The 57671-nt window shown below is 49.7% G+C and carries 54 protein-coding genes, 1 tRNA gene and 1 pseudogene; 23 read left to right on the top strand and 33 right to left on the bottom strand.

The window, feature by feature from the left end:
• Positions 1 to 26 precede the first annotated feature (26 nt).
• Entirely contained in the window at positions 27 to 1061 is a 1035-nt protein-coding gene (locus C4B57_06825) for an RNA 3'-phosphate cyclase (GenBank protein ID PXF54575.1), read from the bottom strand.
• A 282-nt stretch (positions 1062 to 1343) separates the two neighbouring features.
• On the opposite strand from C4B57_06825, the gene C4B57_06820 reads away from it, so the two are divergent.
• Entirely contained in the window at positions 1344 to 3014 is a 1671-nt protein-coding gene (locus tag C4B57_06820) for a hypothetical protein (protein PXF54574.1), read from the top strand.
• On the opposite strand, the gene C4B57_06815 is transcribed toward C4B57_06820, so the two are convergent.
• A complete protein-coding gene (locus C4B57_06815; GenBank protein ID PXF54573.1) occupies positions 2997 to 4880 on the bottom strand; it encodes a ferredoxin in 1884 nt (627 codons plus the stop codon). The genes C4B57_06820 and C4B57_06815 overlap by 18 nt on opposite strands.
• 48 nt (positions 4881 to 4928) lie before the next feature.
• Between C4B57_06815 and C4B57_06810 the strand changes: the two genes are divergently transcribed.
• From C4B57_06810 to rfaE2, 3 genes are all read left to right on the top strand, one after another.
• Entirely contained in the window at positions 4929 to 5243 is a 315-nt protein-coding gene (locus tag C4B57_06810) for a hypothetical protein (GenBank protein PXF54572.1), read from the top strand.
• Between the two features lie 229 nt (positions 5244 to 5472).
• Positions 5473 to 6423, top strand: coding sequence for a UDP-glucose 4-epimerase (locus tag C4B57_06805; protein PXF54571.1), 951 nt, complete (start codon positions 5473 to 5475; stop codon positions 6421 to 6423).
• A gap of 778 nt (positions 6424 to 7201) precedes the next feature.
• Positions 7202 to 7765 (top strand): D-glycero-beta-D-manno-heptose 1-phosphate adenylyltransferase, encoded by a 564-nt coding sequence (rfaE2, locus tag C4B57_06800; protein PXF54600.1) that lies wholly within the window; start codon positions 7202 to 7204, stop codon positions 7763 to 7765.
• Between the two features lie 81 nt (positions 7766 to 7846).
• Here the strand turns inward: rfaE2 and C4B57_06795 are convergent, their stop codons facing one another.
• Entirely contained in the window at positions 7847 to 8107 is a 261-nt protein-coding gene (locus tag C4B57_06795; protein PXF54570.1) for a hypothetical protein, read from the bottom strand.
• A gap of 322 nt (positions 8108 to 8429) precedes the next feature.
• Here C4B57_06795 and C4B57_06790 point away from each other — a divergent pair, with 322 nt between their 5' ends.
• From C4B57_06790 to C4B57_06760, 7 genes are all read left to right on the top strand, one after another.
• Complete coding sequence (locus C4B57_06790; protein PXF54569.1) at positions 8430 to 9224, top strand: FliA/WhiG family RNA polymerase sigma factor; 795 nt, start codon at positions 8430 to 8432, stop codon at positions 9222 to 9224.
• 364 nt (positions 9225 to 9588) lie between these two features.
• A complete protein-coding gene (locus tag C4B57_06785; protein ID PXF54568.1) occupies positions 9589 to 10356 on the top strand; it encodes a hypothetical protein in 768 nt (255 codons plus the stop codon).
• A 436-nt stretch (positions 10357 to 10792) separates the two neighbouring features.
• Complete coding sequence (gene cobJ, locus C4B57_06780; protein ID PXF54567.1) at positions 10793 to 11569, top strand: precorrin-3B C(17)-methyltransferase; 777 nt, start codon at positions 10793 to 10795, stop codon at positions 11567 to 11569.
• Positions 11570 to 11848: 279 nt separating this feature from the next.
• Positions 11849 to 12904 carry a phosphoethanolamine methyltransferase gene (locus C4B57_06775; GenBank protein ID PXF54599.1) on the top strand — a complete coding sequence of 352 codons (1056 nt, stop codon included), beginning with the start codon at positions 11849 to 11851 and terminating at the stop codon, positions 12902 to 12904.
• 48 nt (positions 12905 to 12952) lie between these two features.
• Positions 12953 to 13372 (top strand): FmdB family transcriptional regulator, encoded by a 420-nt coding sequence (locus C4B57_06770; protein PXF54566.1) that lies wholly within the window; start codon positions 12953 to 12955, stop codon positions 13370 to 13372.
• Positions 13373 to 13392: 20 nt separating this feature from the next.
• Positions 13393 to 14643, top strand: coding sequence for a glucose-1-phosphate adenylyltransferase (locus C4B57_06765; protein PXF54565.1), 1251 nt, complete (start codon positions 13393 to 13395; stop codon positions 14641 to 14643).
• Positions 14644 to 14971: 328 nt separating this feature from the next.
• Complete coding sequence (locus C4B57_06760; GenBank protein PXF54598.1) at positions 14972 to 15988, top strand: two-component system response regulator; 1017 nt, start codon at positions 14972 to 14974, stop codon at positions 15986 to 15988.
• A 51-nt stretch (positions 15989 to 16039) separates the two neighbouring features.
• Here C4B57_06760 and C4B57_06755 read toward each other — a convergent pair whose 3' ends face one another.
• The 7 genes from C4B57_06755 to C4B57_06725 all read right to left on the bottom strand — a co-directional run bounded on the left by C4B57_06755 (position 16040) and on the right by C4B57_06725 (position 21211).
• Positions 16040 to 16252 carry a hypothetical protein gene (locus tag C4B57_06755; protein PXF54564.1) on the bottom strand — a complete coding sequence of 71 codons (213 nt, stop codon included), beginning with the start codon at positions 16250 to 16252 and terminating at the stop codon, positions 16040 to 16042.
• Positions 16245 to 16463 (bottom strand): type II toxin-antitoxin system HicB family antitoxin, encoded by a 219-nt coding sequence (locus C4B57_06750; protein PXF54563.1) that lies wholly within the window; start codon positions 16461 to 16463, stop codon positions 16245 to 16247. Before C4B57_06750 ends, C4B57_06755 begins: the two co-directional genes overlap by 8 nt.
• Before the next feature lie 42 nt (positions 16464 to 16505).
• Positions 16506 to 16793, bottom strand: a complete 288-nt coding sequence (locus tag C4B57_06745; protein PXF54562.1) for a DUF2442 domain-containing protein — start codon at positions 16791 to 16793, stop codon at positions 16506 to 16508.
• 248 nt (positions 16794 to 17041) lie between these two features.
• Complete coding sequence (locus tag C4B57_06740) at positions 17042 to 18034, bottom strand: hypothetical protein (GenBank protein ID PXF54561.1); 993 nt, start codon at positions 18032 to 18034, stop codon at positions 17042 to 17044.
• Between the two features lie 73 nt (positions 18035 to 18107).
• Positions 18108 to 19301, bottom strand: a complete 1194-nt coding sequence (locus tag C4B57_06735; protein ID PXF54560.1) for a TraB family protein — start codon at positions 19299 to 19301, stop codon at positions 18108 to 18110.
• Between the two features lie 174 nt (positions 19302 to 19475).
• Entirely contained in the window at positions 19476 to 19994 is a 519-nt protein-coding gene (locus tag C4B57_06730; protein ID PXF54559.1) for a hypothetical protein, read from the bottom strand.
• Entirely contained in the window at positions 19991 to 21211 is a 1221-nt protein-coding gene (locus C4B57_06725) for a hypothetical protein (protein ID PXF54558.1), read from the bottom strand. Before C4B57_06725 ends, C4B57_06730 begins: the two co-directional genes overlap by 4 nt.
• 102 nt (positions 21212 to 21313) lie before the next feature.
• Between C4B57_06725 and C4B57_06720 the strand changes: the two genes are divergently transcribed.
• Genes C4B57_06720 through C4B57_06705 form a run of 4 tightly spaced genes read left to right on the top strand, consistent with a single transcriptional unit; the run spans position 21314 to position 25381 of the window.
• Positions 21314 to 22075, top strand: a complete 762-nt coding sequence (locus C4B57_06720) for a hypothetical protein (GenBank protein PXF54557.1) — start codon at positions 21314 to 21316, stop codon at positions 22073 to 22075.
• Entirely contained in the window at positions 22072 to 23160 is a 1089-nt protein-coding gene (locus C4B57_06715) for a hypothetical protein (GenBank protein ID PXF54556.1), read from the top strand. The genes C4B57_06720 and C4B57_06715 overlap by 4 nt, the downstream gene beginning before the upstream one ends.
• On the top strand, positions 23160 to 24224 hold the full coding sequence (locus tag C4B57_06710; protein ID PXF54555.1) for a hypothetical protein: 1065 nt from the start codon (positions 23160 to 23162) through the stop codon (positions 24222 to 24224). Before C4B57_06715 ends, C4B57_06710 begins: the two co-directional genes overlap by 1 nt.
• A 50-nt stretch (positions 24225 to 24274) precedes the next feature.
• Positions 24275 to 25381 carry a deoxyguanosinetriphosphate triphosphohydrolase gene (locus tag C4B57_06705; protein PXF54597.1) on the top strand — a complete coding sequence of 369 codons (1107 nt, stop codon included), beginning with the start codon at positions 24275 to 24277 and terminating at the stop codon, positions 25379 to 25381.
• Here C4B57_06705 and C4B57_06700 read toward each other — a convergent pair.
• Positions 25378 to 26253 carry a 3-oxoacyl-ACP reductase gene (locus C4B57_06700; protein PXF54554.1) on the bottom strand — a complete coding sequence of 292 codons (876 nt, stop codon included), beginning with the start codon at positions 26251 to 26253 and terminating at the stop codon, positions 25378 to 25380. The genes C4B57_06705 and C4B57_06700 overlap by 4 nt on opposite strands.
• Positions 26254 to 26350: 97 nt before the next feature.
• On the opposite strand from C4B57_06700, the gene C4B57_06695 reads away from it, so the two are divergent.
• Positions 26351 to 27169, top strand: a complete 819-nt coding sequence (locus C4B57_06695) for a hypothetical protein (protein ID PXF54553.1) — start codon at positions 26351 to 26353, stop codon at positions 27167 to 27169.
• Positions 27170 to 27287: 118 nt separating this feature from the next.
• Here C4B57_06695 and C4B57_06690 read toward each other — a convergent pair whose 3' ends face one another.
• The 5 genes from C4B57_06690 to C4B57_06670 all read right to left on the bottom strand — a co-directional run bounded on the left by C4B57_06690 (position 27288) and on the right by C4B57_06670 (position 29557).
• Entirely contained in the window at positions 27288 to 27482 is a 195-nt protein-coding gene (locus tag C4B57_06690; GenBank protein ID PXF54552.1) for a hypothetical protein, read from the bottom strand.
• Positions 27483 to 27828: 346 nt separating this feature from the next.
• Positions 27829 to 28017 (bottom strand): hypothetical protein, encoded by a 189-nt coding sequence (locus C4B57_06685; protein PXF54551.1) that lies wholly within the window; start codon positions 28015 to 28017, stop codon positions 27829 to 27831.
• Between the two features lie 52 nt (positions 28018 to 28069).
• Positions 28070 to 28780 carry a type I 3-dehydroquinate dehydratase gene (gene aroD, locus C4B57_06680; protein PXF54550.1) on the bottom strand — a complete coding sequence of 237 codons (711 nt, stop codon included), beginning with the start codon at positions 28778 to 28780 and terminating at the stop codon, positions 28070 to 28072.
• Between the two features lie 21 nt (positions 28781 to 28801).
• Entirely contained in the window at positions 28802 to 29419 is a 618-nt protein-coding gene (locus tag C4B57_06675; protein PXF54549.1) for an IMP cyclohydrolase, read from the bottom strand.
• A gap of 61 nt (positions 29420 to 29480) precedes the next feature.
• Positions 29481 to 29557 (bottom strand) — tRNA-Pro (locus C4B57_06670).
• Between the two features lie 117 nt (positions 29558 to 29674).
• Between C4B57_06670 and C4B57_06665 the strand changes: the two genes are divergently transcribed.
• The 5 genes from C4B57_06665 to fabD all read left to right on the top strand — a co-directional run bounded on the left by C4B57_06665 (position 29675) and on the right by fabD (position 36205).
• The gene (locus tag C4B57_06665; protein ID PXF54548.1) at positions 29675 to 30043 is read left to right on the top strand and encodes a hypothetical protein; all 369 of its coding nucleotides are present in this window, start codon (positions 29675 to 29677) and stop codon (positions 30041 to 30043) included.
• A gap of 284 nt (positions 30044 to 30327) precedes the next feature.
• Complete coding sequence (locus C4B57_06660; protein ID PXF54547.1) at positions 30328 to 32901, top strand: protein translocase subunit SecDF; 2574 nt, start codon at positions 30328 to 30330, stop codon at positions 32899 to 32901.
• 14 nt (positions 32902 to 32915) lie between these two features.
• Positions 32916 to 34187, top strand: coding sequence for a UDP-N-acetylglucosamine 1-carboxyvinyltransferase (gene murA, locus C4B57_06655; GenBank protein ID PXF54546.1), 1272 nt, complete (start codon positions 32916 to 32918; stop codon positions 34185 to 34187).
• A 25-nt stretch (positions 34188 to 34212) separates the two neighbouring features.
• Entirely contained in the window at positions 34213 to 35196 is a 984-nt protein-coding gene (moaA, locus tag C4B57_06650; GenBank protein ID PXF54596.1) for a GTP 3',8-cyclase MoaA, read from the top strand.
• 34 nt (positions 35197 to 35230) lie between these two features.
• Positions 35231 to 36205, top strand: coding sequence for a [acyl-carrier-protein] S-malonyltransferase (gene fabD, locus C4B57_06645; GenBank protein ID PXF54595.1), 975 nt, complete (start codon positions 35231 to 35233; stop codon positions 36203 to 36205).
• On the opposite strand, the gene C4B57_06640 is transcribed toward fabD, so the two are convergent.
• The 12 genes and pseudogenes from C4B57_06640 to C4B57_06585 form a co-directional block, all read right to left on the bottom strand.
• Positions 36112 to 36756 carry a hypothetical protein gene (locus tag C4B57_06640; protein PXF54545.1) on the bottom strand — a complete coding sequence of 215 codons (645 nt, stop codon included), beginning with the start codon at positions 36754 to 36756 and terminating at the stop codon, positions 36112 to 36114. The two genes, fabD and C4B57_06640, sit on opposite strands and share 94 nt — an antisense overlap.
• Positions 36746 to 38809 (bottom strand): type II secretion system protein GspD, encoded by a 2064-nt coding sequence (gspD, locus tag C4B57_06635; protein PXF54544.1) that lies wholly within the window; start codon positions 38807 to 38809, stop codon positions 36746 to 36748. The genes C4B57_06640 and gspD overlap by 11 nt, the downstream gene beginning before the upstream one ends.
• A gap of 7 nt (positions 38810 to 38816) precedes the next feature.
• Complete coding sequence (locus tag C4B57_06630; GenBank protein ID PXF54543.1) at positions 38817 to 39389, bottom strand: hypothetical protein; 573 nt, start codon at positions 39387 to 39389, stop codon at positions 38817 to 38819.
• The gene (locus C4B57_06625) at positions 39379 to 40752 is read right to left on the bottom strand and encodes a hypothetical protein (protein PXF54542.1); all 1374 of its coding nucleotides are present in this window, start codon (positions 40750 to 40752) and stop codon (positions 39379 to 39381) included. Before C4B57_06625 ends, C4B57_06630 begins: the two co-directional genes overlap by 11 nt.
• A complete protein-coding gene (locus C4B57_06620; GenBank protein PXF54541.1) occupies positions 40731 to 41615 on the bottom strand; it encodes a hypothetical protein in 885 nt (294 codons plus the stop codon). Before C4B57_06620 ends, C4B57_06625 begins: the two co-directional genes overlap by 22 nt.
• Entirely contained in the window at positions 41615 to 42295 is a 681-nt protein-coding gene (locus tag C4B57_06615) for a hypothetical protein (protein ID PXF54540.1), read from the bottom strand. Before C4B57_06615 ends, C4B57_06620 begins: the two co-directional genes overlap by 1 nt.
• Positions 42292 to 42690: a hypothetical protein gene (locus tag C4B57_06610; protein ID PXF54594.1), complete on the bottom strand. Its 399-nt coding sequence runs from the start codon at positions 42688 to 42690 to the stop codon at positions 42292 to 42294. The genes C4B57_06615 and C4B57_06610 overlap by 4 nt, the downstream gene beginning before the upstream one ends.
• 26 nt (positions 42691 to 42716) lie before the next feature.
• On the bottom strand, positions 42717 to 43259 hold the full coding sequence (locus C4B57_06605) for a hypothetical protein (protein PXF54539.1): 543 nt from the start codon (positions 43257 to 43259) through the stop codon (positions 42717 to 42719).
• A 140-nt stretch (positions 43260 to 43399) separates the two neighbouring features.
• Positions 43400 to 44605, bottom strand: a complete 1206-nt coding sequence (locus tag C4B57_06600) for a hypothetical protein (protein ID PXF54538.1) — start codon at positions 44603 to 44605, stop codon at positions 43400 to 43402.
• Position 44606: 1 nt separating this feature from the next.
• A pseudogene (locus C4B57_06595) lies at positions 44607 to 46106 on the bottom strand (type II secretion system protein GspE).
• A gap of 158 nt (positions 46107 to 46264) precedes the next feature.
• Complete coding sequence (gene gspG, locus C4B57_06590; GenBank protein ID PXF54537.1) at positions 46265 to 46738, bottom strand: type II secretion system protein GspG; 474 nt, start codon at positions 46736 to 46738, stop codon at positions 46265 to 46267.
• Positions 46739 to 46808: 70 nt separating this feature from the next.
• Entirely contained in the window at positions 46809 to 47660 is an 852-nt protein-coding gene (locus C4B57_06585; GenBank protein PXF54536.1) for a septal ring lytic transglycosylase RlpA family lipoprotein, read from the bottom strand.
• Between the two features lie 94 nt (positions 47661 to 47754).
• On the opposite strand from C4B57_06585, the gene C4B57_06580 reads away from it, so the two are divergent.
• Positions 47755 to 48453: an endonuclease V gene (locus C4B57_06580; protein PXF54535.1), complete on the top strand. Its 699-nt coding sequence runs from the start codon at positions 47755 to 47757 to the stop codon at positions 48451 to 48453.
• Positions 48454 to 48772: 319 nt separating this feature from the next.
• Positions 48773 to 49732, top strand: coding sequence for a hypothetical protein (locus C4B57_06575; protein PXF54534.1), 960 nt, complete (start codon positions 48773 to 48775; stop codon positions 49730 to 49732).
• Positions 49733 to 49791: 59 nt separating this feature from the next.
• On the opposite strand, the gene C4B57_06570 is transcribed toward C4B57_06575, so the two are convergent.
• From C4B57_06570 to C4B57_06550, 5 genes are read right to left on the bottom strand one after another with little or no spacing between them, the layout of a single operon-like run.
• On the bottom strand, positions 49792 to 50628 hold the full coding sequence (locus C4B57_06570) for a hypothetical protein (GenBank protein ID PXF54533.1): 837 nt from the start codon (positions 50626 to 50628) through the stop codon (positions 49792 to 49794).
• Positions 50629 to 50640: 12 nt separating this feature from the next.
• A complete protein-coding gene (locus C4B57_06565; GenBank protein ID PXF54532.1) occupies positions 50641 to 52353 on the bottom strand; it encodes a radical SAM protein in 1713 nt (570 codons plus the stop codon).
• Positions 52313 to 54142: a histone-lysine N-methyltransferase gene (locus tag C4B57_06560; protein PXF54531.1), complete on the bottom strand. Its 1830-nt coding sequence runs from the start codon at positions 54140 to 54142 to the stop codon at positions 52313 to 52315. Before C4B57_06560 ends, C4B57_06565 begins: the two co-directional genes overlap by 41 nt.
• A gap of 9 nt (positions 54143 to 54151) precedes the next feature.
• Positions 54152 to 55936, bottom strand: coding sequence for an aspartate--tRNA ligase (locus C4B57_06555; GenBank protein ID PXF54530.1), 1785 nt, complete (start codon positions 55934 to 55936; stop codon positions 54152 to 54154).
• 28 nt (positions 55937 to 55964) lie between these two features.
• Positions 55965 to 57230 (bottom strand): histidine--tRNA ligase, encoded by a 1266-nt coding sequence (locus tag C4B57_06550; protein ID PXF54529.1) that lies wholly within the window; start codon positions 57228 to 57230, stop codon positions 55965 to 55967.
• Positions 57231 to 57671 lie beyond the last annotated feature (441 nt).

The following is a 57671-nucleotide window of genomic DNA, read 5'->3' as shown; positions in this document are numbered from 1 at the left end:
AACGGATTGCAAATTTCCAGGATGTCTTAATCGGTTCCGTAACATTTGATCAAGCCGGATTTCCCGTCTTCTTCCAGCAGCTTCACCTTGCCGAGCCCAAAGCGTCCGGTCACCCATATGTTTGTGAGAAGGTGATTGCTTATAGAGTTTGTGGACCATTGACTCTCTCCACGTGCAAGCACTGCCGGGAGCAGTATTTGATCAGAAAGGTATTTGTCGCAGGCTGCGCCACTGTCCAGAAAGGCCAATAGTCCGGAAACCGCTTCATCAGCAACCTTCTCGGCAGGCTTGCCTCTTGCGCCCAGCCCGGTGAAACCACCATATCTCCCCTGACCGGATATCCAGCAGAACAGGAGGCTGCCCGGGCACATGGCAGATCCCTCCATTTCTTCTACATCTACCTCGATTTCTCTGCCCTCCAAAACAGATTTTACTCGTGCGGACTGCCTTTTCCTGACGTGGCCAGGCAGGCAGGCCGTGGCCGAAATGGCCTTAACGCAGACTCTTTCTCCTCTCCGGGGAACCGGCCTGAAGGAACCGAGACCCTCTGACGGCAGAATTCTTGTCCTTACTATCCCCTCTCCTTTTGGGTAGTAACCCCATCTCTCAAGCTCCATTTCAAATAATATTCCCATGGCAGATACGGCAGGCCTAAATACAAGGTCAATATAGTGAAAGCACGGACTCCACGGGACATGGGTGCCGCCTGTAAAAGTAATCTCAGAAGGGCCGGGGGAAAGGGCCAGAGGAAGAAGTACGGTCTGAAAAACCAGCATGACAGAGCCGGCGGTACCTACGGCAAAGCTATAATTACCCGGTTTTACTTTACCCGGGATAAATACCAGGCGCTGCGAACCGAACTCAGCTCCTTCCAGCCGGGCTCCACATACCGAGGCAGCCGCTTTTACACAAGTCAGATGCTGTGGACGAAGGCCGGGCTTCGGCCTCCTGGCACGAATATTCAGGATTTCAATAGCCTGTCCGGTGATCATGGAAAGGGCCAGGGAGCTCCTCAGAATCTGGCCCCCTCCCTCTCCATAGGAACCGTCGATAATAATCATGTTTTTTTACATACCAGACATTAATAGATTATGATGCTGAGTTACTGAATGCTAAATTTTGAATTATGGAGGAAAAAGTTATAAGATTTTAAATTATTAATTCACCATTCAAAATTCTCCTCCGATGATTAACTATAACATATTCGATCAGGACATGATTTACTCGTGCAAATTGTTTATAATCTTGGAATAATCGTCTGCACCTTGACTGTACAAGTATAAAGAGATATCTGGAGTCAATGGAAATAACTCATAAATATTTATTATTGAGGATGGAGTAATGTGAATCAAGACATCCTTTGCACGTGCATAGATCCGTCAGGGGTTTTTATTTGTGCCCTTCACGAGCCATCTTACAAAGTTGTAAACCTCAGGCGGACTGAAACTTTGGCCGTGCTGGGCCATGATTCAGACGGCAATGCAATTAATAACCGGGTCAACTTCCCCAGGGGCGACCTTGTTATCAACAATGCCGGCAAAGTCTATGAGATCCCGAATGCCTTTCCTTTCTGGGGTGCCACATACATACTTTATGATCAGGCAGAGCAATTTTCAAAGGACCCGAAAAGACTCGGATTCAGGAGAAGCGACGAGGGGTCCGGCAGGCGTTCGCCATTACTGGAAGACCTGTTGAATGGGCGCTTAAAGGGTTCGAACGAAAGGGCTTATTCCCTGAAAGACCTCCCGAGGCCCGTTCTCTTGTCCCTGGCCCAGACATCCAGGGACAGCAGGCTCCTCAAGGCGATGGCACATTTGGCATGTAAGTTTGAGCTTGACGACAGCGGGAACCCGGTTGGCGTGAAATATGAGTATGACGAACTGGGCCATCCCAAACCGGTCCTATTTGACCAGGAACTCTTTGATGTGATTGGTAACAATATGGCCTGTCCATATAATTATAAGCTTGCCATGGTATTAATTCCAGGGATTCAGGGAAGCAGCCCGATTGTCGGCGAATATGCATCCGGCTGCAAGACACACGTATGGGAATATCTCAGGGCAGACAGCTATATTCCATGGGGTCATTATGCATCTAATATGGCTCATGACTGTGTGAGGTACAGGGCAGCGGAACTGCTTCCCGATGATATAACGGGCCTGCGTCACCTCTATTACCAGCGGGTCTATACTCAAATGGCCGTCAATCTCGATATTGCGAAGGGAATTTCCCGGGAAGGCAGGAACACTTTGCCGGTCGCTGAGATTGAATCCATGAGACAGTCAGTGCTGAAGGAAGTTGCAAAGAGGCTTGAGAGCGGAGAGGGCCTGCCTTATACAGCCACCCTTTGGGGCTGGAACTACGGCTTTGATTTCTCTCCATCAGGATACAGATTACATGCATCCCACCAACAGATTCACCAGCAGTTTGCCCTTATACCTCCCAATGTGAAATCAGTGGATACAGGGGGTGCCGGCTCAAAATCAATCTCTACCTATGCAGTAGGAGATCAGGTGGCCCGCTTTTCCGCTCTTTACGAAAAGGCCTGTGGACACCCCTTTTTTAAGACATATTTAAGGGCAATCCGTTCCAACAAAAGATTGGACGGGAAAAAAGACCTGCCATCAAGTTTGATTGTTCACGAGGATGAAAACGTCATGATCCATATCCCCAAGGCCCAGCGCTTCCATGGCGAGGTCCAGATTATGACCACTTGTCCGGTGGGTAATGTGCTTGAGGCGGACCCGGAGGTCCGAAAGTCACTGGATAAGTGCATCGAGCTCGTAATCCGGACCCTGGACTGTATGGGGGCCCAGATGGTCACGGGCTATGAGATCTCAAAACGTTTCGACAATCCGGATATGGACCAGCGTCTCTTTTACTGCTTTCTGCCCAGAGCATCCCGTTCCCCGGGTGCTTTCAGCGAAAGGCAGGAAAGATGGATCACAGGTCACTACCCGGAAGATTACGCAGAGGCCTTCAGGAATGCAATGAAATCAGTCCAGCCTGACTGAGGGGAACAGTTTCTGATCCGTATGAGGCAGGAACAGGCAGGAGACATAGTGTTCCATGAACCTCGGGTTATCGCTTAGGTCAAAGTGTGTCATCATCTGAGCGACCTCGTGCAGCTCTTTCATAACAGACCGGGAAACAGCCGAGGCCTTTGCCCCGAGGAGAGAGCTGTTGCCTGCGAAAAAGAATCGGTCCCTTGGAATATCCGGAAGGAGTCCTATGGTGATGGCCTGGTCAATATCCAGGTAGCTTCCAAAATTGCCGGCCAGTATTACCCGTTCCAGGTCCTCAAATCCCATACCCACCGATTCCAGCAAAGTAAAATAACCGGCAAACATGGCACCTTTTGCCCTGATGAGATTCTCAATGTCTGCCTCTGTAAACACAATATCCTGACCTATGGAAGTGGATTCCGCCTCTATTACCACGTATTCCCAGCCATCCCTGCCAAAGCGGACCCTTTTCGTCCCCAGGCCGGTATGAAACTTTCCCTGCTGATCCAGCACACCTGCCATGAAAAGGCCTGCAAGCAGGCTGATTATGCCTGATCCGCATATTCCCTTGGCCTTTCTGCCGCCAATGGTCAAGACCATGGGTTCAAAAGTCCCGGGATGTATGTACACCACCTCCACTGCCCCTGTGGTGGCTCGCATGCCGTGCTTTATGCCGCCCCCCTCAAAGGCAGGACCTGCAGAGCAGGCTGCACAGGCCATCCAGTCCTGATTTCCAAGGACGATCTCTCCGTTTGTCCCTATATCTATGAAAAGCGTAAGTTCCGGGCGGCGGTTAAGCCCTACGCCTACTACTCCGGCCACGATATCCGCACCGACGTAACTGGCAACACAGGGGCCTAAAAACACGCGCACGTGCTCAGGAACATTTATGCCTGACTCTATGGCCCTTACCGGAGGGAATCGGGTGGCGACAGGAGTATAGGGCTGGGTCCTCAAAAAACGCGTATCAAGTCCAAGAAGAAGATGAATCATTACGGTATTTGCGGCAACAGTAATCAGACTCAAGGCGTCCTTCCCCCGGTCCGCATCTGAAAGGAGTTCTCCTATGAGCCCATTGAGGCATTCGGCTATCTTTTTTTGCAGGGTCTTCAGGCCCTCTTTTCTTCTGGCAAACTCCATCCGGGAGATGATATCTTCCCCATAACTGATCTGCGGATTGTAATTGGATGCCTCTGCCAGGACCGCTCCGCTCCCGAGATCCAACAACTGGGCCGACACCGTGGTAGTCCCTATATCCACGGCCACGGCAAGATGCTGGTCCGTTGCATCACCAGGCTCCACACGAATGAGGCGACGGACGTCTTTCTTTGCTCCTTCCATTAAGCTGACAGTGACTCTCCAGTCTTTGTTCCGTATCGATTCCGGCAAATTAAAGAGAATCTGGCTGTCTACCTCCATTGAAATCGCCTGGAGCCTGCCCTGGACAATCTCGCGCATCAGCCTGTCGAGGTCGCTTGCACTGTCCTGAAGGCTTGGCTGGGGCAGGTTAATAACGCGTTTTCGCACAGCAGGATGCAGCTTCCAGGTTACAGGCTCTTCCTGGGCCTTGATCCAGGATGCAGCCTTTCTGGCCATCGGCCGCCTGAGTACCTTTCGGTCCATTTCATATTCAACTGGTACACGGACCACCACGTCTGAGACCGGAAAGGTGGCGCAGGCCTTCCATCCGCCTTCCGGCAGGGCCTCTCCCCGGACCCGGCCCCGTTCCAGAAGAATGCGGCACTTGTTACATACCCCTGCCCCACCGCATAAGGAATTGATATATACACCGGCCCTCATGGCTATCCTCAGCAGATTTTCATCCTGGTTCGCTTTTACGGTCATATTGGCTGGCAAAAAGGTTACTTCAGGCATAATTAATCCTATTTCTTCACAATATTACCGGTCCCTTGTAAATATTCGGTGAACCCGTTATATCCTGCCCTGAAGCGGTTACCTTTTTCCGGGTTTCAAAGCTCACTCATCGCAGACCGGAGAGGCAGTGCAATCCGGCCCGCTACCCAAAACCCCGCAAAAGGCAAACCGCTCCTGCGGCAGGGCACGGATGGCAACCGTTCACTGGCAGGGGATATTTCTTTGAACAGTTTAACGGAAGCCCCCGTAGTTTTCTCGGCTTTTGCTGTGGGGGAAACTGCATCGCCTGAGCGCAGCGTAAGGCGAATGCAGAGGGGGCAGGACATCCCCCATGTCAAAAGCCTTAAGAAAACAAGGGGCTGAAGTGTTAAGTGAAAAGAAATATCCCCTTCCTGTGAACGGTTACTTGAGACCACGGGTTCATAAGAATATTTACTGTCCCTTAATAATATTTATCGATTCGTATTACGTCCAGCAAATTCAGTTATATTTTTGAAATTGGCCCAAGAGAATAAAATCGCCCACATTTCTTGCGAGAGCTTCTATAACCATGATAGCATGATAATACTTTTAATTAAGGAGATCCTTAGGTATGAAAATCCTTGTAACCGGCGGGGCTGGTTTTATAGGTTCAAATGTGGCTGATGCCTATATAGAGGCAGGTCATGAAGTCGTAGTGGTAGACAATCTGTATACAGGAAAACGGGAAAACCTGCATCCCGAGGCAAGGTTCTATTTAATGGACATCAGGGCCCCTGAGATACGCAAACTCCTGGAGTACGAAAGGCCTGAGGTGATAAATCACCACGCAGCGCAAATCTCCGTACCTGCTTCTGTGGAAGACCCCGGATTTGACGCCTCAGTGAATATCGAGGGTTTTATAAACCTGCTGGAAGGCGCCAGGAGAGTCGGGACACACAAGGTCATATTCATATCCTCAGGGGGGGCCATCTATGGAGAGGCTGAAGAGTACCCCACCTCTGAGGACTGTTCCCTGCAGCCCCTGTCCCCTTATGCCATAACAAAGGCGGCTTCAGAAAGCTACCTTCACTTTTACGGGCACCAATACGAATTGGACTATACTGTTTTACGCTATTCAAACATCTATGGCCCCAGGCAGATACCTCATGGCGAGGCAGGAGTGGTGGCCATTTTCATGGACAGATTACTCGAAAACAGGCCCTGTACGCTTTTTCATTTTCCTTCTGAGCCTGAGGGTATGATCAGGGACTACTGCTATGTGGGAGATGTCGTTGAGGCAAATCTCCTTGCCCTCGAGGCAGGAAATAAAAAGGCCGTAAATATTGGCACCGGGAAGGAAACCAGGACCCAGCTCCTCTTTGAGACCATCTTTGATGTAATTTCCAGCAGACGTCTTCTGAGCAATTCTCTCATGACACCGGACAGGACCCTTGCGAGGCCTGGAGATCTCAAAAAAAGTTGCCTGAAGATAAATCTGGCCGAGGATGTACTGGGCTGGAAACCCAGGACAGTTCTTTCCGAAGGTATTGAAAAAACTTTGGATTGGAGAATGGGCCGGTGAATGATTCCGCTCAAGAAAAGAGTATTTTCCAAATATGAGACATTCAGAATCGACTTTCAAAATGGGAATTTTCCAGTTCACTCCCAAGGGAAAAGATATCCATGCCAACTGGAAGAAAGTTGAATCCGCAACCAATGAAACCGCAGGTGCTGGAGCGGAATTGCTTCTGCTCCCTGAACTATGGGCAACAGGTCCTCTTGGTGAAGCCGACAGGTATCTGGCCCATGAGATACCAGAGCTTCTGTCAGAACTTAAAACCTTAGCAGAAAAAAACGGAATCCATGTTGTCGGTACGCTTCCCGAATTGGCAGCGGATGAATCAGGAGAAAAGCTCTTCAATACCACCTATGTGATCGGCCCTGATAATATATTTCATACCTATAGAAAGATTCATCTCTTTGCCCCGATGGGGGAAGATCATGTCTTCAGCCCCGGGACCGATCCTGTTGCCCTGTGGATACCTTTCAAGAGATCCGAACTTGGATTGGGCCTGATAACCTGTTTTGACCTGCGCTTCCCGGAGATAGTCCGCCATCTTGTATATCTGGGGGTGGACCTGGTACTTCTGTCGGCCTTGTGGCCACTCAGCCGAAGACGCCACCTGGAACTCCTGATGGAGTCAAGGGCTGTTGAGAGCCAATGTTTTTTGGCAGGCGCGAATGCCTGGGGCATGCTTGGAGACACGGAATTCGGCGGAGGTTCTGAGATTATAGGACCTCGAGGGGAGATCCTTGCGAAGGCCTCTGACAGAGAAACGATCCTCCTGGCTGAGTTGGATATGGATGAGATACACTCTGTACGGCAGGACTTCTTTACCGCACATGCCCCAAGGTCCTGGTGGCCAAAGGCCAATCCGAAGATACTGGACCTGCCTTCTCTCAGTGCCGCGGTCAATCGAAGGCGCAAGGCCGGCCAGAAAATGGTCTTTACCAATGGATGCTTTGATATCCTCCATGCAGGTCATGTCTCATACCTGGAATCAGCCCGGCACATGGGTGACTATCTGGTGGTAGGATTGAACAGCGACAAATCGGTCAGAAAGATAAAGGGGCCGGGTCGCCCTGTAAACCACGAAGCGATGAGGGCCCATGTGCTGGCCGGTCTTGCCGCTGTAGACTATGTGGTGATTTTTGATGATCCTACACCTTTGCACCTTATTCAGACCATTATCCCGAATATTTTAGTCAAGGGAGCGGATTGGAAAGAGAAGGACATAGTAGGGGCCGAAACAGTGAAGAACGCAGGCGGCCGCATAGCAAGGATTCCTTTTGTCTATGATACATCTACAAGCCGCATATTGAAATTACCGCAATTGTTCACGAGTTTACTTAGAAACCGATGACAAAAAATTGTCATTTTCTTTACACAAATTGTTAATTGTTGTCAAAATATTGACAATAATTTCATATTTTGGCACCCTGTCTTAAAATATAGATTTAAGTTCTTCAGCATTTCCTTTGTATTTCCATATATATTTAATTATCCGCCTCTCTGTTATCAAGCCGTTCTTTAATCTCATAAATAAAACGAGGTCGGAAACGGCTTCAATAATATAAATTTTTGTTTTGCCAGCAAAAATTTTTGCAAATGGAATTTGTGTCCGAAGACTAATCGGTTCAATAGATACTACAGTGTTTATCTCAAAGTATGGTAGAGAGGGCTGAGCTCTATTCTGCCACGGCATATAAAGAATGTTTTCCAGACTCCTGGCACAAGTGTTGCTTACTAAACTGAGGAATTTGATTTAACAACTTACTCTGGGATCAGGTTATGACAGGGGGAGAGGGTATGCAATCAATTGTTTTTCATTTCTTTCGTTGTGCTGCGCCTTTTTCACTTCTCTTGTCTTGCAATCGAACAAGATATCGAATTTTGCAGGCAGCCCCACTGTTCATGATTTTTTTTGTCTTAACAATAGAGTCCGCCAGACGATTGGAGCGATAATCATGTTGCTGGTAACATCAAACGCCTCCGAGGACACCTCCTTATTAGTATGGAAGAGATGGATGGCAAAGACCAGGAGGGGGGTACTCAAAGATTATACCGACGCATTTTTCGGCAACGGCAAACCACTCACGCGGGAGAAACGCGAGGAACTGATACTGAAGTATTCTCCTCTGATCAAGTACGTTGCCGGAAGACTTGCCATGCGTCTGCCCCCAAACATATCCCCGGACGATCTCATAAGCTCAGGAGTCATCGGATTGATGGATGCTATTGAAAAATTTGATTCATCAAAAAATATCCGATTCAAGACTTATGCGGAATTCCGTATCCGCGGGGCCATGTTGGATGAACTCAGATCTCTTGACTGGATCCCGAGATCCATACGGAAATTGGCCACAGAACTGGAAAAGACCTACGGATATCTGGAAAAAGAGCTCAATCGACCTGCAGAAGACAAAGAAGTTGCCGAGGCATTAGGGGTCAGCATAGAAAAATTTCACAAGTTGCTGGACAAAACAAAGAGTATAACCTTCCTTGACATAGAGAATATCCGCAGAAGAATGCCGGACGATAATGAAAATGATCTCTTTGATTTAATAGCAGACGACGGCAAGATAGACCCTTTTGCCCTATTGAACAAGACCGAGATCAAAGAGATTTTGATAAAAGCCATTAACGCACTTCCTGAAAAAGAAAAAATCGTAGTCTCTCTCTATTATTATGAGGATCTCACAATGCGGGAAATAGGAGAAATAATGGGATACACGGAATCACGGATTTCCCAGATGCACACCAAGGCTATGTTAAGACTGAGGGCACATTTAGCCTCTGTAGCAGAGGAAATCGATGAATAAGTACTTACAGAAAGTAGCCCATATCGTAAAATATTCGGTGAACCCGTGGTCCGCTGCGCTTCCAAGACAGGATATAAAGGGTTCATAAGAATATTTACCCGTATCCGGCCAGAAGTTCCGTAAGATCTACTCCTTATACAAGTCATTTCAACTGCTCACCATCTATCATCTCCGTTTGGGATCAAAAGGGATTACAAAGTCCTGTCAATTGAGTTATGATTCCGCTATGCTTTAAGGTAAATATTCTTATGAACCCGTGGTCCGCTACGGAAGTTGCCATCCGTGCCCTGCCGCAGGAGCGGTTTGCCTTTTGCGGGGTTTTGGATAGCGGGCCGGATTGCACTGCCTCTCCGGTCCGCGATGAGTGAGCTTTGAAACCCGGGTACTTATAACCATTGCCGTGTCTCAAGATACTCCTATTCCCAAAGACAAAAATTGTTCAAGAGAAGGACCGGAGATAGAAATCGCCGGACCGATGGAGGATACCTGCGAAAATAGCCAGCAAACCGATACAAACTCAAGATGGTCACTGGAAAATGACCTGAAGGTTACACTTTCCGACGTATGGGATGAAGGAGATTCCCGGACCGGAATCAGACTTTTTGAGGATAATGGTCAAGATGAGTCGTACGAAAAGACACTGATATCATCCACTGAGGAGGCCGGTGTGCCGGCCGAGGCATCGTGGATCACCTGGGCCATAATCGGTGTATCTGGAATTTTTCTTGCAGCGGGGCTCCTGGTCCTGTGGAATCTTTCGGCCTCATTTTTTGGGCCACGTAGTGCAATTACAGAGAATATACCTGATTCCCTGGCCGGTCATCGCGACCTTGAAACAATGAATCTTGCCCCGTTTCTTATCCCGGCTCAGCGGAATAAAGAAACGATCTTTTTTAAATTACAGGTAGAACTTGTTGTCTCTGATGCCGAGACAAAACACGCAATCCGTAAAAAAGAGGCCTGGGTCAGAGATATAATTTACAGGGAACTTAAGGGTATTGACGTAGGCTCAGGTATCCAAGAAAATCTCCTGATAAAATACAGGCGGCCGATAGTCAGTTGTCTGAATCGTGAGCTTGCACCCCTCAGAGTGGAGGATATCCGGCTCAAGGGTTATTTGATGAAACAATGATGCGTTTCAGTCCACAGCACCTTGCCCCGAAAAAGATCTTGAGTTTTGTAACCAACTCTACTTGCGGGCTTTTTTTATTGATTTCGTCCTCTTTTTCTTGATCCGGGTTCCCAATATATCCCATCCAAGCTTGGCCAGGAACGCCAACCAGACCCAATGGTAACACCTCAGGCGATTTTGCAAGATATCCTCCTTAAGCCTGCTCGGTCTAATTTGCTGATTTTTTAACTTAAGTGTAAAATCCGGTGTAAATATTCAGTAAACCAGTGGTCCGCTGCGGAAGTTGCCATCCATGCCCTGCCGCAGAAGCGGTTTGTCTTCTGCAGGGTTTTGGGTCGCGGGCCGGATTGCACTGCCTCAGAATATTTACGATACGGCCCTGGATATCCAAAGCCCATTTGGCTATATATAATAGAAAAGTCATTAAAATATCAAGATGATTGTGACATCAGACTTACATGATCATGAAAGCGGCAAACTGGACATTATCGGCCTTGGACCCGGAGATCCCATGTGGATGGCTCCTGTTGCCCGTGATAGCATAGCCTCTTCAGACGTAATAGTGGGTTATAAGACCTACATAGACCTGATAAGCCCGATTTTAGATCCTGCAAAAGAGGTCCTTGCCAGCGGCATGAGACAGGAGGTTGAGCGATGCAGGGCCGCAGCGGATCTTGCCATTTCCGGTAAACGGGTAGCCATGGTCTGTAGTGGTGATCCGGGGATATATGGACTGGCTGGATTGGTACTGCAAATACTGAAAGGTCATCCAGCAGGTACGCAGGTTGAAGTTGATATCATTCCCGGTATTTCAGCTCTAAACGCTTGCTCTTCAAGGCTCGGCGCCCCTCTTGCCCACGATTTTTCAGTTATCAGCCTCAGCGACATCCTAACTCCATGGGATATTATTGTTAAACGTCTACATGCTGCGGGTCAGGCGGACTTTGTTGTCGTCATTTATAATCCCAGAAGTCGCCGCAGGGTCACACAGCTTGAAGAGGCGGTGAAAATTCTCAAGGAGTACAGAGAAATTTTCACCCCTGTCGGCATAGTCCAAAGGGCCATGAGACAGGGAGAGTCTGTTAAAATTACTACACTTTCTGACCTTGCAAGCCAGGATATTGATATGCAGACTACAATAATAGTTGGGAACAGTCAGACCTTTGTCTGGCAGGACAGGATGATAACCCCAAGGGGTTATATAATACCGTGAAGCGATCCTGGAAACGTCATGGGACCGCCTGGCACAATTGTTACAGGAAATTATACACATTGTAAGGTAAATATTCGGTGAACCCGTTATATTCTGCCTTGGAGCGGTTACCTTTTTCCGGGTTTCAAAGCTCACTCATCGCAGACCGGAGAGGCAGTGCAATCCGGCCCGCGGTTGAAACCCCGCAAAAGGCAAACCGCTCCTGCGGCAGGGCACGGATGGCAACTCCCGCAGCGGACCACGGGTTCACCGGATATTTACATTGTAAGTTATAATAATATGAGAAATTCAGATAGTAATACCAGTAAACGCAAGACTGGTCCATTGCAATCTCCCGATCATAGCGCACGTGTTACAAGAAGGCTTTCCAACAAAGAACGTCTCCGCTCTTTCTTGCAGATCTTCAGGCGACACGATCGCGTACTGGTCGTAATAGTAGCTGATCCGGATGCCATGGCCAGTGCCTTTGCAGTAAAAAGACTGCTCAGCCGGAGAGTGGAAGAGGTGACAATCGCTCATAATAATGACATAAAGCGTGTGAACAACCTTGCAATGAGAGACCTGCTCAAAATCCCACTGCATCGCCTGAAGGGAATAAGACAGGATCAATACAGCAAATTCGTGCTGGTAGATTCCCAACCTCCGCACCATCCGGACCTGGCCTCAATTTCCTATAATGCAGTAATAGACCATCACCCTGTCACTGATGGATGGAATGCCCCTTTTGTAGACATACGGCCGGAATATGGAGCGGTTGCCTCCATGCTCACGGAATACCTGAAGGCCGCCAATATAAAACCTACGGTAGCCCTTGCAACAGCACTCTTTTACGGCATCAAAGCCGATACCTTGAATTTTAGCAAGAAGACCTCTCAATCTGATGTGCTCTGTTTCCAATACCTCTTTAAGCGGATCAACCAGCAACTGCTGAATAAGATAGAGACTGCTGTTATAAGGCAATCAGAACTGAAGTATTTCAAGATCGCCCTGGAAAACATGAGGACCAGCAAAAAACGTATTTATGTCCACCTGGGCCGTGTCGGGAATCCGGATATCCTGGTCGTGGTAGCCGATTTCCTTGCACATGTTCATGAAATAGGCTGGGTCATAATCTCTGGTCAGTACGGAGAAAAGCTGATAGTTATCTTTCGCTGTGATGGCTACAAGAAAAATGCAGGCAAGCTGGCGACCCGGGTCTTTGGGAAAATAGGTTCAGCCGGCGGACACAGGCAAAGTGCCAGGGCAGAGGTCCCTTTTAGGAATCTTCCCGAGGGCGCAGCAAAAAATTTTACGACAAATGTGCTCCTTCGCCTGATGGTTAAACATCTGGTGTAAACAACAAATCCTTGTATAAATCCGTCACATGTAGGAGGTAAATCAATCATGCCTATCTATGAATACCGCTGTGAAAAATGTGGAAAGATTTCTTCTTACCTGGTTCTTAACAAGGACGATTTTGAATTCCATTGCAAATATTGCGGAAGTGACTCGGTCACCAAATTGATCTCCAGAGTTAATGTACGTCTCTCCGAAGAGACAAGACTGGAAAAATTAGAAGATCCTGCAATGATGACGGGCCTCGACGAAAATGATCCCAAGAGTATGGCCAGGTGGATGAAGAAGATGGGAGGTCTGATAGGAGATGAGCTTGGCGAAGACTTTGACCAGATGGTTGATGAAGCCATGGAAGAGGCGGCTGCGGAAGAAGCGGCAGGCGATCTTGAACCAGGCAGCAGGCCGGATGAATCCTCTTCGCCTGTAACGGACTCGATGTCTGCCGATTCATTAAATAATTCCATGTAAGTCAACTATCGGGTTAGCAAATGCCGAAAACCTTAGCCATGCTCCTTGCCGGCGGCAGGGTTGATGAACTCGGGGTCCTTACCTTCCTCAGGCCCAAGTCCACAGTACCTTTCGGAGGCCTGTACAGATTCATAGACTTCCCTCTCAGCAACCTCATGCAATCGGGCATCGAGAGGGTCGGAATTCTCGGCCAGTACAGGTCCTCATCTCTAATAGAGCACATCGGGACAGGCGCCTCCTGGGACATGATAGGCAGACACCGCGGCATCACTCTCCTGCCTCCCTTTCAAGGCTTGCACGCCTCAGACTGGTACAAGGGCACGGCTGATGCGGTATATCAAAACCTTGATTTTATCCATGCCCACAAGCCAGATCTTGTATTGATCTTATCAGGCGACCATATCTATCACATGGATTATCAGGAAATCATTCAATTTCATCTGGATACCGGGGCCGATGTCACTGCCTCCTTTGTTCAGGTCTCTCAGGCAGGTTCGTCCAGATTCGGCCTGGCCCTGATTTCTGAAGACGACACAAGGGGAGGCCGTCTCCTGGGATATTCAGAGAAACCGGCCCATCCTGCATCGAACTGGGCTTCCATGACTATATACCTGTTCAAGGCCGGGATCTTGTACCAGGCCCTGGAGGAAAATGCCGGAATTGACTCCCATGAGTTCGGCCGGGATATATTCCCTGCCATATTGAGCAGGCATAAGGTATATGGTTACAAATTTCACGGTTATTGGGGATACTGCCGCACCTTTGAGGAGTATTGGGCCGCCAATATGGATCTCCTGGGAGAACACCCTGAAATAAAACTGTCCGAATGGCAGATATGCACCAACCTGGACCATGAGGCAATAAGAGATCGAGGCCCCGCACTTATCGGCCCTCAAGGCTCCATAGAAAACTCAAGGCTTTATAACGGGGTCAGGATCGAAGGGCGAGTCTCTCGATCGATTCTTTTTCCAGGAGCTTACGTAGGAGTAGGGGCAGAGGTAAAAGATTCGATACTGTTTTTTGACACTCAAATAGGACCAGGGGCCAGGGTTGAGCGCGCTATAACCGACATTGGTGCCAGCATCGGAAGGGATTCCGTGATTGGCAAGCAGGACGGGGCGCTCACCGTAATCGGCATCCGCACCCAAATTCCACAAGGTATAACAATAGGGCCGGGATGCAGCGTTCATCCCGAACTCAAGGCCCAGGACTTCACCCGGAAGCTTTATGAGCAAAGGGACTTCATAACCGCGGTTAATCATCCAGTTTAGTAAATATTCGGTGAACCCGTTATATCCTGCCTTGAAGCGGTTACCTTTTTTCCGGGTTTCAAAGCTCACTCATCGCGGACCGGAGAGGCAGTGCAATCCGGCCCGCGATCGAAACCCTGCAAAAGGCAAACCGCTCCTGCGGCAGGGCACGGATGGCAACTTCCACAGTGGACCACGGGGTCACCGGATATTTACCCGGTTTAAACTACCATCTCTGCTGTTCCGATAAATTATATATAGAGATACATTTATACAGGTCCCTGCGGGATACCGGTGAGGCTTTGGCCGGTAAAACGGTGAGTGCTAAATGCTTAAAAAAAATAGCAATATGATGCCCAATATCTTGATTTTGGACGATGAAGAACCCGTCCGGCGGATGCTGAGACAATTGCTGGAGATGAATAATTACAACTGCACCTCGGCCAACAGTGTAGCAGAGGCCCGTAAGTGTCTGAAAAACAACAATTTCGAGGTGATCCTTTGCGATATAAATATGCCTGGTGAATCAGGCATAGACTTTATCCGGTATGTTACGGCAGAACATCCGGATACGGCAGTAATGATGGTTACTGGAGTGGATGACCCGAAGATCGCCGAGACTGCGCTGGAAATAGGAGCTTATGGCTACATCATTAAACCCTTCAGGAACAACGAGCTGATAATTAATATTCAAAATTCGTTACGCCGTCGGGAACTTGAAATCAACGGCCGGAGTTACCGGAAAAATCTGGAGCAAATGGTAGCTCAGCGCACCAACAAGTTACGAAAAGTCTTGGAAGGGATCATCCATGCAATGTCTTTGACCGTTGAATCCAGGGACCCTTACACAGCCGGACACCAGCGCCGGGTAGCCAAGCTTGCCGCTGCAGTGGCAAAGGAGATGAATCTCTCAAAAGACCGGATTGAGGGAATCCATATGGCAGGGATGATTCATGACATCGGCAAGATTTCTATACCTGCTGAGATTCTCACCAAGCCGGGGCGAATAACTGAATACGAATTCGGCATAATCAAATTACACCCCAAGATTGGTTTTGAAATATTGAAACAGATAGAGTTTCCTTGGCCGGTAGCTCAGATGGTTTATCAACACCATGAAAGGCTGGATGGATCCGGATATCCTCAAGGTCTATCCGGTGAAGCAATTCTCCTGCAAGCGAAAATATTAGGTGTAGCTGATGTAGTTGAGTCCATGGCCTCGCACAGACCTTACAGACCCGCTCTTGGAATAGAAAAGGCATTGGAGGAAATCTCGCAAAACAAAGGTATACTCTATGACCCGGATGTAGTTGATGCCTGCTTGAGGCTTTTCAAAGAGAAGGGGTTTGAATTCCGGGATGCCTGAAAAGTGGAAATTTTCCCGTGCCGCTCAGGTTCGATATTCCTGTTATCATTATCACCGATTTTCTGTCTTGACAATGGGGTCCACCTCAATAAGTGCTTTTATTATCTTGGGATGTAATGTTTTACCCTTGTGAAAGGGCAAAACAAATCTTTCTTTATCTCTTCTATAAATCTTATGGCTCCCCTTAGTCCTCACGTGCTCAAACCCTGCTTTGAGGAGCATTCTCTCAGCTTCTTCAGCTATCAATTTTGGCAACTTAGGCAACTTTAACCTCCATAGAGGTCGTTAATATTTCCTTGTTTAGGCAATATTCCCTTTCATGTGGCGATAAAGTTTCTAAATAAAGTTCTATAGCCTCTTTTATATTCTCAAGCACTTCTTCAAGAGAATCCCCCTGGGTATGGCAACCTTTCAATTCAGGACAAAAAGCATAATACCCATATTGATCTTTCTCGATTATAATATTTACTTTCATCTTTCTTTCTCCGATATACTTTTTCGGTTAACAAACAGCTAATCAGCCGCGCGAGTTTCGAGCGTCGGTTGAAGCGTCTTGTTCGCTGACTTTCTGGCCGATTTCATAGAGGAAGTCGGGCGAAAAGTCGGCGTTGTTTGGCCACACGATTGTATCTATATCGTGGTTAACACGAAAGGACCTGAAGAAATCAAGGTCCTTTAAGGGCTCAAAAATGGGACCATCAATATGCGGATGTAAATCGACAACCTTGGTCTCTCCGTTGTCAAAACGTATCTTGAGCTTGTATCCATCAAGATATATTGCTTCAGTTATCCAACGCATGATCATCCTCCTAATCAAGGGGTTCAATATCTTCTAAGGGCTCCTTCCTTTGGGCTTTCTCCCATCTCGCCATGAGTTCATCTCTATCGGAACTAGCCGATTCAAATTAGGACGCTAACCCCATTTAACGTATAAACAAAGCGTTACATGATTTTTACACGGTGCAATTTTCTGTGTAATTCCTGTGTAATCATGCTCAGAAAACGATAAATTTTTCATGAAGTCATGGGATTAATGTGTCGCTTGCAGTCCCGCTATGTCTTCCTGCGTATAAGGACCTGATATGCTTGTTGGAGTGCTATAAATGCCTCATGGCTTCCTCCCTTGTCAGGATGCAGTTCAAGGGCCTTACGTCTGAACAGAAGAGTAAATTCCTTCTTTTTCATGTGCGAAAACTCACCGGCGCTTATACCCATCGCCCTGAAATGCTTTTCGTCTGAGGATCTTGCGGGGGGCTGCCACATAGTATTATGCCGGGCACTGCCGCCAGTAGTTGGCCATTTGTATAAAACATCAAAGTACTGGATCAGATACTTGCGCAGATAAGGATGAAGGCCCTTTGCCTTCGAGGGGACTGCACCCTGGTCTAAAAAAATGGAATCCTGGTCAAGCCTGCAGATCTCCTCCAGCAAATATTTGTCAATGAGGTCCTGATCCTGGGCATCTGGAATAAAACGCGTAAGTCTAGGGGCAAACCGCCTGGGAATATCAAATATGGCATAGAGGTATTCTCTTTTCTCACGTGGATTTAGCATGTATTCCATGCCTTCAAGGACCTGTTCAATTTCATCCCTGGATTTGTTGAGCAAGATATTGAAAAAAGGGAAGGGCTGATTTGACAAATTTTCTATCTTTGTGTGACAGAATTTTAGAAAGCATAGCCTGCGCCGGTCAAATGGATGGATGTCCTTCTGCATGGCCGCAAGCTCTACTCTGCTGTATCTGCGCCTTTTACCCCAATGTCTATCAAATTGTTCCACAACCCTGCGAATTTCAGGATCCAGAAAAGGCATAAATATCTTCTCCAACTCATCGTAATTAAAGACAACTCCCTGGGATGAGATGGCTTCCTCCACAGCAGGATCAATATAGAAAGACCTGTCCCCCACATAGACTATGAATTCTTCAGGATCGTGACCCAGGCTGAACAGGCTCTTGCTGAGCCACGCATCTGACTTGTCCTGGTAGGAATGCCTGATGAAATATTTTATGCTGCCGTCCTTCTGATGATGCCTTGCTAGATACATAACGCTGCCTTAGACTGCATTCCGATCGTTTCCGCGCCGGATTCACTCCGTCTTGAAGGAGTCCTGATTAATGTCAAAACAGATTGGTAATAATCTCATACCCACCAATCCACGAGCCGATCATGCTGCCAAGGCCCGGAAGCAGAAAGGCCAGAAAGACCCTGAGCAGTTTGTTTTTCCACCAGCCGGTCAGTGTGGACATATCTTCCAGTACGGTTTCAAATTCCCTGACTACCGGTGGCCGGAGCAAGACCTGGACAAACGCGGTGACATAGCCGGCACCGATTACCGGCGTCAGGCTGGTTACGGGCGCTGCGGCAAATGCAGAGACAATGGTAAGCGGGTGGGCAAGGGCCAGCATGGCACCTATGGAAGAGGGGATCGCGTTAGCCAGGATCCAGTACAGAATATTTTCACCGGCCACATCACACCCTTTTCCCCATGCAATTACCCCAAGAGAGGCAACAATTACCACAGGAATGGACCATCCCAGGACCTTCCATATCTGGGAAACAGGCGGAATGGTATTGATTTCCTCCATCTGGGCATGCCTGTCTTCCAGCAGCGCCATTTTTATTCCCTGGACATGGCCGGCCCCCACCACCGCAACGATTCGCTTGCCCTCTGCGTCCTTGATTCTTTCGGATAGAAACGTATCTCGTTCATCGATAAGGACCTGCTTTAGTTCAGGCAGTGCCTTCCCCAGTTCCAGCATAAGCTCCGAGATGAGATCCGTCTTTTTTAATTCGTTCAGCTTTTCTTCCGTGATTTCAGTCCGATCAAACAATCCGGCAGATAGGCTGGCCAGCAAATAGCTTTTCTTAAAAAAGGACTGGGCATGCCAGGCCCTGCGCAGTGTGATCCTGACATCGCGGTCGCACAGGGCTATGGGAATCAGGTTTTCCTCCGCAGTCTTCACGGCCGCCAGAAGTTCCATACCCGGCAGTACCCCCAACTGGTCCCCTAACTTTTTCTGGTAAGACGCCAGTATCAGGTTGAACAACAATGTGCTTAGCTGCTTTTTCCGTATGATTTCCTTAAGATCCAGGGATTCCCAGCGTTTCTTTCTGGACAGGGTCTCGTACCGCCTCGCATCAAGTTCCACGCACACGCAGTCCGGCATTTCGTTTTCAATCACGCGGCGGACCAAATCAACCGAATCCCTGGAGATATGGGCTGTACCGATAAGGATAATCTCCCTGGTTCCCAGATGGACGACCTGCACGTCCGCGGGATAGTCCCTGCTTAGCTGCTCTTGATCAATCATCAGGCCTGAATGTTGTTTTATTTCGTGCCTTCAATCTTTCGTGTTTTCGTGATTGTGTTTCAGAATTTTCTGCCAGAAAAAACGCAAAAATAATTACTAAGGTATTATACTATAAAGGGGCCTTAAGAGCTTTGCAAAAAATTTTACAGAGGAAGGTTTTAACCAATTTCCTTATTATGAGGTAACCCCGATCACCTCTTCCATGCTGGTGATCCCGGAGAGAAGTTTTCTGCAGGCATCATGCTTCAGTGTTCTCATTCCCTCCTTGAAGGCCTGCTTCTTGATGGTTTCTTCATTTTCTTCCGAGTGTATCATTTCTCTGATCGTATCAGAGACAGAGAAGACCTCGTAGATTCCGATCCTTCCCCAATAACCCGTATTGCGACAGCGGTTGCAACCCGTGCCCTTATTTACCGCAGTATGCCCGGATACCCTGCAACCAAAGGCCCTTAGCCGATCCGCAGGTATAATCACAGGTTTGCCGCACGATCTGCAGACCATGCGCACGAGCCGTTGCGCCACGATTCCGATCAGGGTAGATGCAATAAGGTAAGAATCAAGGCCCAGATCCTTCAACCTCGTAATCGCGCTGACGGCATCATTGGTGTGCAGGGTGGAAAAGACCAGGTGGCCGGTCAGGGCTGCCTGTATGGCATACCGGGCGGTTTCACCGTCCCGTATCTCCCCGATCATGACGATGTCAGGGTCCTGCTCAGTATATTCCTGAGTATTGAGGCAAATGTCACATCAATTTGCGGCTGCACTGCTATTTGATTAAACTCTTCGTAAACCATCTCGATAGGGTCTTCCACGGTAATGATATTGATATCAGGTGAGCTGAGGTGCCGAAGTGTAGAATAAAGCGTTGTGGACTTTCCGCTTCCTGTTGGTCCTGTAATAAGTATTATGCCGTGGCTGTTCTGAATAAAACGCTCATAGGCCCGCAGGTCCCTCTCTGAAAATCCGAGCTTGTTTAAGTCGCTGAAGAGTATGTCTTCACTTTGCAGCCTCAGTACGACCTTTTCACCAAAGGCAACCGGTATGGTCGAGACCCTGACCTCTGCCTCCTTATTCTTCCATGCAACTTTCAGGCGGCCATCCTGAGGCCGGCGTTTTTCTGCTATGTCCAGCCTGGACATGGTTTTTATCTTGGTGCATATAGGTTCGTGTACTACCCTTGGAAGACGATAGATAGTATGCAGGATTCCATCTATGCGAATGCGTATCCAGGACAGCGCTCGCTTTGGCTCTATGTGGATATCGCTGGCACGCTGATCCAGGGCATACTGAAAAAGGTGATCCACTGCCTTTTGTATGTATTTATCCGAGGCCGCGATATTTGGAGCTGCCAGCCGCACAAACTGTTCCAGGTTGGATATATCCACTGCCGGAAGTTTGAGTACATTTTCAGCAGCAGCGATGGATTGTTTGAAGTCAAAAAATTCACTGATAATACGTTCGATATCTCTCCGGGGAGCCACTGAGATACGGGTCCGGGCCTGGCATGCCCTCTCCAGATCCTGCTGGAGCTCCTGATCTTCGGGATCGTAGCAGACTATTTCCAACTCTCCATCCTCCCAGGAAACAGGCAGGACCAGGCGCTTTCTAGCAAAAGAGGCCGGAAGCGTCTTTGTCACGATCTCCATATCAAGGCGCAAGGGGTCCAATCGCCTGAACGTCCACTTATGATCTCTTGCTATGAGAGAAATAATATCCGCTTCCATGAGATTAACATCAGGGGAATCCGCCCGGGGGAGTTTCAGTGAATCCAGCCATTGCACAAGATCCCGGCCTTTTCGTTTGCGTATGGAGAGCTTGTGTGTCAATTCAGCTACCTGCTCTTTTGATAAAAGCCCTTCCCTTTCAAGGATTGGGAAGATATAGTCAGGGTCGTGATATGGATGAGACATGGCCTGTGCGTTCTTGTGGTCCTTAGCTTGATTGCATTACTTATATCGGCTTAAATCTCTCAGGCCTGAAGTGAGATGAAATAATATTCAGTTTGCAGATTAATGTCCCTTCCCCGCTTTCTGATATCGTCTGATGCCCTCTCAGGGTCCCAAGGCACGTTTACCCTCACGGGCGGGGAGGCGCATCACATGTCGCGCGTGAGACGTTTGGGGCCAGGCAGCTTTGTCGAACTCATAGACGGCTCCGGAGTGACAGCCAGGGCGAAAGTCATTCGTGTAAACGGACCGGAAGTAGGTCTGCATATTGTGGAGGTCCTGGAACAGCAAGATGATCGCCTGCCGATTACGCTGATCGTGGCCCTGCTCAAGGGGGACCGCATGGCCTGGATGATACAGAAGGCGACCGAGCTGGGAGTGCAGACCATCTGTCCTGTAATTACCCGGCATACTGTGATAAAAATAGATGCTGAAAAGACCGGCGGTCATCTTGCCCGCTGGAAGGAGATAGCCATGCAGTCCCTGAAACAATGCAGGGGAAGTCTTGCTCCAACCATTCACCCGGCGGTTTCACTGGAAGAGGCCCTGGAAAAGATCTCTTACGCCAAGGCAAGGATCCTTCTCTGGGAGTCGGAAAAGAAGCGCTCTTTGCTATCCGCCTGGAGGGACCAGGGAAACGCCACTCCTGTAATTGTTATTGCCGGGCCGGAAGGAGGCCTTTCCAGGGAAGAAGTCCTGGCATGTGAGGGCGCAGGCTTTTCCGCTGCCACTATGGGTAAAAGGATACTTCGCTCGGAGACCGCAGCCATTGGAGCAGCGGCCGCACTGGCAGCGGTGATAACCTCGGGTCTGGAGGAAAGGCATTGAGTAAGGAATGCCGCCATGCCCTGGTGTTGGCAGGAGGATTCGGGATCAGGCTTTGGCCAAGGAGCCGACGGCACAGGGCCAAGCAGTTTCTTTGTATCCACAGCCAGGAGACCCTTCTTGAGCAGACCATCTCCAGGATCCGGCCCATGTTTCCCTGGGATAGGATCTGGGTATTTACAAAACCGGCCCAAAAGGAAGATGTATTGGCTCATGTTCCGGGCCTTATCAGCTCTAATATACTCATTGAGCCGTGCCCCAAGGGAACTGCGGCAGCAATCGCCTGGGCCACGGCCAGGATCGAGTCCCTTCATCCCAATAATGTGATAGCAGTCCTGCCCTCTGACCACCTTATCGAGGATGAGGAAGAATTCAGGCGTGTCCTGGATGCCGGGCTCTCCTTTGCCGGATCCAATCCCTGCCTTGTTACCTTTGGGATAAGGCCTTCAAGGGCGGAGCCTGCTTATGGCTATATAGAGATCGGCAGGTTACAGAATAAGGTGGGAGATAAAGATTGCTATGAGGTTACGGCATTTCACGAAAAGCCGGACAGGGAAACCGCATTCAGATATATTTCATCAAGGGCTTTTTTTTGGAATAGCGGGATATTTGCCTTTTCATCCACGGTGCTGTTTGAGAGCCTTAAAAAATGGATACCCGCGGCATGGGAGGCCCTTGAACGTACGAGGTCATTCTCCGGCTCAATGGAAGAAGCATCCGTGGCCAGCCGGTACTATAACCTGATACCGGATGATTCCCTGGATAAAGGTCTTATTGAAAAGGCCTCCAATGTCGTGGTCTTTCCATGTGATTTCGGCTGGCATGATATGGGGGTCTGGGAGACCTATTATGATCTATCGGCCAGGGATAAGGACGGCAATGCCGTTGACGGACCGGTCATTCCTGTTGAATGCAGGAATTGTCTGCTCATGTCGGAAGGTGGTATCCTGGTGGCTGCTGTGGGGGCAGAGGATATGGTAATCGTGGCTGAAGGTGATGCAGTGCTCGTCTGCCCCAGGAACAGGCTTGGTGAGATTAAGCAGGTGGTAGAGAAGATCAGGAAAGAAGGACTTGCGGAATATCTCTGATGAAGATCCGCGCTAATCACCTTACGGCCCTCAGGATCATTCTGTTACCCCTGCCGTATTTTTTACTCTATGGAGGTAACAGGGCAAAGATTGTGGCCCTGCTGGCCTTTACCATCTTGGGTCTTACCGACTATCTTGATGGCCTGCTGGCCCGACGTGACGGCAGCACACCGCTGGGCAGACTCCTTGACCCTATTGCCGACAAGATATTTATTGCTGTTACCCTTATCCCCCTGGCAGACCTTGGCATCCTCCCCCTTTGGATCGTATGGCCGATTTTTTTCAGGGAATTCCTGGTGACAGAACTCCGCAGGTTTTGCATGGCATCAAAAAGGCAACTCCGTGTCACCGAGCTTGCAAAAATCAAGACCGCTCTTCAAATGGTAGGTGCGGGCCTGGTTCTCATTACCGATATGTTTCCTGACAAATCAGTTCTTATAGCATTTCTGTCCGGCGCCTTGCTGGCCACTCTCTTTCTGGCTGTGGGCCTTTATTGGAGGGATGGCCATCTGTCAACCCGCATGCAAACCGCATTGAGCCTTCTTATCCTGGGGCTTGCAGTAGGACTGGTACTCAGGCCTTCTCAGATCATCATCACCTATGCCCTCATTATGCTCGGCATAACCCTGGTGTCCGGCAGCCGGTATCTTGTTGTGGGCCTTCCTGAATGCCTGAGAAGAGGGCTGCCTGCCGCGGGAAGACTCACTGCCTCGCTAATACTGCCGCTCTTATCAATAGCCCTGATGCCCCTGGCTCCGAAGGGAATGACCAGCCTGGTGGTCTTAATCCTGGCACTGGAGTTCGGAGGCCAGGGTCTTGAGATGTGGACAGTGCAGGAAAGAAAGATTGATATCTCCTGGATAAAAATACGTATATTGGTGCCTGGTGCCTTGCTGTCGCTGGTGTCGGGCTATGTGTTGTATGGGTTTGAAAGAGCGGTTCCGGCCTTCCTCTGGGTTACAACCGGTCTTTGTATTTGCTACACAGTAGTCAATGTGGGGATATATTGCAGAGCCGTTTGCAGGACCCAGGGTTTTGTTCGAGGACAAGGCGCAAGGAGGTGAAAAATTGCTGCGCGGTTGATTTTCTGGAATGCCACGGTTATAAAAAGTATATGTATTCAAGGTCCTGTCCAAGGCACGGGGAGCTGAATAAGCCCTTAACTATCAGGGAAGAGATCCAGGAACGCGAACGCCTGATCCTGTGTCCCCAGGCCTGTCTCAGCAGTGAGACCAGGGGAAGGCTCTATCCCGTGGAGCCCTGTAACATCCGAACCCCCTTTCAGAGGGACCGTGATCGTATTGTCTATTCCAAGTCCTTTCGCCGTCTCAAGCACAAGACACAAGTCTTTTTGTCTCCCATGGGTGACCACTATCGTACCCGTCTTACTCACACACTTGAAGTATCAGAGATCGCCAGGACAATTGCCAGGGCACTTCGCCTTAACGAGGATCTGGCAGAGGCTGTGGCCCTGGGTCATGACCTTGGACATACTCCCTTTGGACATGCCGGTGAAACCATCTTAAATGAGATTGTGCCCGGGGGATTTTCTCACTGCCGTCAGAGTTTGAGGGTAGTGGATGTGCTGGAAAACGGCGGCCGGGGTCTCAACCTCACCTATGAAGTCCGGGATGGGATACTTAAGCACTCAAAGGGTTTTGGGGAAATCATCCCCAAAAAATCAGATGAATGGGCCATGACTGTTGAAGGACGGGTCGTGCGTATAGCAGATGTCATCGGCTATCTGAGCCACGATCTGGACGACGCAATCAGAAGCAAAGTGATCTGTGAGGAGGATGTGCCGTCAAGGTGTAAAAATGTCTTGGGAGAAAATCACGCTGCCCGCATCTCGACAATGATCAAAGACGTTATAGCGAACACCAAGATAGTGGACGGGAAGATGGAGCTTTCAATAAGTCCCCGTCTTTATGAAACGATGGTTCACCTCAGGGCCTTTCTCTATGACAATGTGTACAGGGCACCTCAGGTGCATGGCGAGTTCGAAAAGGCAAGGAAGATCCTCTTTGATTTGTATGAATATTTCTTAAAAAACAAAGACGCCTTTGTCCGGGAAAACATTCGGATGTTCGAAGAAAAGGCGGTAGATATAGATGATAGGACTTCTTATGAGCGCAGGGTCTGTGATTTCATTGCCGGGATGACCGACCGTTACGTGCAGAACCTGTACTCGCGGGTTTTTATGCCGTCTTCAGTTGTTTAAGGTGAGACAGGACCTCCAAAGGTCTGTTCACCGGGTTCGACAACTCCCCTTGGCATAGAGGCTGCTTTATCCCCTCCCAGGACATAGCCTCCGTCCATCCGTATAGTTGATCCGGTCATGAAACTTGCGTCAAAGACCAGGAAGCTCACCATTTTTGCCACCTCTTCAATCCTTCCGATGCGTTTTAAGAGAGTATGATCAAGTATGGCCTTTTGCTCCTCGGCACTGATTATATCCCAACCCCTGGTGGACGGTCCATGACGCGTCTCGACAAAGCCCAGCATGAGTTCATTGACACGCACCTCAGGGGCGCCCTGTCTTGCCCATGTTTCAGTAAGTGATTGAATAGCCCTGTTTGACAGCGAGTAGCAATCATTAAACACCAGGCCTGCCGGACCGCTTCTTCCCACCACCCCGGCAATGGACGAAATATTGACCACCACTCCGCCGCCCCCGGCCCTCAAAACCGGTAAAGCCTCATTGAAGAGATACCATTTAGCAGTCACAGTGGTTTCGAACTCCAGATCCCACTGTTCCGGTAAATACGGGCCATGGACTACGGGCCATCCACCCCTTTCTATGTTGTTAATCAATATATCCAGTCGCCCGAACCGGTCTTGAACAGTACGAATCACCTCTTTTACGTCTCCAAGACAAGTAAGGTCGGCCGGGATGGCGTGATAGTCAACTCCTGTTTCCTTCATATGCCCGTGCATACTCTCAAGGCTGTCCAGCCAGTCGTAGTAGGGCAAAACACATTTAATCCCTGAACGTAACAGCTCAAGGGCTATGGCAAGGCCGATGCCTTTGATGGCACCGGTAACAATAGCAACCTTGTTTTCAGACTTCGCGCATTCTACTTGTTTATCCATGTAATGTGATTATACTGATCTGCGCAGACGTTTGCAAAATACCGAAACCTATTTTACGGTAAAACTTTATTATACCAATTGCAAGGAAGGCCAAGCCATGCATGTACAGAGAGAAAAGAAAGATTTGATAGTTCCTGTCCGACTGGACCTTAAGAGCACTTTTACCTTTGCCTGCGAGAAAGAAATGGCCTGCTATACCCGGTGTTGCAAGGATGCTTATATCATGCTGACTCCATGTGACATAATCCGCATGAAGCAGAGATTAGGGCTCTCCTCGGATGAGTTTCTTCATATTTATACAACCCTTGGACATATCGAGAAGACAGATCTGCCGATCCCTGTCATAAAGATGCTGGAAGATGACGAAAAATCCTGCCCGTTTCTGGAAGAGCCGGGGTGCGGCATATATGAAGATCGTCCGTTGACCTGCAGGTACTATCCTTTAAGCGCCGGGATGTTCCATGACCGGGATCTGTCTTCTGATGAACCTTTTTTTGCCCTGATAAAAGAGGGCCATTGCCTTGGGCACGATCTCGGCAGGGAACTCACGGTAGATGAATGGCGCAAAGACCAGGGTATCATTCCCTACGATGAGGCAAATTTCGGCTGGACGGAATTGATACTTAAGCGCAAGTCTCTGGGTCCATTTGTTACTATCCCTGAAAAAACGCTGCAGATGTTCTTTATGGGTTGTTACAATATAGATCGATTTCGTCGTTTTGTGTTTGACAGCCTATTCCTCAACGTATACATCGTTCCGGAAGAAAGGAAGAAAAAAATTTCAGAAGACGACATGGCAATGCTGGAGCTTGCTGTTGATTGGCTGAAGACTACGCTATTGGGAGAGCAGAAGCTAGAAATCAGGGAACAGGTGGCTGAAAAGGATCCTGTGGAGGTTGAGGCCCAGGCCGATTGATATTGATATTATGTTTAATTACCGGTTTATTAAAACCATGAAACCTGTCCGCAGGACATCAATATAAAAAAGTATACCTGGTTTTCCTCAACCTTTTTTACATTATCCGGCTATTTCTCTAATGGGAAGGAGCACCTTCTTCTCCGGCAGGGGCGGCCTCTTCTGCCACTGCCGGGGCGGTCGCATTTGCTGCCTCTCCTGCAGGTGTTACGGCCGTTGTTTCAGCTGGCGGGGTGCCACCTTCTTCCTTGCAACCCACAAAGCCAAAACACATCAACGCCGCAAGAGATACCAACACAATTAATCTTTTCATTTAATTATTCCTCCTTTTCGTGACAGACTTCTTCCATTCTTCTCCATTTCTTTCTCCGACAGGGACGGCCTCTTCTGCCACTGCCGGGTGAGATAAAGGCCGGGCTCATCAGTCAGCCGGGGCGGTCGCATTTGCTGCTGGGGCAGCCTCAGCCGGGGCGGTCGCATTTGCTGCCTCTCCTGCAGGAGCTACGACTACGGTTTCGTCCGGCGGAATACTTTCCGCTTCCTGAAGATCCAGCATACCCAAACATAATAACATTACAAAAGATAACGACACAACAAATTTTTTTATTTTAATGGTTCCTCCTCTTTTATAAAATGAAATCTTTCATTTCATAATTCATTTATTCTAAACTGCATGCATGTGTGGCTTTAAAGCTTTTATTCATAGCAGCAAAGAATATGCCAAAAGGAGTTGATTGAATTAACTGCCCGCGGCAGGCCGCAGGGTATCTTGAACCGCAAGGAACGCCGTAAGCCGAGGGGAAAAGAACCACAAGGGATTCAATATCTTTACATGCAGGCTTTTTCATACGTCTTATCCAGATCTTCTGTAGGCTGGATATAACTGTTTCATAAGAATATTTACGTTTCAGATATTAATTTTTTTCCATTACAGCTCAGGTAATCAACCATAGCCTTCAAGTCGTCCAGTGGTATTTGCCCCGGAGCGGTCTCATGACCCCTGGCCGGAGACGCATAGGTCAGATAACCCCCCAGCGCCAGGCAGGCAAGCCTGCTCATCTTTCCCAAAGGCCCCATACAGAAGGCTATTAAAGAAAGACCGTCATCCATTGCCCTGAAGTGCAGAGATAATACCTTCAAGACATCCTGCAAACCCTCAGCCAAGGTGACGATCTTCCCAATGTCTGCGCCGGCCCGCCTTTCCGAATCAAATACTTCGATCAGCTTCTCCTTTGCCGGAGTGCAGGAAAAATCGTGGTAGGAAATAATGACTTTTATCCCGGTCCTACGGACCTCTTTTATTACAGCGTCTCTTAAGACCGGATCTGTTCTGAGCTCAATATCAACATAATCCGCCCCTTCGGATACGGCCTTTCCCAAAAGGCTGATTCGTTCTTCTTCTGAACCTGAAAAAAGACCTCCCTCTTTCGAAGACCTATTAGTGAAAATAAGAGGACAGGGCCGATTTTTTAATAAGCTTGCAAAATCCAGGGATTCCGCATCAGCAAGAGCATCCAGACGAATCTCTGCCAGGTCGGCTTTTGCCGCCACCTGTTGCAGACGCCTCAGCAGGGCATCACAGGTAGGTTCAGCCAGGGAGACACAGATCATGCGAGACAATCTACCAAATCATTAAATAAAATATGGGTCCTTCCGCGGGTCGATTCCCTCCAAATAGCCGGCAATGGCCTTATCATACTTATTTGTTGTAATAAAGACCTTTTTGGCCAGCTCAAAACGTGTAGTCAGGGAAGTGGCTCCGTCATTGGCCTTCATCTCTCCGATCACTTTAGGATAATCAGACGGATCTACAACCACAGTCACATACCGGAAGTTTTTTGCCGAGGAGCGAAGCAGAGTCGGCCCCCCTATGTCAATATTCTCTATGGCATCAGCCAAACTCACCCCTTTTTTGGCTACTGTTTTTTCAAAGGCATAAAGATTTACCACTACCATATCAATAGGTGAAATACCGTGGTCTTCCATCTGTTGCCTGTGGGCGGCGTTGTCACGAAGGGCCAGGATGCCGCCATGGACCATGGGGTGTAAAGTCTTTACACGGCCATCCATCATCTCCGGGAAACCAGTGAGTTCTGAAACGTCTTTTACGGAAACGTCTGCCTCTCTTATTACTCGTGCCGTACCGCCGGTGGATATGACTTCTACACTCATATCCTCAAGCTCTTTGGCCAGTTCTGCTACACCTGTCTTGTCAGTTACGCTGATGAGTGCCCTTTTTATCTTTGTCATATGCATTGGCCGCCTTTTTTTGTTTAGTTCAAAATAGAATATTAACAAAACGGAAACAAGCTGGTCGGGACGAGAGGATTTGAACCTCCGACCCCAGCGTCCCGAACGCTGTGCTCTACCAGACTGAGCCACGTCCCGACCGGGGATCTATTCCATATATTCGCCAAGCCGGACCTTGTCAACCGGGGCATCCGGTGATAAAGGTTGACTATAATTCCAGATTATGCGTATACCAGGTGCAATCCATGCTTTTTCATGAAGGAGACAAGGCCTGTGAAGATTGAGTCGTATCGGTTTGGTGAAATCGTAATTGATGGAATACGCTATACAAAGGACCTGAAAATTATTAAGGGAAAGATCTTCGGGAACTGGTGTAGGTCTCAGGGACATACCCTCCAACTCTCTGATATCATGGATGTTGTAGCCGCAAAACCCAGTACCCTGATAGTCGGAACAGGTGCCTACGGCAGAATGGTCCTAAGCCCCGGACTGTCCGAGGAACTCGAGTCCAGGGGCATCCGTATAGAGGCCCTTCCCACCGAACCGGCCATAAAGAAATTCAATGAACTGTCATCGCGGAATGGACACGAGGCCGTTGCCCTTGCAGTTCACCTTACATGCTAAATGGACCTTGGCTTTGGATGCCTTTGCACAGCGATTTCTTTTGATAGCGGATGTCCTTGGCATGGCAAGAAGCGCGGCTGCACTGATCAATGGCTACCTTAATTTCGATAGCAGACTGCGTTTTGCCGGGGCTGCAAAGGCCTCAGAAAACAAGGGGCGAGAGCATGTTGGAAGAAGAAGCACCCTGTGACCGGTTGCCAATGGACTATGGACGGGTTTACTGGATATTTACATTGCGAGAGTTACATCCTCAACAAATAAATTAGAATAGGAGATTTCTTATTATGCCCACGGGTCTGCGCTGGAAATATTCCTTAATGGCAGTACTTATTGCCGTGTCTGTGGTCTTTGTCCTGCCTTCTTTCTATAAAGATACGCCCGACTGGTTCAAAAAATATATCTACAGTGAGGGTCTGAAGCTCGGCCTGGATCTCCAGGGAGGAATGCATCTCATCCTCAAGGTAGACGTGGACCAGGCAGTCAAAAATTCTGCAGATCTTGCAGCAAGGGACCTTAAGGAGTCTCTTGGCCGCAGGCAGATAACCTTGGTGCGTCGCCGGAGTCCGGACCCTGACAAAATACTGTTCTTTCTCCCTAACAAGGACGCTGTGGAAAGGGTGAAAGCCGTTCTGGAAGATGAATTCCCAAGCCTCGAACTCGTAGAGATAAAAGAAGAGGGGAAATTCCCCAGCCTGGTGCTAAGACTCTCTCCGGAAGAGGAAAAATTCATAAGAGAAAATGCAGTTGACCAGTCACTGGAGATCATTCGTAACCGGATAGACCAGTTCGGTGTCACAGAACCTGTAATCGTCCGTCAGGGCGAAGAGGAAATAGTAGTCCAGCTTCCGGGGATCCAGGACCCTGAACGGGCCCTCAAGCTCATAGGGCAGACTGCGCAACTGGAGTTCAAGCTGGTGGATGACGAGGCCGGGATAGACCTCGGAAGGCTTATCCGCCAGGCAATAGATAGCGGCCGCCTTTCTGCAGGATATGATGCCAAGGCCCTTAACACGGTACTGAAGGGACAGATACCCAGAGATGATGCCATCTACTTCCTTAAGGAGGTAGATTATCGCACCGGCAGAATCCGGAAGACGCCCATTCTTCTCAAGGACAAAACGCTGATGACCGGGGACACCGTAAAGACCGCCCATGTCCGGATCGGCGGGACCTATAACGAGCCGTATGTTGCCCTTGAATTTACAGACCGGGGTGCAAGACTCTTTGAGAAAATCACCAGTGACAATGTAGGCAAGCGCCTTGCCATCATCCTGGACGGAGTGGTCCGCTCTGCACCGGTAATAAGGGAACGTATAGGAGGAGGGCATGCCCAGATATCCGGCTCATTCACTCCTGACGAGGCCTCAGACCTTGCCATTGTGTTAAGGGCCGGTGCCCTGCCCGCGCCGATCAGCATTATTCAAAACGTCACGGTGGGTCCGTCCCTTGGGCGTGATTCCATAAGGCACGGCCTGTATTCAGGCCTGATCGGAGCGGCCTTTGTGGTTGTCTTTATGGTCGTATATTACACGCTTTCAGGTTTCATAGCGGATATAGCCATGGTCCTGAACCTGCTCTTCCTCATGGCTGTTCTGTCGCTCTTTCAGGCCACGCTGACCCTTCCCGGCATAGCCGGCATCATACTCATCATCGGCATGGGGGTTGACTCAAATGTCCTGATCTTTGAACGCATGCGTGAGGAAAGGGCCCTTGGAAAACCTCTTAAGGCATTTATCGACGGGGGATATGACAAGGCCTTTTGGACCATCGTAGACGCCCATGTCACAACCCTAATAACCGCCATAGCCCTGTTTCTCTTCGGGACCGGCCCGATCAAAGGCTTTGCCGTCACCCTTTCCGCCGGCATTGTCATTAACCTCTTTACTGCCATCTTTGGAACCAGGATGGTATATGACGGACTGCTGGCCAAGCATGCCCTGAGTAACCTGAGGTTCTTCCAGCTAATCAGGAAAACCAGTCTGGACTTCATAGGATACAGGAATTTCGCCTTCATACTGTCAGGTATCCTGGTAATTTTAGGTCTTGCGGGCTTCGTGCAGATCGTAAGGGGGGCGGCCAACCTCGGCGTGGATTTCTCCGGCGGAACCATGGTCCAGTACCGCGCAGACAGGCCCTTCACCCTGGACAAGGTCAGGGCCGCCCTGGCAAACACGGGTATCGAGGGCTATTCTCTTCAAGAAGTGCCGGAAGAACACGTCTTGATCGTACGCGTCAAGAAGTCAGTGGCTACTGTAGGAGACATAGAAACCGGTATAACAAACAGTTTGAAAGAAGGCCTTCCCGGGACCCGTTTTGTAATGGAAAGCAAGGCGGAGATCGGTTCCACCGTGAGCCGGGAACTGAGACGCAAGGCACTGATAGCAATAAGCATATCATTTGCGGGTATAATCTGCTACCTGGCCTTCAGGTTTAATTTGAGCTTTGGAGTGGCAGCTACTGCCGCCACCTTTCATGACGTGCTGGCGGTACTTGGCATCTTGTTTATCCTGAACAAGGAGATAACGCTCCTGACAATAACCGCCCTCCTGACTCTTGGTGGCTATTCCCTTACTGATACCGTGGTAGTCTTTGACAGAATCAGAGAAAATATTAAACATTACAAAAAATTGCCTTTTGCCGAGATCATAAATCGAAGCATCAACGAGATGCTTGGCAGGACAATTATCACGTCTCTGACCACGATGATGGTGATCTTGTGTATCTTCTTCCTTGGCGGTGTCGTAATTCATGACTTTGCCTTTACCCTGCTATCGGGAGTGCTGATTGGGACCTATTCCTCGGTATTCGTAGCCAGTCCTGTAGTGTACCTGTGGCACAAGGGCAAAGCGCCCAGATAATAACTTCTTTCCCTATGGATCAACTGGTCATTCAAGGCAGGCACCCGCTCAGGGGAACCATCAGGATTAGCGGGGCCAAAAACGCGGCGCTCCCCATTCTTGCGGCAACGCTCCTCACGGGCGGCACCTTCAGGCTGCAGAATATCCCCAGGCTGGTTGACATAAAGACCTTCACTGATCTTCTGACCGATCTGGGCGTTGCGGTAAAATACGGCGCAGATAATGACTCTGATTTCTTGGACATAGACTCTTCAGGACTCTCTGACCACGAGGCTCCCTATGACCTCGTGCGCAGGATGCGGGCCTCGATCCTGGTGCTGGGGCCTCTTATATCCCGTTTTGGAAAGGCCCGTGTCTCCCTTCCCGGGGGCTGTGCCATCGGTGCCCGCCCCATAAATCTTCACTTAAAGGGTCTTGAGCTCATGGGGGTTAAGCTCAGGCTCAAAGAGGGCTATATAGAAGCAAGGGCCGGGCGGCTGAATGGAGCTCATATCTATTTCGACACGCCATCTGTGACAGGCACTGAAAACCTGATGATGGCAGCAGTTCTTGCCAACGGGACAACTGTACTGGGGAATGCCGCAAGGGAACCGGAGGTGGTTGCCCTGGGGCAGATGCTTAACCAGATGGGGGCAAAAATCAGGGGCCTTGGTTCAAATACCGTCAAGATAGAAGGAGTAAAGGAGCTGAGGTCTGTTGATTGGGAAATAGTCCCTGATCGCATAGAGGCAGGCACATACATGATGGCCGCGGGGGCAGCAGGCGGAGAGCTGATAATTGAGAACGTTATGGCAGATCACCTGGAGGCGGTCATATCCAAGCTCAGGAGTACCGGGCTTCAGATTGAAGTAGATAATGCCCGTATTTCTGTCAGAAAAAAAGGCGTCCTGCACAGCGTGGATGTCAAGACCCTGCCATATCCCGGTTTCCCGACCGATCTTCAGGCCCAGATCCTGGTGCTGATGGCCCTGGCCGGTGGCCTCAGCGTAATTACCGAGACCATATTTGAAAACCGTTTCATGCATGTTGCCGAGTTGAGGCGGCTTGGAGCCGACATAAAGGTTGAAGGCAGGAGCGCCATCATCAAGGGTGTAAAAGAATTAAACGGTGCGCCTGTAATGGCCACTGATCTCAGGGCCAGCGCCTCCCTGGTGCTGGCCGGACTCGCAGCCAAAGGGACTACAACGATATCCAGGGTTTACCACCTCGATCGCGGGTATGAACATCTGGAACAGAAGCTTGCAGCAGTAGGGGCCAAAATCAAGAGAGAGAAAAGGCCTAACTGATCCGGTGAAAAGAGAAAAAGATATCCTGATTGACCGGTACGGCCGGCAATTGACCTATCTCAGGCTCTCGGTGACTGACAGGTGTAATCTTCGATGCCGGTATTGCATGCCTCAGACTAATTTCTCCTGGCTGCCCCGTGGCTCAATTCTCACCTATGAAGAAATTCTCAAGGTCTGCCGTATACTGGCAGGCGTTGGCGTCACAAAAGTGCGACTTACAGGTGGAGAGCCATTGGTCCGGCGTAACCTTATAAGCCTTGTGGAAAGGCTGACCGAGATTGACGGGCTTGAAGAAATTTGTATCACGACAAACGGTGTTCTCTTGGAAGAGTATGCGGATGGCCTGTTCAAGGCAGGTATCAGACATATCAACATCAGTCTTGATTCCATGAATCCGGAACTATTTGCCTGTATTACCGGCTTCGATCTCTTTGAGCAGGTGTGGCGGGGCATGGAAAAGGCCCTGGAAATGGGATTTTCCCCGATAAAAATCAACTCGGTGATCATGAAGGGCATAAATGACAGTGAAATAGCAGCCCTGGCAGGACTGAGCATGAAATATCCCGTACAGGTTCGTTTTATAGAGTTTATGCCTGTTGGCAAGGATATTTTTTGGGGTCCGGACAGGTTCGTCAGTCGTGATAAGATCATAAATCAGGTGGAGAGCGCATTCGGAAAGCTGCGTCCGTTGACCGAATCACACAGCGCCGGACCGGCAAGTGAATATAGGCTGGATAAGGCCGCAGGAAGTGTGGGATTTATCGGCGCCTTAAGCCACAATTTTTGTGAGAGCTGTAACCGCCTGCGCCTCACCGCAGATGGACATCTTCGCTTATGCCTTTTTTCTGACGAGGAAATAGATGTCAAAAAGGCCTTGCGCCGGGGATTGAACACAGAGGAACTGGCTCTTTTTTTTCGCCGCGCAGTATTAAGAAAACCGAAAGGATTAAAGTTTTTGAATAAAGAAGGACTGTCTTGCAACAGAGGCATGTCCAGCATAGGTGGATGATCGGCTTCTTCGTGGAGGACTTCTGATAATGGAAATGAATCTGGCCTTTGTCTTTCCCGGACAGGGCTCTCAATATGTTGGAATGGGCAAGACCTTTTTGGAAACGGTTTCTGATGCGGCCCATGTTCTTTCTGTGGCAGAAGAAATGACAGGGCTTCCCCTCAAGAAGCTTTGCGCTGAAGGGCCTCTGGAAGAACTCACCCGGGTTGAAAATCTCCAGCCCTGTCTGACCGCCGTGGAGATCATTTGCTGCATGGCCGCCGGAGATGCGGGATTGAAGGCGACAGCAGTAGCAGGACACAGCCTGGGAGAGTATCCGGCACTGTGGGCCGCCGGGGTCATTAGCCTTGAAGACACATTCAGGCTGGTCCATGCCAGGGGCAGGCTTATGAAAGAGGCGGGGGATAAAAATCCGGGTTCCATGGCCGCCGTGGTTGGTCTCAGCAGGAAAGAGCTGGAAGAATTGATTGTGCCCCTAACAAAAAAAGGTGTCCTGGTCCTGGCCAATCACAACTCGCCTGACCAGATCGTAGTCACCGGGGAAACAGACCTGGTCGGCGATCTGTGCAAGAAAGCCAAGGCTGAAGGAGCCAGGGCGATTCCCCTGAAGGTGTCCGGTGCCTATCACAGCCCCCTTATGGCTGAGGCATCAGGTCGCTTTTCTGAAATCTTGGATAAAATATCTTTTTTTAGGCCCGAGATCCCGATTTACAGCAATGTCACGGCAAGGCCGGAATCAGATCCGGAGAAAATCAAGGACCTTATGAAGAAGCAGATCTGCTCGCCTGTCAGGTGGTATGAGATCGTAATCAACATGGACCGGGACGGAATATCTAACTTTATTGAGCTCGGCCCCAAAAAGGTGCTTGGTAACCTGATAAGGAAGTGTCTGCCCGGAAGGTCTGTTTCAGTCTTTCAGGGGGAAGATCCTGAGGGTCTTAGAGCATGCCTCAGGGGCAAACGAGAGCCCGGCTTGCTGGAAGAAGCCCCTTTTGCCGGTGTTGATTGAGGAGCCCGGATAACCCGTGGCTTTGGACGGGGAGTTTGAAGGGCAACCGGAGCTGTAGCCTTTCTCTCTTTCTTGACCTCATCAAATATACCGATTTCGACATATTCCCCGTCCGATTCAAACTTGACGCCTTGAGCTGTTATATCCGCTACACGCCAGCCATCGACAAGGTCTCCAACAGTTACGGTGCGCAGGTTTTTTTGAGGGCCCTTAACTATTTTTTTTTGCTGGCCGGACCTGGATTCCGGGGCTGCCAACATAAGAAAGGCCTGACGCATTTCTCCCGCAATAATAGTACCATAGACCTGGTAGCTGCTCTTTAGATCTCCCTCCGCTGAGGTGTCATTCTCAGTCAGATTTTCATTCCTGCCCCGTTCCGGATCAAAAGGATCCTTGCTGACAATGGCTTCATAGGGGCCGAGCTCAACCTGAGATTCTTTGGCATGGACAGCCCCGGGACTAAAAGAGTACCACAGGCCGACGCAAAAAGATGCTATCAAAAGCAAGATCGAATAAGTTACTTTTTTTTGGAACTCCAGGCTAGTTATCATCTTCCTGCTCCAGACCCTTCTCGCCGGCCAGGCCCTTATGTTCCCCCAGCATCTGCTTCAAGGACTTGACTCGCCCTTTAAATTCCCTGGTCAGTGCGTCGGCCTGCTCCTTGGATTGTATGACATAGGGAGTAATAGTCATCAATAGTTCCGTCTTCTCGTTTGTGTAACTTCGCCAGCCGAACAGATAGCCTAGGACCGGCAAGTCCTTGAGAAAAGGGATACCACTGCGGCTCTTTTCTTTTTTTGTCTTCATCAAGCCGCCGATTATGATGGTATGGCCGTCCTGCACCACCAGATTGGTTGTAGTCTTACGGGTCTGAAAGATTGGGGAGTCAATACCCTCTACTTTGGCCTTTTCAAGGAGAGAACTGACCTCCTGGGTTATCTCCATACTGACCAGTCTGCTCTCATTGATAGAAGGCGTTACCTTCAGAAGGATGCCGGCACTTCGATACTGGATCGATTGTGTGAGAGTGCTCTCGGTCGTACTGGTAGTCGAGCTAGTCAAAGTAGGCACGTCCTGTACGACCTCGATGGTGGATTCCTTGTTATCCACAGCCAGGATATTGGGCGCTGAGAGGATATTGACATCTGTCGTCGTAGCCAACAACTTAATTAAGTTTCGAAGGCTGTCACCTGTGTACAGGCTGTATGCAAATCCTGAAATGCCCGTACCAAGCGCCGTGTTCCTGGGTAAGTTTCCGAGATTAGGATCGGTAAGTGCAATGTTAGAAGAATATGATCCCCCCATATGGCTCTTGAGAAACCACTCGACCCCGTATTCAATATCGTTACCCAGCGAGACCTCTACAATCAACACGTCGATCAGGACCTGCCGCGGAACAATGTCGATCTCTTTCAGCACTTCTGAAAGGATGGCATAATCTCTCTGCGTGGCCTTGATGAGTATGGCATTGTTGACTTCGTCCGCAATGATTTCCACCTCACCGGCCAATTCCCCGGCATGCTGCACGGCTTTCTCTTTTGCAGGCTTTTTCTCCCTTTCCACAAGGACCTCTTTCCTGCCTTTGCGATCTGACGGCTTTCCGCCGTAGAGCTGCCGGAGGATATCGGCGATATCTGCAGCCTTGCCGTTCTGGACAAAGTATACATAGACCTGGGTTCCCTTCTGTGATATCTCCTGATCCAGTTGGGTCACCCAGTTGCCCACCACATCCAGGACTTCCTCCCACTTGGTCACTACAAGCAAGGAGTTGATGGTCTTTAAGGGCATGATCTGCAGGCCGCCCGGATCAATACCAGGCTTTATATAAAGTCCTTTTGTCTTGAATATCTTATCAAGGTCTTTCGACAGATCATCCACATCGGTATGCTCCAGAGTATAGAAACGCCAATGTATATCCTTAAAAAAATCCGTGTCCATTAAGGCCAATATTTTGGACAACTTGCCCACATTTTCTGCAGTGTCCACCAGGATAACGGCATTTATACTTGGCTCGGCCACCATGACCGCCCCGGGAGAGATAAAGTTCCTGAGATTTGCGATTACATGGGCCGCAGAGAGGTACTGGAGCTGAAAGACACTGATTACGTCTCCTGCATGGGGGACCCGTTCACCGATATTTATCACTTCTGATCCGGCTCTGGCGCTGCCGGCCTTCCGTACCACCTTATAAAGATCCTGAGCGCCGCGGGTTATGGCCAAGCCGTGTATCTGCAATATGGAATTGAAGAGATCAAGGAATTCATTCTTGGTATATCTGCCCCTGATATTGAGTGAAATGGTCCCCTTAATGGCTGGATCTACCACATAGTTGAGCTCCAGAATACGCCCCAGGACCTGATCCAGGACAGGATATATATCCATACTGTCCAGAGTAATGTCTATCTGACGGCGTTCACCAACCCCGGCTCCGGAAAATGGAGACTTTATTACAGTTGCATTAGAATCAGGCGCGGCATTTTCAATTTCCTTTGACGGGATCTCCTGTGTAGCCTGATTCTGAGCAAGAGCCAAGCCTTGAATGGATCCCAAAAAACATATGACAGCCAGACTCCAGACCATCCATCTCCGATCTTGTATTCTCATCTCGACCTTACCCCTCAGATCCAGTTTTCATAAAGAGAGCTTCCACCTCAAGGTCGACCCTGAGATGCGGATTACGCCCCTCTACCTTGATTGCGCGAATACTATGTATTCGAAATATCCTGTGATCATCGTTTGATAATTTCAAAAACTTGACCAGCTTCCTGATATCAGTCTTGGCACTGAAAATAGCTACGGCAAGTTGATAATCTCTCCATTTTCGTTGCCGGCCTGTTTTATAAGTGATTACCTGGAGACCGGCCTCAGAGGCCATTTTGAGCAAGGTATCCTGTAAATTGGATGCCACAAGCTGGGGGGTATCACCCGGCATAAGCCCCTTTACGGCAACAGTGAGTCTGCGCTTCGACTGCACAATGCGTTGATCTACACCGCGATGCCGTTTGATGTCACGCTTCAGACGCCCGATTTTCGCCTCCTGGGCCTCAATCCTGCTATCCAACTCCTCGATTTTTCCGGACAGCGGTGCCCATGCCAGGCTGTACCAGAGTATAAGTCCTATAACCAAAAAACCATAACGTAATAAGGGACTTCCATTACTGGAGAGCCGACGGCTAATTTCCATTGCCCTCCTCTCCTTTTCCACTGACCAGCTTTATCTCCACGGAAAAACGTTCCCTTTGCTGTCTGTACTTTCTAACAGGAGATATGAGCCTGACCTCTGAAAAAAGCGGGCTCCGGCGCCAGTTTCCCATGGCCTTTACTGCTGAACCGCCCTCGGCCGTGAGCTTAAGTTTGTCATTTTTGATATCGAGACTTCTTATCCAGGTCTCTGGAGGCGTAAGCTCGGCTACGGCCTTTAAGACCTTCAGTTCAGAGGGCTTCTCGAGCTTGAAGTCTTCCAGGTCCTTGAGCTTATTGTCGATTTTTTCCAACCGTTTCTGAGCATCCAGCATGGGCGACAGGCGCTCTTGCAGTTCCTGAACCTCCTGTTCCATCTTATGGACAGAGTGTACACGCTTTTGGATCCTCAAACCCTGTATCCCTGTGGCCAGTATGACTGACGCAGCAACAGCCCCTACAACAAATTGATATGGTTTTATGCGCAAACGGAAAGGTCTGCGACGGGGGCCTTCCTGGAGAGAAATCGCAGGATAAGAACTCAGCCCTAATGCAGCGGCACATAACCCCCAGGTGACTTTTTCCCCATGCCCACAGATATTCGAAAGGTCCTTTATGGCACTACAGGGATCTTTGGGGGGAGGATCCAGAATTACCGCACCGGAACCCCCTACTGCATACTTGGGGGCCATTGCAAGATCAGGAAAAGGAGAAGGGAGATGTTCGGCAAGTTTTTGCAGGTCCGTCGAGATATCCTCCTCATCCGAGACCGATACGGAATGTGAACCTTCCCACCCGTAAATACCGTGGAGAGAAATAATCCAGCAGTTACCCTGCCGGCCAAGGCTGACACAGGGAAGAGAGGATTCTGCGCTGCTGCGCAGCAGGATATCCAGCCCCAAAGTCGCAGGTGATACAGGGCCAAGCGATCCGGCATGGCCTGTCTCACGAACGACCCGGAGTATCGGATCCAGAAAACTCCTTGGGATATAGGCCAGAAGCACCACCGTCTTATCTCCACGCTTAAATGCCCATTGATCATGATATATCTCATCCGGTTTCAGGTGTGCGTGAAGCCCTATGCCCATACGGACCGCATTTGCCGCCTCGTCCGGTTCCAGTTGAGGAAAGCTTAATTCTCTCATAAACAGGTTCTTTCGAGAAAGGGCCAGACATATAATACGTCTCCGCAAGGGATGAATAGCCTGAAGTACGCCTTTTACCTGTTCCGCCAAAGAACGTCCGGTATCATCAAATGTATAGGGCAGTTGGACAGAAGACCATTTTCCGAGCCGTCCCTTAAGACAAAAGACATCAAGCCTGGACTCGTCCAGGTAAATCCCTACTATTTCACGTTCTCTGACCACCTTGAGCCTTTTCGTCCAGGAGTAATTGCCTCTATCCAATGCTTGACCTTTAATTTCTCTGCCCCGGACCGGGTATCCCAGTAAATCTGATATATACGACTGCCAAACCAGACTCTGAGACACGCCACCTCACGAGTTGATATAGTGTTATCACCGAGTTCGGCACCCAGGATCTCCTTAAGAGGCAAGGGTGCGTATTCCTTACTTACGGCGCCTGATTTGTTGTAGACTGTAAATAAATCCCAGAGGCCTCCCCGCCATATAACTTCACTGTCTTCCTCCTGGGATGACCAGGTAATGGGCCCGTAAAACGCCTCCTGGCCGACCCCGTTTACCAGGAGCAGTTCCTCCAGCAAATGAAATGGACCATTGGCAGGATAGTAGGGCGGAGATCTGTCTTGGTAGATGTCATCCTCTGCCCCGTTCAGCCTCACCAGCTTATCAGAATCCCTCCAGTCCAAGATACCATCCACCATAGTATCCGCGGCTTCAAGCTCCTCGTCCCCAAGAATCGCTCTCACTACCTCCCTGATCTGATCCTCTGAGCTGTTATTGAGATCGAGCTTTCCGTTCTCGTCTTGCAGGGTAAAAAAGACCTCTCTGCCTCCAAGCCTTGCCTTGTACACACTACCGTCAGCAAAAAGACGGCCCTCTGCCTCTTCCCTGTCCATTCCTGGAGGAGACAATCTGCTTGCTGCAAGAAGCAGCAAAGACCTCGCAGCCTCCCGGCCCTGCAGGGCATCCCAGGCACCTTGCCCCAGGTTCCTGCGGATTCTTGCCTCAACCGCATAGAAGCCGCCGACCAGTGTAAGCAGGGTCAACACCCACAACACCAGCACAAGAACCGTACCCTTCTGTCCCATCACTTTGCACTTACCAGAATAAAAGGACTTGTATAAAAAACTCGCCAAGTGGTTACAGGCTCCTTACCATTATCGGAAAAGGCCAGGCCCATGGCTACAGCCTCGGGCACATTACCCTTTTGACTCCAGTTATCCTGCCAATCCTCAGGGTCGGATTCATCCGGCAATTGACTTTGATATGTAAAGGCCAGCGAATCTATCCCGTTTATGATCGAAACGCCCCAGCCCTGTTCCGTCAGGTCCTCTTTATCTTCCTGATCTATGTTGTCAGGAAGGGGTTCTTTCAGGTCTTCGGGCCTGGTGATGACCTTCTGGGCATAGATGAGCTTTTTTCTTTTTTCATCAAAACGATAAACTACCCTGAAAAGGCCACCTGCCTGGGAACCAAGCGGTACGTGGGTAGTCACAAAGGATATCTCGTTCTCTTTCCCATTAAACTCGGAAAAATCCTTGAGATCAGATCCGTCCGCCACCACGGCCCTGAGCTGTCTTCCCAAAAGTCCTTCAATGGAGGATACAACTATCAGACGTTTGTTGATCTTTTTACCCCTGCTGTAGGCCCTCAGTCCTGTACGGACAGCCATGGAAAGTATGAGGACCAGCACGGCAATGAGGGTGACTGAGATCAGGAGTTCAAGCAGGGTAAAGCCTGAGGATCTGGTGATTGATTTTTTCCTCATATCTGCTCTGCCGGTATCCAGCTGGTCAATACAAAAGGATGTGCATTATACGGAGGTTGTACGGTAAGAATAAGCTCCTTCAGTTCGGGGATCTCGATCTCTTTCTCTTCCTGGTCCTGGACCGTTATCTTCAAGACCAGGTCCCGAACTTCCACCTTATAGCTCCATCCGGGATGATCTTTTACGTCCTCCTCACCCGGAGACAGGGATTCAGGCTCATGGAGCAATCCATAAAGCACGGACTCTGCTATATACGCTGCCTCTCTGGCCATGTCGCCCCTGAAGGCCTGCCTGTGGCCCTGCGCAAAGCCGGAAAGCAGCACTCCAAGCGCGATACCCATTATTGCCGTGGCAACCAGGACCTCTATGAGGGTAAAACCTGACGATTTGACGATTTGACGATTTGACGATTTAGTGATTGTCACGATGAAATGCGCTCCATGCCTACCAGCCCCAGGAACCTGTCTATCACTATCCGGTCCATGCGACCTCCTTCCCACTTGAGGTCAATCTCACCGCCGCTTGAGCTTCCGTCAGGATAAAAGGTCACGGCATGGATACCTGGTTCCACTGCGCCCACTCCCTTGCCTTCTACCTTTATGGACTCGGGTATATCCTGCCATTTGAGACCTTCAACACAAAAGGTCCTGCTCTCACCATCAATCAAAAACCTGACTGCCTCGCCTCTACCCAGACCTGCGGACCTGGCGCGGACCAGGGTCTGTGTAAAGGACTGCACAAAACGCCTCTCTTCAGACCGAAGTATCCCGCCGGCAACTGCCACAAAGACCAGGGAACTGAAAATGCCTATAAGTACCAGTACCACGAGGAGCTCAATTAGCGTAAAACCCCTTGACCTGTGACCGTTCAAGGGTTCAGGGTTCAGGGTTACCTTTCTTCCCTTGACCTTGCGAGTTAGGTCTCGGGCCAAGTGCCATGCCTCATTGGATTGTTGATTGTTGATTGTTGATTTATCATTGCTCTATTGTTCTATTCTCATGCCTTCTCCATTCAGAACTCACGAATCAACGGTTCAAATTTTCGGTAAACCCTTGAACCTCTGAACTGTAAACCTTTGAACCATTGAACGGTTACTTTGACCTTTTATAAGGCCACATCATTAATACCGAATATGGCAAGGAGCATGGACAGGATAATCCCGCCGATAATAATTCCCATCAGTACTATGGTTACAGGTTCCACCAAGGACAGATAGACCTTGGTATCGTGCTGGACCCTTTCTTCGAGATCATCTGCAATCTTCAGAAGCATGGGCCCCATGGCCCCTGTTTCCTCCCCAATAGCCACCAGATGTACCATGAGTGACGGAAACACCTTTGCCTGTTTCATAAGCTGACTGAGACTCTTTCCCTGGCGGACCCCCTTATACAGGTCCTCCACAGCACCCCGTATGACGCTGTTGGACACCACTTCTCCCGAGAGGGAAATACCCTTGAGTATGGGAACACCGCTCTCAAGCAAGGTACCCATGGTGCGGGCCAGACGACCGAGTTCTATCTTCAGCAACATGGAGCCGGCCAAGGGCAGGCGAAGCACTGCCCTGTCCCACCAGGCCCTTCCATCAGGTGTCTTGATATAGGAGTAAAAACCGGTGCCAAGTACAAGAATAACCAGGCATAACAGCCACCACCATGACTGAAGAAACATGCTGGCCCTGACTATTAACCTGGTGGCCAGGGGCATAGGCTGATTGAGATCCTCAAAGATCTGGCCAAACTTTGGCACTACAAAGGTCACCAGGATAAAGACGGACAGGATGCCCACAAGGGCCAGGATGCCGGGATAGATCGATGAAGTAATAATAAACTTTCGAATATTTCTTGAACGCTCGATGAAACCATCCAACCTTTTAAGAACCATGGGGAGGACACCTCCCAACTCCCCAACCCGTATCATATTGATGTAGAGGCGGTTGAAGATGTCCGGATAGGAAGATAAGGCCTCTGACAGCTTTTTACCCCCCTGGATCTCCCGTCTTATGGTATTAATCAGCTCACGTATTGTCTTTTGCTCAGCAGCATCTTCCACGACGGCCAGAGCCCGTTCCAGAGGGACACCGGCCTCCAGAAGATCAGCCAATTCCCTGGTGAAGTAGAGGAGATCATCATGTCTGAACCTGACCCCTTTCCTGCTCCACAAAGCATAAAACCGCTTCAGCCTCTTAACCCTGACAGGCTGAAGGCCCTTAGAGATCAGCATAGAAATTAAGAGATCCTGGCTTGAAGCCTCGCCGGTCCCCTGAATTTTTTGCCCTTTAACATCCAGGGCCTCATAAGCAAAGGTAGGCATTTTAATTAGTGACTCTCATAACCTCTTCAAAGGTTGTCTGAGCTGCAAGGACCTTTAGAAGGCCGTCCTGACGGAGCGTCCTCATGCCCAGGGATTGTGCCTTGGAAAGGATTGAGCTGCTGTCAGCACCCTTTACTATCATTCTTCTTATCTCGTCATCCACCCTGATCAGCTCGTATATGCCGGTACGACCTGAAAACCCCGTATTGGCGCAGTGAGCGCAACCCTTACCCCGCCAGACCTCGGATGGGGCCTGGATATTGTCCGCTCCAAGGGCCTGAACTACCTCATCTAAAAAACCGGGCGGCAGATCATAGGAAGTCCGGCAATGGGGACAGATCTTCCTCACCAGTCTCTGGGCCATCACTGCCAGCAGGCAGGAAGACAAAAGATAAGACTCGATGCCCATTTCCTGCAACCTGGTAATTGCACTTGCAGCATCGTTTGTGTGAAGGGTAGAAAATACAAGATGTCCGGTAAGGGCGGACTGTATGGCAATCTCGGCGGTCTCAGCGTCCCTGATCTCCCCTATAAGTATCACGTCCGGGTCCTGCCTGAGGATATTGCGGAGGGCGGAGGCAAAGCCCAACCCTATCTCAGGACGGATCTGGATCTGATTTATTCCATCGAGCTGATACTCAACCGGGTCTTCTACTGTTACAATCTTCTTGTCAGGGGCATTGATGCGGTTCATGACCCCGTAAAGAGTAGTGGTCTTCCCGCTGCCGGTCGGACCGGTGACCAGGACCAGCCCATAGGGCCTTGAAATTATCTTTTCAAAATCTCCCAGTATATCGGCTGAAATCCCGAGGGTTTCAAGTTCCAGCCGGACCTCCTCCCGGTTCAGGAGCCTGAGCACTACACTTTCCCCAAAAAGGGTGGGCAGAGAAGAGACCCTTATGTCGATCTCTCTTTGCCCTTCGCGGACCTTGATGCGCCCGTCCTGAGGCAAGCGCATCTCAGCGATATTCATCTTGCCCATAAGCTTCAGCCGTGAGGTAATCGCAGGCTGTAGCCTTTTTGAGACCGTCTCGATGTCGTGAAGGACTCCATCTATACGGAACCTTACCTTCAAGAGATCCCTGAACGGCTCAAAATGTATATCTGAGGCCTTTACTTCAAGGGCCTGGCTGATAACGTGGTTTACAAGACGTATCACAGGGGCCTCGGAGGCAAGGTCCCGCAACTGTTCAGGATCTTCCCACAGCTCATCAACAGCGCGTGATTCGTCCTCTGACTCCTCTCCTCCCAGGTCCGAATCGGCTTCGTACCACCTGTAAACAGCGGCCAGGATATCCTCTTCACTGGCGAGAAAGGGCCTGACCGGCTTCTGGTAAATACTTTCAAGGAGCTCCCTCATGTACAGATCCTGGGGCGTGGCCATGGCCACCCTGGCTTCAGAGTCGTCCAGGGACAGTGTGACGACCCGCCACTGCCGCATTAGCTGCGGAGACAGCCCATTAATCATGGGTGGCTTGTCTGGGAAATCAGCCGCACTTATTTCAGGAAATCCCGGCCCTGAAATCTCCGCTAAGTTTGATTCGGCTCCAGGAACCTGATCGCCGCCTGCGTTTTGGAATCCGTTCCCGCCTTTCCCTTTGAATAAAGACACCAGGCGAGATCCTACGTTTTGAATATTCACAGGATCACCCAATTACTTCACTTCCAACTTACTATGTCCGAGTCTTCACCTTCTCCACCTGGCTCACCGTCACGGCCGTAGCTGATCAGATCATAGTCATAGTGCTCTCCGGGAGATTTGTAGACGTATTCGTGTCCCCACGGATCCTTTGGAACGGCCTTGGGCAGATAGGGCCCGGCCCAGTTTTCAAGATCATCCGGCTTTTCCCGCAAGGCCGAAAGGCCCTCCTCAGTATCAGGATAACGACCGTTATCCAGGCGAAACTCGTCAAGGGCGGCGCCAAAGAGCTCGATCTGGGCCTTTGCGGCCTTTTGTTTGCTCATTCCCAGCTTTCCGAAAAATTTGGGTGCCACCAGGGAAGCCAAGAGTCCGATGATTATCACCACTACCAGGAGCTCGATCAAGGTAAAACCCGAATCTCTCTCAATGCCCCTTGCAAGACCACGGTCATTCAGTCTTTTTCTCAAAAATAATACCTCCGACAATATCATGCTCAAATCATTACTAATTAAATTACGGCCCACAGAGATACCTGTCAAGCAAGATACAGGCCTCTCCACCTCATCTGGCAACCACAAAAGCCTCCGGGAAACCTGAGCTTTCAAGCCTGGCTTCAAAGTCCTTGGCCGTATTATACTCGGTGGATGCAAATACCTGCACCAGGTAAAAGGTCTGATCTCCTCTTTGTTGGCGAAATACAGCCACATCCTTATAATATCTGTTTATTTTTCGCCCCAGGGCATAAGCGTTATCCGGTTCCAAAAAGGCCCCTACCTGTACATAGAATTTCCCTCTTCTGAAATCAGGGTGTGGCTTAAATACCGCGGGAATTCCGGCTCCAGGCCGGACCTCTCCCAGCGCCTCTATCCTCACTCTTGCCACACCCGGACCGATCAGCCCCACCTTCCTGGCTGCCCCATAGCTGAGATCTATAATCCTGTTCTTGGCAAAAGGCCCGCGGTCGCTGATCCTGGCTACGACTTCCCGCCCATTTTCAAGGTTGATTACTCTGACATATGTATTCATGGGCAATATGCGGTGGGCAGCAGTCATGGCATACATGTTGTATGGCTCGCCGCTGGCGGTCGGCCTTCCGTGAAACTTGCCTCCATACCAGGATGCATACCCTTCCTCCACAAAGCCTTCGGCAGAGGGCAAGGGATAGTAAACGTGTCCATTCACCTCATAGGGACGCTGGGTTGCAGGTAATCGCCGAATGGATATTGTTGGAGGCGATATATGCCGGTGCCCGCAACCTGATAAATGAAAAAAGAGGAAAAAAACAAGAAAAAAGGCACCAAAGCCGGTCTTATTGTAAGATTTCGGAAACAGCCTATGCTGATATGTGTGCGCAGGTTCTGAATTGTTTCCGTCTCTAAAGGTGACTGATATCAACAGCCACGAATATTTCATGACGAACCTCAAAAATACACGGATGAAAATATTTTACCTCTCTTATATTCGGTCATTAATAACAGGATCATGACAAAATGAAAACAGATACTCAATGAACAGGACATACTTGGCCGAACTGCAGAAAAAGCTGGCGCAAAAAGTGTGTATTCCGCCCGATGATTCAGGTTACCATCCGCAAGAATATGATATCATTTTTAGTCTGGATGTCCACTATGTGAAAGATAAGGCCTGTATTGCATTGGATGTGCAGAAATGGAAAGGTGGAATTGTTGGCACTTATGTAGGTACTGCAAAGGTAGAAGTCCCATACGTACCGCAATTCTTTTGCTTCAGGGAAGGGCCTCTGTTGCTGGAAATGCTGGAAGCAGCCAAAAAGCGCCTGTCTCTGCAGCCCGAATTGATCATTGTGGATGGGCACGGGATAGCACATCCAAGACGTTTTGGAGTTGCCTGCTGGATTGGTGTGAATACTGACATCCCCTCAATAGGTTGTGCTAAAGAGACTTTGATGCATTACAATGGAAAAATAGATAAGAAGAGAGGGAATTGCCTGTTCATCAAGGATGAGAAAGGGGTAATCGGTGCAGTCTTAGTAACACGGGACAATACAAAGCCTGTCTTTGTCAGTCCAGGGCATGGAGTAAGCCTGAAAACGTCAATAGAAGTAATTCTGAATCTTTCATCCAGATACAGAATATCCGAGCCCCTCCGCAGGGCAGACCAAAGTGCAAAGGCGTATGCAAAAGGAATGACGTTAGAAGGCGTCACTTTTTGGGGAGAAATAGCTTGATTCGTAACTGTTTACGGCGGAACATCCTCAAAGTTGTAAGGTCAAAGCAACGTAAATATTCGGTGAACCCGCGGTCCGCTGTGGAAGTTGCCATCCGTGCCCTGCCGCAGGAGCGGTTTACCTTTTGCAGGGTTTCGATCGCGGGCCGGATTGCACTGCCTCTCCGGTCTGCAATGAGTGAGCTTTGAAACCCGGAAAAAGGTAACCGCTTCAAGGCAGGATATAAAGGGTTCACCGAATATTTACAAAACAACTGAACCTATGAACGCCAATCATAATGAATCCTGAATTTTGCAGGCGGCTATCTGAGGATTTCTGAATGTATTTCCCGATTGCCGATATCCAAGTTAGTCCCTGGATCCCGCCTCTTGTAGCTTTTGTTATTTCTTTCTTTACCTCAATGGGGGGTGTGTCAGGCGCCTTTCTGATCTTGCCCTTCCAGGTCAGTTTCCTTGGTTTCAGCAGCCCGGCAGTCAGTGCCACTAACCATCTTTTCAATATTGTTGCCATTCCCAGCGGCGTTTATCGATATATCAGGGAAGGCCGAATGGTATGGCCGCTCACATGGGCGGTCATAATAGGAACCCTGCCCGGGGTCTTAATCGGTGCCATTCTGCGAATACAGTACCTTCCGGATCCAAAGAACTTCAAGATGTTTGCCGGTCTGGTCCTCTTATATATTGGTGGTAGATTGATAAAAGATGTGCTTAAGAAAAAGCAGGCCGATGGCCATCGAATGTCAGCAGAGGAGCAATTCCAGAAGGTAGTTAAAGAATACTATGAATCAAATCAATCCGGAACCGCTTCAGGTCAAAAGCAATTACCACGAATTATCGTAAAGAAGTTCAATATCTCCCGCATTATCTATGAATTCTATGGCCAAACGTTTGATATAAACGCCATGGGAATAATGCTGTTAAGCTTTTCGGTTGGTATCATCGGCGGTATTTACGGGATAGGAGGAGGGGCCATTATTGCTCCGTTCTTTGTAAGCTTCTTCTGCCTCCCGGTTTATACTATAGCTGGTGCGGCATTGATGGGGACCTTTGTAACCTCAGTTGTGGGCGTGCTGTTTTATCAGGCAATAGCTCCCTTTTATCCTCACATGGCCGTTGCACCGGATTGGGCACTGGGCCTCCTGTTCGGGATGGGAGGATTTGCCGGCATGTATTGCGGAGCAAGGTTACAGAAATTTGTCCCGGCCAGGCTGATCAAATCGATACTGGTATTTTGTATCCTATTCCCAGCTATTAAGTATATTTTGGAATTTATTCTGTGAATTTTCAGGTTGGAGATGCCGCATCTGGAGACTCTCTGCCACAATCCCTGGATGACATGTCAGGCTGACCTCAACCATCCGGCCAGGCTCAAGCCGAAGTAAGTCACAAGCCATCCTATGAGAATCGAGAGAGGTATCTTTTCGTTACCTGCCCAGGGCAGGGACGCAAAGGCGATCACAGGCACCAGTGGATACAGGATTCCGGCTTCGAACGGCGGAAAATGCCGCAAGAGCTCCTGAACTCCCAGAAAGAACCACGGGCCCTGTATCAGATCTATGTTTTTCCCCGGAAGGTCTATCGGGGCATTAAACAGAACGGCCACTGCGATGGAACAGGCCAGAACGCTCAGAAAAATCTTCCGGCTCAGTATCACCCGGCGAGTGTGATACCAGGTGCCAATACCCCACAACAGGACAGTCAGGAGCAGATGCAGAAGGTAGACACGGCTTAAACCTTCATCTGTACACGCCATCAGAAAACGGTTGAGTCCTGATCCAATCAGCGGGACCTTCAGGAGGAGGTGCTCGGCAATTGTGCCCGCAGCCTGACCTGTTCCGTCATACCGCAGAACATATCCGGTAAACAGGACAAAGATACCAATAGGGAGGGTAAGGCTCAAGACAGTCCACTGTCTGCGACTCGAAGGCCGCTTGGAGATTTTTGGCAGATCATCGATGCTTTGCCATGCGTGATAAATAAGCAGAAGTAAAAAGGCCTGACCGGTCCAGAAGTGCAGGGCCCTCCAGAAGGCGCCAAAGGGAAGTACTGCTTCAATGGCAACGCTGGTTACAAAAGGGTCCGCCACCTCATACTGATAGGCTACAATAAAGCCCGAACCTATAGAGGCCAGCAGTGCTGCAACAGTCATCTCTCCGACTCGATCAAAACTAAGCATTATATGAAAGTGTCAAATGCAGCAAGCTCCGCACTTATTACAGACTTGGGGGATGCAAAAAGCCGTTTCCCTGCCCTCTGAAGCCTTGTTCCATTCTTCCCGCAAATATTCCCTGCGCACCCTGTGGCCTATGATCTCCCATGGAAAAGGCATGTCCGCATCCAGGGCCCTGCAATACATATCTGCTGAGAGAGCAGCCTCTTTCAGGGCCTTGCTCCAGGTGACCCCCCTGAGTGCCACTGCCTCCAGAACAGGTGCAAGCCTCCTGTCCCCCCTGCTCAATATGGTCTGAAAATGGGCTTCACGCACAGAGTCCAGTTGCAACTTTACATTTGGCATATTACGCAGACCTTTCTGCAGTATCCGTCTCCTGCGTTTAAGTGCAGGCCTCTTTACAGACCCGGCCCACTGCATCGGGGTCCATGCCTTTGGCACAAAAGTGCTGATTGACGCTGTTACAGAGCCCATATGACCCCTTGCCCGGCCGGCCGGCCTGACAGCGCGCCTGATCTTGTCAACCAGCTTCACGATGCCCTGGACGTCTTCGTCGGCTTCAAAAGGCAGGCCCAGCATGAAGTAGAGTTTCAGGTTCGGGACCCCGCCTGATACAAGTGTCTCTGCCGCCCTCAATATTACATCTTCATCAAGATTCTTATTGATCACCTGTCTCAGCCGCTGGGACCCTGCCTCTGGCGCAATAGTCGCCAGCCTGGTATCCGAGGCCTTGAGGAGACGCACAAGGTCCTGAGTAATTTCATCGGCCCTGAGGGATGAAAAGGCGAGCTTCAGCCCTTTATCCAGGAGCCTTCTGCAAAGCTGTCCGATCTCCTCCCTTCCGAGAAACTCGAGGCCGACCAGCCCCACCCGGTCGGTATCCTTACATTCTTGGAGGGCTGCATTGAGGCTCTCAATGGGCCATTGTCTCGGAGGCCGATACACAAATCCCGCGGCACAGAACCTGCAGCCTTTCCCGCAGCCTCTGGCAAACTCTATTAAAAACATATTGGGGAAAACAGAATACGGGCTGAGGATCCCGGTGTGCGGGACCTGAGGAATTTGAAATTGGGAATCCGGGGAAAAGATAGCCGGAACAACAGGAAAAGAAAAGCCCCGCTCATATTCCCACTCGACCAGATCCCCTGAGGCATTGTAGAGAGGCCTATAGGCACTTGGGACATAGACCCCGGGAATATTGTCCGCAAGCCGTTTTAATCGTTCAGTTCTTGAAAGACTTCGGTCAGTGAGTTCAGGCAGGCATGAGACAAAGGCCCCTGAAATGGCCTCGAAATCGCCAAGGAGAAAGGCGTCCACAAAAGGGGCCACGGGTTCGGGATTGATCTGGGTAGCAATCCCACCTGCCAGCACAATCGGTTCCTGATCCAGACGATTTTCAGACCTGAGAGACAGCCCTGCTGCTTCCAAGGCCTTTACCATGTTTTGATAATTGGACTCAAAACTGACTGAAAAGAGTATGAGATCAAAGTCCTTCAGGGGTCTGCCGGACTCCTCGGAAAGCCAGAGGCGATTCGGCACAAAGAACCGCTCGGTCACCACCCGGTTTTCGGCATTAAGCCCGGCATAGACCGACTGGAGGCCGAGATTGGACATGCCCACAGAATAGGCATCAGGGAAGATCAGGGCGATGGAGATACGGCCGGCCCACTTCTTCCGAACAGAGCCCTTCTCATTCCTCGGATTCCTGCTCCATCTTTGCGAGGTCTTCAAATCGGAGATCTATCCCCAGGATGCCGACGATCTCATCTTCATCGTTGCGGATCGGGCCTGATACTGTAATACAGAGGGCGCCTGTGATCCTGGATGTATAAAAATCAGTAACATGGATATTTCCATCTTTTATTGGCTCTATAAACCAGGGACGGGCAGAGAAATCGCTATCCAACTGGTAGTTTGCATATTTGGCCCTATCTTCCAAGTGAGTGAAGTTCTGGGTGATTTTGCGCCCGTCTGCATTGACCACGTAAAGGAACTGGATAAAAGGATTATCGTCGAGGACCTGCTCAAAGACAGGCCTTGCAAGAACAGGATCCATGGATCGTATCTCTTTACGATCTATCAGTTCCTCCACCAGGTGGAAGGCCAATTCATGGGCCTTGTGCTTAAGCTTGTCAAACTCTGAGATAAAGAGTTCCGGCAGGTATTTTCTGGCAAGGATATGCATCTCTTCATTTGACATGGAGGTAACCCTGCCCTGCTCATACTCTCTCATGACATGCTTGTATATCTGCACGACTCCAGGGTGACGCTTATCGATCCTTTGTCTGCCATCCAGTTCCCGGTGTGCATTTATCCAGTGTGCAATGCCCGCTGTGCCTGACTTGTCAGAAATAATGACAGCTACAGGCCTGCCAAGTATCTTCTCGGTGTTAAATATGTTGTAAATTTCCTCGTTCTTGAGCAGACCGTCTGCATGTATGCCCGCACTGGTGGCGTTGAAATTTTCACCAACCAGGGGATAGTTCCTGGGAATGTGCACATCGAGCTCCCTCTCAAAATACCTGGCCATCTCTGTAATGGCCCTTGTGTCTATACCATCATCGGTTCCCCTCAGGGCTATGCGCTCTATCAATACCGCCTCTATGGGAGTATTGCCTGTACGTTCGCCAAATCCCAGCAGTGTGCCATTTATAGCGTCACATCCATAAAGCCATGCCGTGGTGGCGTTAATCACTGTCTTGTGAAAGTCGTTGTGGCCGTGCCACTCAAGGAGTTCACCCGGCACTCCGGCATCGTCTATCATCGCCCTCACCAGTCTCGGAACACTCCTTGGAAGGGCTGCACCGGGATACGTAACGCCGTAACCAAGTGTATCACACAGCCTGATCTTTATATCTATCCCGCTCTCTTGTCTCAGCTTCATGAGCTCTATTGCAAAAGGCACGCAAAAACCATATATATCCGCCCTTGTAATATCTTCGAAATGGCAACGGGGGACTATCCCCAGGTCCAGGGCCGCCTTAACTATGGCCAGATAGTCCTCCATGGCCTGGGCCCTGGTCTTTTTGAGCTTTAAATATATATGATAATCAGAGGCAGAGGTCAGTATACCGGTCTCATTCAAGCCCATTTCCTTTACGCGCTTGAGGTCTTCGGCCTTTGCCCTTATCCACCCAGTAATCTGGGGGAAGTCATATCCCTTCTCTCTGCATATATCCACGGCCTCTTTATCTTTGGAGGTGTACAGAAAAAATTCAGACTGGCGTATTATCCCCTTCGGGCCTCCCATGCGGTGCAATAAGTCGAAAATGTCGCTGATTTGTTTCACAGTGTATGGGGGCCGTGCCTGCTGGCCATCCCTGAAGGTAGTATCGGTTACGAGCATGTTGGCGCATGGGCTCGGCATCATGTGCTTGTGATCAAAATCAATCTTACAGACATCATCATATGGATAGATGTCTCTCATGAGATTGGGCTGGGAGACGTCCTGGAGATTGAAATTCCAGTATTCACCACCTTGGCGATCCAACAGTCCGCGTCCGGGATTCCACTTTGCCATAAACACCTCCTAAATCTTCCAGCCGGGTTTCAGATAGAGCTCAGCCAACTGAGCCATACTCACATTTGCAGGGGCACGGGTCAAGAGGCACTGGGCCTTCTGGGTCTTCGGAAAGGCCATGACATCCCTTATGGTATCTTTTCCTGCCATAAGCATTACCAGGCGATCAAGGCCAAAAGCAATACCTCCGTGAGGCGGCGCCCCGTATTCCAGGGCCTCAAGAAGAAAGCCGAATTTATCCAAGGCCTCTTCCCTGGAGATTGATAGTGCCCTGAAGACGGCCTCCTGAACAGAAGTCTGATGAATACGAATACTGCCTCCACCTATCTCGACTCCATTAAGTACCAGGTCATAGGCCCTGGACTTCACGCCTGCAGGATCACTGGATAATAATTCCACATCCTCGATCCTGGGGGAAGTAAACGGGTGGTGCAGGGCCACAAACCTGCCCTCATCTTCATCATATTCTACCAGAGGAAAATCAGTAATCCATACAAAATTAAAACTTCCTTCGGGAATAAGGTCCCAACGCCTGGCAAGCTCCAGCCTGAGTTCTCCCAGGACCCTGTATACCGTGGCCTTCTGATCCGCCCCGAAAAACAACATATCTCCCGGGACTGCATCCAACTGCTGCGCTATTGCCCTTTTTTCTTCCTCAGAAAAAAACTTTGCTATGGGTGACTGCCAGGAGCCGTCATCCTTTATTTTTATCCAGGCAAGCCCCTTGGCCCCCAGCCCGATGGCAAACCCGGTAAGATTATCCAGGTCTTTCCTTGAAAGATCATCCATGCCTTTTGCATTTAAGGCCTTTACCACACCCCCTGCAGAAACCGCCTCCTGAAAGACCTTCAGCCCGCATCCGGCGGCAATGTCTGATATGTCGCGGATCTCCAGGCCAAAGCGGGTATCGGGACGATCGGTCCCGAAGCGGTCCATTGCCTCCTGAAAGCTAAACCTCTGAAACGGCGTCTTGATATCTTTTCCCATGACCTCCTTGAACAGAAACGACATCAGACCCTCTATCAGATCCATGATTGCGTCTTCATCTATAAAGGACATCTCCATATCCAGTTGTGTAAACTCAGGCTGACGATCAGCTCTCAGGTCTTCGTCCCTGAAACATTTGACTATCTGGTAATAACGCTCGAGGCCGGAGATCATGAGGATCTGTTTATAGAGCTGGGGAGACTGCGGCAGGGCATAAAAGCGACCCGGATTAACCCTGCTCGGCACAAGATAGTCCCTGGCACCCTCAGGGGTACTCCTTGTCAACATCGGGGTCTCGATCTCAAGGAATTCCCGGCTGTTCAAATAGGACCTCACGGCCTGACAGACCCTGTGCCGCAGTATCAGGCTCTCAACCATGCACGGTCTCCTGAGGTCAAGATAACGGTATCTCAGCCTCAGGTTCTCAGATATCTCCCTTTCCTCATCAAGAGAAAACGCAGGGGTCTTTGAGGTATTCAGGATGCGCAGATCACGGCACGCGACTTCTATCATGCCGGTCTTTATCTTTGGATTCTCCATACCCTCGGGCCTCCTGCGGACCACGCCTTTTGCTGCAATTACATACTCGCTCCTGAGGCTGTGGGCCTTTTGATGTGAATCCGCATCTACCTCAGGGGCAAATACCACCTGGGTAATCCCCTTACGATCTCGAAGGTCTATAAAAATAAGCCCCCCGTGATCCCGTCGTCTGAGCACCCATCCCATAAGGACCACTTCCTGATCCAGGGCCGTCTCTGTAAGACTGTAACAATCATGGGTACGCCTCAGCCCTGCCATTGAATCCATTCAGATTACCTCTACTTCGATTAAAGTCTCAGCCAACCCGCAACCTGCCAACCAGAGCCTCCACTGCTGAGATCACATCATCAACAGGCACCTCGTGCTGATAGCGGGTCATCATATCCCTGAGCATCACCTGTCTTTTATCAAGCTCATTTTCTCCCACTATGAGCACATAACGGGCCCCAGCCCTGTCGGCCTGCTTCATCTGGGCCTTAAGGCCCCTGTCTTCATACGACATCTGCACTGCCAACCCCTGACGGCGCCAGTGTCTTATCCAGGGTATAACCTCTCTTCTGGCCTCCGGACCAAGAGCTGCTACAAATATATCAATAGACGGCCCCTTCCTGTCCTTGCCAAGGAGCAGCAATAACCGGTCAACCCCGATTGCCATCCCGACTCCGGGAAGATCAGGTCCTCCCAGGGCCTTTAAAAGGCCGTCATATCTGCCTCCTGCAGCCACTGTGCTCTGTGCACCCAGATCAGGAGAGACTATCTCAAAGGCGGTCATCACATAGTAATCAAGTCCCCTGACCAGGCAAGGATTTATGATAAACGGGATGTCCAGGGCTTTAAGGAAGTCCAAGACCCTGCCCAGATGGTCCCTACACTCAGAGCAGAGATACTCCTTGTTCAGTGGCGCCCCGGCCATGATTTTCCTGCAGGCTTCGTGCTTGCAGTCAAAGACCCTCAAAGGATTTATCTTGCTCCTTCTCTGGCAGTCAGGACAGAGATCCTGAAATACATCATCAAGATACCTCTTCAGGTCATTCCTGTATCCCGGCCTGCACACCGGACAGCCCAGGGAATTGATTTCCAGGCGCAGATCCTTGAGTCCAAGCTGCTCCAGGATGTCCCACGCCATCCAGATGACCTCAGTATCTGAAAAAGGGGCCTTTGTTCCTATCAACTCCGCATTTATCTGATGAAACTGACGGAGCCTGCCTTTTTGGGGACGTTCGTGCCTAAACATAGCCCCTATTGTAAAAAGCTTCAACACCGGAGACCGGGCAAAAAGCTTATGCTCATTTACTGCCCTTATGAGACCCGCTGTTGCCTCAGGCCTGAGGGTCAGAGAATCACCGCTCCTGTCGATGAATGTGTACATCTCCTTTTCCACTATATCAGTATGTTTGCCTATACTCCGGGCAAAAACCTCGGTCTTTTCAAGAAAAGGGATCCTCATCTCTTTCAGGCCGAAGGCCTTGAAGACGCAGCGGGCAAGGGACTCAACCCGATACCAGGGCTCGATCTCATCGGGCAATATGTCCTTGAATCCGCGGACAGCTCTTATAGACACTTCCAACTCCTGTTCCGGATGGTTCGTAGGTTCAAACGATTATCCACATAGCATGGGACACACGTTTAATCGACAATGTCAGCCAGTTCAAGATACCCGACCGCAATATTTGCCGTCCGAGCAATAAAAAAGCAAGGCATTCCCCTGGATATTTCATATAAGATACAGGCAGCAAGCACCGGGTAGGCTGCTTGCCATACAATTACTGCCATTGGTCTGAAGATTCTTTCATAGAGCAACCATTTTTTGAGTCAACTCCTCAATTTTTCTAATTTTTTTTTCACAAAACGAAAAATTTGTCCATGACGGTGATTTTCCGTCAATGTTATTTCCGTATCATTTAACGTGCCTGTGGCGGCGATAGCCGGGTGCTTGACGGTTAGTATATATCCCCTCCTATACCAAGGCCCAAAAGGCCGGCAGCGGCCAATGTAGGACGTC

This window comes from Deltaproteobacteria bacterium (assembly GCA_003194485.1).
Lineage (GTDB): Bacteria > Desulfobacterota > Dissulfuribacteria > Dissulfuribacterales > UBA3076 > UBA3076.
This window is presented reverse-complemented; position numbering and strand designations above follow the sequence as displayed.

Excerpts from the sequence above, each read along its gene's own strand:
- C4B57_06700 (PXF54554.1), bottom strand. The coding sequence starts at position 26,253 with ATGGATAAACAAGTAGAATGCGCGAAGTCTGAAAACAAGGTTGCTATT.
- C4B57_06770 (PXF54566.1), top strand. The coding sequence starts at position 12,953 with ATGCCTATCTATGAATACCGCTGTGAAAAATGTGGAAAGATTTCTTCT.
- C4B57_06710 (PXF54555.1), top strand. The coding sequence starts at position 23,160 with ATGAAGATCCGCGCTAATCACCTTACGGCCCTCAGGATCATTCTGTTA.
- C4B57_06570 (PXF54533.1), bottom strand. The coding sequence starts at position 50,628 with ATGCTTAGTTTTGATCGAGTCGGAGAGATGACTGTTGCAGCACTGCTG.
- C4B57_06685 (PXF54551.1), bottom strand. The coding sequence starts at position 28,017 with ATGAAAAAGCCTGCATGTAAAGATATTGAATCCCTTGTGGTTCTTTTC.
- C4B57_06580 (PXF54535.1), top strand. The coding sequence starts at position 47,755 with ATGAACAGGACATACTTGGCCGAACTGCAGAAAAAGCTGGCGCAAAAA.
- gspD (PXF54544.1), bottom strand. The coding sequence starts at position 38,809 with ATGAGAATACAAGATCGGAGATGGATGGTCTGGAGTCTGGCTGTCATA.
- gspG (PXF54537.1), bottom strand. The coding sequence starts at position 46,738 with ATGATATTGTCGGAGGTATTATTTTTGAGAAAAAGACTGAATGACCGT.
- C4B57_06690 (PXF54552.1), bottom strand. The coding sequence starts at position 27,482 with ATGAAAAGATTAATTGTGTTGGTATCTCTTGCGGCGTTGATGTGTTTT.
- C4B57_06630 (PXF54543.1), bottom strand. The coding sequence starts at position 39,389 with ATGGAAATTAGCCGTCGGCTCTCCAGTAATGGAAGTCCCTTATTACGT.
- murA (PXF54546.1), top strand. The coding sequence starts at position 32,916 with ATGGATCAACTGGTCATTCAAGGCAGGCACCCGCTCAGGGGAACCATC.
- rfaE2 (PXF54600.1), top strand. The coding sequence starts at position 7,202 with ATGGATGAGATACACTCTGTACGGCAGGACTTCTTTACCGCACATGCC.
- C4B57_06735 (PXF54560.1), bottom strand. The coding sequence starts at position 19,301 with ATGATTGATCAAGAGCAGCTAAGCAGGGACTATCCCGCGGACGTGCAG.
- C4B57_06675 (PXF54549.1), bottom strand. The coding sequence starts at position 29,419 with ATGACAAAGATAAAAAGGGCACTCATCAGCGTAACTGACAAGACAGGT.
- C4B57_06815 (PXF54573.1), bottom strand. The coding sequence starts at position 4,880 with ATGCCTGAAGTAACCTTTTTGCCAGCCAATATGACCGTAAAAGCGAAC.
- C4B57_06760 (PXF54598.1), top strand. The coding sequence starts at position 14,972 with ATGATGCCCAATATCTTGATTTTGGACGATGAAGAACCCGTCCGGCGG.
- C4B57_06695 (PXF54553.1), top strand. The coding sequence starts at position 26,351 with ATGCATGTACAGAGAGAAAAGAAAGATTTGATAGTTCCTGTCCGACTG.
- C4B57_06730 (PXF54559.1), bottom strand. The coding sequence starts at position 19,994 with ATGATCGGGGAGATACGGGACGGTGAAACCGCCCGGTATGCCATACAG.
- C4B57_06795 (PXF54570.1), bottom strand. The coding sequence starts at position 8,107 with ATGCCGTGGCAGAATAGAGCTCAGCCCTCTCTACCATACTTTGAGATA.
- C4B57_06575 (PXF54534.1), top strand. The coding sequence starts at position 48,773 with ATGTATTTCCCGATTGCCGATATCCAAGTTAGTCCCTGGATCCCGCCT.
- C4B57_06750 (PXF54563.1), bottom strand. The coding sequence starts at position 16,463 with ATGAAAGTAAATATTATAATCGAGAAAGATCAATATGGGTATTATGCT.
- C4B57_06825 (PXF54575.1), bottom strand. The coding sequence starts at position 1,061 with ATGATTATTATCGACGGTTCCTATGGAGAGGGAGGGGGCCAGATTCTG.
- C4B57_06720 (PXF54557.1), top strand. The coding sequence starts at position 21,314 with ATGTCCCTTCCCCGCTTTCTGATATCGTCTGATGCCCTCTCAGGGTCC.
- C4B57_06765 (PXF54565.1), top strand. The coding sequence starts at position 13,393 with ATGCCGAAAACCTTAGCCATGCTCCTTGCCGGCGGCAGGGTTGATGAA.
- C4B57_06640 (PXF54545.1), bottom strand. The coding sequence starts at position 36,756 with ATGATAACTAGCCTGGAGTTCCAAAAAAAAGTAACTTATTCGATCTTG.
- C4B57_06555 (PXF54530.1), bottom strand. The coding sequence starts at position 55,936 with ATGGATTCAATGGCAGGGCTGAGGCGTACCCATGATTGTTACAGTCTT.
- fabD (PXF54595.1), top strand. The coding sequence starts at position 35,231 with ATGAATCTGGCCTTTGTCTTTCCCGGACAGGGCTCTCAATATGTTGGA.
- C4B57_06660 (PXF54547.1), top strand. The coding sequence starts at position 30,328 with ATGCCCACGGGTCTGCGCTGGAAATATTCCTTAATGGCAGTACTTATT.
- C4B57_06665 (PXF54548.1), top strand. The coding sequence starts at position 29,675 with ATGAAGGAGACAAGGCCTGTGAAGATTGAGTCGTATCGGTTTGGTGAA.
- C4B57_06600 (PXF54538.1), bottom strand. The coding sequence starts at position 44,605 with ATGCCTACCTTTGCTTATGAGGCCCTGGATGTTAAAGGGCAAAAAATT.
- C4B57_06740 (PXF54561.1), bottom strand. The coding sequence starts at position 18,034 with ATGTATCTAGCAAGGCATCATCAGAAGGACGGCAGCATAAAATATTTC.
- C4B57_06745 (PXF54562.1), bottom strand. The coding sequence starts at position 16,793 with ATGATCATGCGTTGGATAACTGAAGCAATATATCTTGATGGATACAAG.
- C4B57_06620 (PXF54541.1), bottom strand. The coding sequence starts at position 41,615 with ATGGGACAGAAGGGTACGGTTCTTGTGCTGGTGTTGTGGGTGTTGACC.
- C4B57_06615 (PXF54540.1), bottom strand. The coding sequence starts at position 42,295 with ATGAGGAAAAAATCAATCACCAGATCCTCAGGCTTTACCCTGCTTGAA.
- aroD (PXF54550.1), bottom strand. The coding sequence starts at position 28,780 with ATGATCTGTGTCTCCCTGGCTGAACCTACCTGTGATGCCCTGCTGAGG.
- C4B57_06790 (PXF54569.1), top strand. The coding sequence starts at position 8,430 with ATGGCAAAGACCAGGAGGGGGGTACTCAAAGATTATACCGACGCATTT.
- C4B57_06705 (PXF54597.1), top strand. The coding sequence starts at position 24,275 with ATGTATTCAAGGTCCTGTCCAAGGCACGGGGAGCTGAATAAGCCCTTA.
- C4B57_06560 (PXF54531.1), bottom strand. The coding sequence starts at position 54,142 with ATGGCAAAGTGGAATCCCGGACGCGGACTGTTGGATCGCCAAGGTGGT.
- C4B57_06775 (PXF54599.1), top strand. The coding sequence starts at position 11,849 with ATGAGAAATTCAGATAGTAATACCAGTAAACGCAAGACTGGTCCATTG.
- C4B57_06585 (PXF54536.1), bottom strand. The coding sequence starts at position 47,660 with ATGAAATATTCGTGGCTGTTGATATCAGTCACCTTTAGAGACGGAAAC.
- C4B57_06805 (PXF54571.1), top strand. The coding sequence starts at position 5,473 with ATGAAAATCCTTGTAACCGGCGGGGCTGGTTTTATAGGTTCAAATGTG.
- cobJ (PXF54567.1), top strand. The coding sequence starts at position 10,793 with ATGATTGTGACATCAGACTTACATGATCATGAAAGCGGCAAACTGGAC.
- C4B57_06725 (PXF54558.1), bottom strand. The coding sequence starts at position 21,211 with ATGTCTCATCCATATCACGACCCTGACTATATCTTCCCAATCCTTGAA.